This window comes from Bacteroides sp. AR29 (assembly GCF_900217715.1).
GTDB lineage: Bacteria > Bacteroidota > Bacteroidia > Bacteroidales > Bacteroidaceae > Bacteroides > Bacteroides uniformis.
Genome location: NZ_OBMS01000011.1, coordinates 115343 through 156537, shown reverse-complemented (window position 1 = coordinate 156537; position 41195 = coordinate 115343). Strand labels below are relative to the sequence as shown.

At 47.1% G+C, this 41195-nt stretch carries 37 protein-coding genes and 2 rRNA genes (1 of these 39 cut by a window edge); 29 read left to right on the top strand and 10 right to left on the bottom strand.

Features of this window, described 5'->3' with window-relative positions:
- The 11 genes from CSD97_RS09430 to CSD97_RS09380 form a co-directional block, all read left to right on the top strand.
- A 23S ribosomal RNA gene (locus CSD97_RS09430) occupies window positions 1-115 on the top strand; the annotation flags it as partial.
- Window positions 116-187: 72 nt separating this feature from the next.
- Window positions 188-298: ribosomal RNA gene (rrf, locus tag CSD97_RS09425) — 5S ribosomal RNA — on the top strand.
- A gap of 123 nt (window positions 299-421) precedes the next feature.
- The gene (locus CSD97_RS09420; RefSeq protein WP_034523359.1) at window positions 422-658 is read left to right on the top strand and encodes a hypothetical protein; all 237 of its coding nucleotides are present in this window, start codon (window positions 422-424) and stop codon (window positions 656-658) included.
- A gap of 366 nt (window positions 659-1024) precedes the next feature.
- Window positions 1025-2521 carry a 2-isopropylmalate synthase gene (locus CSD97_RS09415; protein WP_005835565.1) on the top strand — a complete coding sequence of 499 codons (1497 nt, stop codon included), beginning with the start codon at window positions 1025-1027 and terminating at the stop codon, window positions 2519-2521.
- Between the two features lie 42 nt (window positions 2522-2563).
- Entirely contained in the window at window positions 2564-3958 is a 1395-nt protein-coding gene (gene leuC, locus CSD97_RS09410) for a 3-isopropylmalate dehydratase large subunit (protein WP_098032319.1), read from the top strand.
- 109 nt (window positions 3959-4067) lie between these two features.
- A complete protein-coding gene (leuD, locus tag CSD97_RS09405; RefSeq protein ID WP_005826193.1) occupies window positions 4068-4667 on the top strand; it encodes a 3-isopropylmalate dehydratase small subunit in 600 nt (199 codons plus the stop codon).
- A complete protein-coding gene (locus CSD97_RS09400) occupies window positions 4657-6198 on the top strand; it encodes an alpha-isopropylmalate synthase regulatory domain-containing protein (RefSeq protein ID WP_035457864.1) in 1542 nt (513 codons plus the stop codon). The genes leuD and CSD97_RS09400 overlap by 11 nt, the downstream gene beginning before the upstream one ends.
- A 12-nt stretch (window positions 6199-6210) precedes the next feature.
- On the top strand, window positions 6211-6468 hold the full coding sequence (locus tag CSD97_RS09395; protein WP_005835569.1) for a hypothetical protein: 258 nt from the start codon (window positions 6211-6213) through the stop codon (window positions 6466-6468).
- The gene (leuB, locus tag CSD97_RS09390) at window positions 6458-7519 is read left to right on the top strand and encodes a 3-isopropylmalate dehydrogenase (RefSeq protein WP_005835570.1); all 1062 of its coding nucleotides are present in this window, start codon (window positions 6458-6460) and stop codon (window positions 7517-7519) included. The genes CSD97_RS09395 and leuB overlap by 11 nt, the downstream gene beginning before the upstream one ends.
- A 409-nt stretch (window positions 7520-7928) precedes the next feature.
- Window positions 7929-8879, top strand: coding sequence for a cysteine synthase A (gene cysK, locus CSD97_RS09385; RefSeq protein ID WP_035449638.1), 951 nt, complete (start codon window positions 7929-7931; stop codon window positions 8877-8879).
- Between the two features lie 15 nt (window positions 8880-8894).
- Window positions 8895-9746 (top strand): tetratricopeptide repeat protein, encoded by an 852-nt coding sequence (locus tag CSD97_RS09380; protein WP_098032318.1) that lies wholly within the window; start codon window positions 8895-8897, stop codon window positions 9744-9746.
- A gap of 3 nt (window positions 9747-9749) precedes the next feature.
- Here CSD97_RS09380 and recQ read toward each other — a convergent pair whose 3' ends face one another.
- Window positions 9750-11561 (bottom strand): DNA helicase RecQ, encoded by a 1812-nt coding sequence (gene recQ, locus CSD97_RS09375; RefSeq protein ID WP_098032317.1) that lies wholly within the window; start codon window positions 11559-11561, stop codon window positions 9750-9752.
- A gap of 281 nt (window positions 11562-11842) precedes the next feature.
- Here recQ and CSD97_RS09370 point away from each other — a divergent pair, with 281 nt between their 5' ends.
- From CSD97_RS09370 to CSD97_RS09340, 7 genes are all read left to right on the top strand, one after another.
- Entirely contained in the window at window positions 11843-12316 is a 474-nt protein-coding gene (locus CSD97_RS09370; RefSeq protein ID WP_005826207.1) for a helix-turn-helix domain-containing protein, read from the top strand.
- 101 nt (window positions 12317-12417) lie between these two features.
- Window positions 12418-14466: a dihydrofolate reductase gene (locus CSD97_RS09365; protein WP_057256350.1), complete on the top strand. Its 2049-nt coding sequence runs from the start codon at window positions 12418-12420 to the stop codon at window positions 14464-14466.
- A gap of 6 nt (window positions 14467-14472) precedes the next feature.
- Window positions 14473-15147 (top strand): DNA alkylation repair protein, encoded by a 675-nt coding sequence (locus CSD97_RS09360; protein ID WP_005826212.1) that lies wholly within the window; start codon window positions 14473-14475, stop codon window positions 15145-15147.
- 127 nt (window positions 15148-15274) lie between these two features.
- Entirely contained in the window at window positions 15275-15763 is a 489-nt protein-coding gene (locus tag CSD97_RS09355; RefSeq protein WP_005835580.1) for a Fur family transcriptional regulator, read from the top strand.
- Window positions 15760-17031 (top strand): adenylosuccinate synthase, encoded by a 1272-nt coding sequence (locus tag CSD97_RS09350; RefSeq protein ID WP_005826216.1) that lies wholly within the window; start codon window positions 15760-15762, stop codon window positions 17029-17031. Before CSD97_RS09355 ends, CSD97_RS09350 begins: the two co-directional genes overlap by 4 nt.
- Before the next feature lie 102 nt (window positions 17032-17133).
- The gene (locus CSD97_RS09345) at window positions 17134-18438 is read left to right on the top strand and encodes an alpha-L-fucosidase (protein ID WP_087332792.1); all 1305 of its coding nucleotides are present in this window, start codon (window positions 17134-17136) and stop codon (window positions 18436-18438) included.
- Between the two features lie 141 nt (window positions 18439-18579).
- Entirely contained in the window at window positions 18580-19266 is a 687-nt protein-coding gene (locus CSD97_RS09340) for a zinc metallopeptidase (RefSeq protein WP_044467929.1), read from the top strand.
- A gap of 62 nt (window positions 19267-19328) precedes the next feature.
- On the opposite strand, the gene CSD97_RS09335 is transcribed toward CSD97_RS09340, so the two are convergent.
- Entirely contained in the window at window positions 19329-20492 is a 1164-nt protein-coding gene (locus CSD97_RS09335) for a transglutaminase domain-containing protein (protein WP_005835582.1), read from the bottom strand.
- 131 nt (window positions 20493-20623) lie between these two features.
- On the opposite strand from CSD97_RS09335, the gene hisS reads away from it, so the two are divergent.
- The 3 genes from hisS (at window position 20624) to CSD97_RS09325 (ending at window position 23177) form a co-directional block, all read left to right on the top strand.
- Window positions 20624-21991 (top strand): histidine--tRNA ligase, encoded by a 1368-nt coding sequence (hisS, locus tag CSD97_RS09330; RefSeq protein WP_098032321.1) that lies wholly within the window; start codon window positions 20624-20626, stop codon window positions 21989-21991.
- A gap of 217 nt (window positions 21992-22208) precedes the next feature.
- A complete protein-coding gene (locus CSD97_RS18930) occupies window positions 22209-22367 on the top strand; it encodes a hypothetical protein (RefSeq protein ID WP_008663974.1) in 159 nt (52 codons plus the stop codon).
- Between the two features lie 48 nt (window positions 22368-22415).
- Window positions 22416-23177 (top strand): EFR1 family ferrodoxin, encoded by a 762-nt coding sequence (locus tag CSD97_RS09325; protein ID WP_044469222.1) that lies wholly within the window; start codon window positions 22416-22418, stop codon window positions 23175-23177.
- Here CSD97_RS09325 and CSD97_RS09320 read toward each other — a convergent pair.
- Window positions 23147-24001: a bile acid:sodium symporter family protein gene (locus CSD97_RS09320; protein ID WP_098032316.1), complete on the bottom strand. Its 855-nt coding sequence runs from the start codon at window positions 23999-24001 to the stop codon at window positions 23147-23149. The genes CSD97_RS09325 and CSD97_RS09320 overlap by 31 nt on opposite strands.
- A gap of 183 nt (window positions 24002-24184) precedes the next feature.
- Between CSD97_RS09320 and CSD97_RS09315 the strand changes: the two genes are divergently transcribed.
- The 4 genes from CSD97_RS09315 (at window position 24185) to CSD97_RS09300 (ending at window position 27781) form a co-directional block, all read left to right on the top strand.
- Window positions 24185-24457, top strand: a complete 273-nt coding sequence (locus tag CSD97_RS09315; RefSeq protein WP_004290132.1) for a co-chaperone GroES — start codon at window positions 24185-24187, stop codon at window positions 24455-24457.
- Between the two features lie 37 nt (window positions 24458-24494).
- Window positions 24495-26132 carry a chaperonin GroEL gene (gene groL, locus CSD97_RS09310; RefSeq protein ID WP_005835590.1) on the top strand — a complete coding sequence of 546 codons (1638 nt, stop codon included), beginning with the start codon at window positions 24495-24497 and terminating at the stop codon, window positions 26130-26132.
- Between the two features lie 254 nt (window positions 26133-26386).
- Window positions 26387-26605, top strand: a complete 219-nt coding sequence (locus CSD97_RS09305) for a winged helix-turn-helix domain-containing protein (RefSeq protein WP_005826242.1) — start codon at window positions 26387-26389, stop codon at window positions 26603-26605.
- A gap of 156 nt (window positions 26606-26761) precedes the next feature.
- On the top strand, window positions 26762-27781 hold the full coding sequence (locus CSD97_RS09300) for a low specificity L-threonine aldolase (RefSeq protein ID WP_005835591.1): 1020 nt from the start codon (window positions 26762-26764) through the stop codon (window positions 27779-27781).
- A 171-nt stretch (window positions 27782-27952) separates the two neighbouring features.
- On the opposite strand, the gene CSD97_RS09295 is transcribed toward CSD97_RS09300, so the two are convergent.
- Entirely contained in the window at window positions 27953-30463 is a 2511-nt protein-coding gene (locus CSD97_RS09295; RefSeq protein ID WP_098032315.1) for a glycoside hydrolase family 9 protein, read from the bottom strand.
- A 308-nt stretch (window positions 30464-30771) separates the two neighbouring features.
- Between CSD97_RS09295 and CSD97_RS09290 the strand changes: the two genes are divergently transcribed.
- Complete coding sequence (locus CSD97_RS09290) at window positions 30772-31725, top strand: J domain-containing protein (RefSeq protein WP_098032314.1); 954 nt, start codon at window positions 30772-30774, stop codon at window positions 31723-31725.
- A 17-nt stretch (window positions 31726-31742) separates the two neighbouring features.
- A complete protein-coding gene (locus tag CSD97_RS09285) occupies window positions 31743-32036 on the top strand; it encodes a chaperone modulator CbpM (protein ID WP_009036538.1) in 294 nt (97 codons plus the stop codon).
- Between the two features lie 135 nt (window positions 32037-32171).
- Here the strand turns inward: CSD97_RS09285 and CSD97_RS09280 are convergent, their stop codons facing one another.
- The 4 genes from CSD97_RS09280 to CSD97_RS09265 are packed head-to-tail and all read right to left on the bottom strand — an operon-like array spanning window position 32172 to window position 36642.
- Window positions 32172-33878 (bottom strand): acyl-CoA dehydrogenase family protein, encoded by a 1707-nt coding sequence (locus CSD97_RS09280; protein WP_005826256.1) that lies wholly within the window; start codon window positions 33876-33878, stop codon window positions 32172-32174.
- A gap of 10 nt (window positions 33879-33888) precedes the next feature.
- Window positions 33889-34710, bottom strand: a complete 822-nt coding sequence (locus CSD97_RS09275) for an energy transducer TonB (RefSeq protein WP_022401576.1) — start codon at window positions 34708-34710, stop codon at window positions 33889-33891.
- Between the two features lie 14 nt (window positions 34711-34724).
- A complete protein-coding gene (locus CSD97_RS09270; RefSeq protein ID WP_009036540.1) occupies window positions 34725-35744 on the bottom strand; it encodes an electron transfer flavoprotein subunit alpha/FixB family protein in 1020 nt (339 codons plus the stop codon).
- 4 nt (window positions 35745-35748) lie between these two features.
- A complete protein-coding gene (locus CSD97_RS09265; protein WP_005826262.1) occupies window positions 35749-36642 on the bottom strand; it encodes an electron transfer flavoprotein subunit beta/FixA family protein in 894 nt (297 codons plus the stop codon).
- A 336-nt stretch (window positions 36643-36978) separates the two neighbouring features.
- On the opposite strand from CSD97_RS09265, the gene CSD97_RS09260 reads away from it, so the two are divergent.
- The gene (locus CSD97_RS09260; RefSeq protein ID WP_009036541.1) at window positions 36979-38739 is read left to right on the top strand and encodes a 1-deoxy-D-xylulose-5-phosphate synthase; all 1761 of its coding nucleotides are present in this window, start codon (window positions 36979-36981) and stop codon (window positions 38737-38739) included.
- 44 nt (window positions 38740-38783) lie between these two features.
- On the opposite strand, the gene CSD97_RS09255 is transcribed toward CSD97_RS09260, so the two are convergent.
- Window positions 38784-39983 (bottom strand): C1 family peptidase, encoded by a 1200-nt coding sequence (locus CSD97_RS09255; RefSeq protein ID WP_022401575.1) that lies wholly within the window; start codon window positions 39981-39983, stop codon window positions 38784-38786.
- Window positions 39984-40078: 95 nt separating this feature from the next.
- Between CSD97_RS09255 and CSD97_RS09250 the strand changes: the two genes are divergently transcribed.
- A complete protein-coding gene (locus tag CSD97_RS09250) occupies window positions 40079-40924 on the top strand; it encodes a patatin family protein (protein ID WP_009036543.1) in 846 nt (281 codons plus the stop codon).
- A gap of 182 nt (window positions 40925-41106) precedes the next feature.
- Here CSD97_RS09250 and CSD97_RS09245 read toward each other — a convergent pair whose 3' ends face one another.
- Window positions 41107-41195, bottom strand: partial view of a RagB/SusD family nutrient uptake outer membrane protein gene (locus CSD97_RS09245; RefSeq protein ID WP_022401574.1) — the 3' end only. It continues 1675 nt past the right edge of the window; only the last 89 of its 1764 coding nucleotides appear in the window; its start codon lies off the right edge, out of view — the gene reads right to left on this strand; its stop codon occupies window positions 41107-41109.

Sequence of the window (41195 nt, the reverse complement as noted above, 5' to 3'; positions counted from 1 at the left end):
CAGCCACAAGATTAGATTTCTCAGGGTCGTTGTAGACTACAACGTTGATAGGATGCAGGTGTACAGGCAGCGATGTCATAGCCGAGCATTACTAATTGCCCGTCCACTTTTTGCCTTCCGTGTATGGAGGTATATACGTTCAGCAATATATGGACACTTTACTTTTTTCTCATCATGTCTGCCTTATTCAGGTGACTACAGCACCGGGGTTCCACCTCTTCCCATTCCGAACAGAGAAGTTAAGCCCGGTCACGCCGATGGTACTGCGTAACAGTGGGAGAGTAGGTAGTCGCCGTTTTCAGAAGAAGCCTCCGTGTCTGATAAGGATACGGAGGCTTTGTTCGTTTTTGGCGGTCTCATAAACTTTTCTTATATTTGCGCCGAACTAATTTTATATCAACGTTTAAAGCAAATTGAAAGTATGAAGACTAAAGTTTTATTGGCTGCCGTTGCGGTAGCGTTTTCTTTCGCAGTGACATCTTGTGGCAACAAAAAGGCTGCAGATTCTAATGCAACTGAGGCAGATTCTTGCTGTGCTGCAAAAACAGAACAAGTATGTGACTCTGCAAAGGCATGTTGCCAGGCTGCTGATTCAGCAGCGTGTCCTAAGGCTGCATGTGATGGTGCCAAGTGTGACAAACCTTGTGAGAAGAAGTAATTCAGAACTTGTATTGAACTGAAGAATAAGGAAAGGCGTACCTTGAGGTACGCCTTTTTTTGTGATATATTTCAGCGATAAATGAATACAAACTTATAAAATGATATTTTTTATCGGAAAAAAGTAACGAATTTGTTTGTGTGGTACGAAATAATATCTACCTTTGCAACGTCAAAACAAAAAAGAAGATGATTCAGAACTTTACATATATTCTACTGTGTGGTATTATTATTCTACTGGCAAAGTTTAGTGGAAGTGAGTGCTGTGCGTGAATATATATGTAAGATGCAATGATATATGAAGCCTTTCTCACTTCCAAGTGTGAAAGGCTTTTTTTATGGAACATAAATTAAATACAATAAAGCAATGAGTGACAAATTATTTATTTTCGACACAACGCTCCGCGATGGCGAGCAGGTTCCGGGATGCCAATTGAATACAGTGGAAAAGATTCAGGTAGCCAGACAACTGGAAGCCCTGGGGGTGGACGTGATTGAAGCCGGATTTCCGATTTCAAGTCCGGGAGATTTCAATTCGGTCATTGAGATATCAAAAGCTGTGACATGGCCCACCATCTGTGCCTTGACACGTGCCGTACAGAAAGATATTGATGTGGCGGCAGAGGCTTTGCAGTTTGCCAAGCATAAACGTATCCATACTGGTATCGGTACATCTGACTCGCACATTAAATATAAATTTAATTCCAATCGCGAGGAAATAATAGAGCGTGCAGTGGCTGCCGTAAAGTATGCACGTAAGTATGTGGATGATGTAGAGTTCTATGCCGAAGATGCAGGCCGAACGGATAATGAATATTTGGCACGGGTGGTAGAAGCTGTTATCAAGGCAGGTGCGACTGTGGTGAATATTCCCGATACAACGGGGTATTGCTTGCCTGATGAGTATGGCGCGAAGATAAGATATCTGATGGAACATGTCAACGGTATTCATAATGCCATTATTTCTACTCATTGCCACAATGACTTGGGCATGGCTACTGCCAATACAATGGCTGGCGTACTGAATGGTGCCCGCCAGGTGGAGGTAACCATCAATGGTATTGGTGAACGTGCCGGCAATACTTCTCTTGAGGAAGTGGCGATGATTATCAAATGTCACAAGGACATAGAAATCGAGACCAACATCAATACACAGAAGATTTATCCAACCAGCCGTATGGTGTCCAGTCTGATGAACATGCCGGTGCAGCCCAACAAGGCTATTGTAGGTCGCAATGCTTTTGCCCATTCGTCGGGTATCCACCAGGATGGTGTGTTGAAGAATGTACAGACTTACGAAATCATTGACCCGCATGATGTGGGTATTGATGATAATTCCATCGTATTGACAGCCCGTAGCGGACGTGCAGCCTTGAAGAATCGTTTGTCGATATTGGGAGTACAACTGGATCAGGAGAAGTTGGACAAAGTGTATGAAGAGTTCTTGAAACTTGCCGATAAGAAGAAGGATATCAACGATGATGATATTCTGGTATTGGCAGGGGCAAACCGTACGCAGAACCACCGTATCAAACTGGAATATCTTCAGGTGACCAGTGGGGTGGGGGTTCGTTCGGTTGCCAGCTTGGGATTGAACATCTCTGGCGAGAAGTTTGAAGCCGCTGCCAGTGGAAACGGTCCGGTAGACGCTGCTATCAAGGCTTTGAAGAAGATTATTGACCGCCATATGACATTGAAGGAATTCACTATCCAGGCTATCAGCAAGGGTAGCGACGATATGGGTAAGGTACATATGCAGGTGGAATACGATAATCATATTTATTATGGGTTCGGTGCCAATACGGATATTATCGCGGCATCAGTGGAAGCGTACATCGACTGTATCAATAAGTTCAAGATGTGATTTTAATCGTAAATTGTAAATAGATAAATTGTACATAAAGAGATGAATACATTATTTGATAAAATCTGGGATGCCCATGTGGTACAGAAAGTGGAAGACGGTCCCACACAGCTTTATATTGACCGGCTTTATTGTCATGAAGTAACCAGCCCGCAAGCCTTTTCAGGATTGCGCGAACGTGGAATCAAGTGTTTCCGTCCGGAAAAGATTTTCTGTATGCCCGACCATAACACGCCGACGCATGACCAGGACAAGCCGATTGAAGACCCGGTTTCAAAGACTCAGGTAGATACACTGGCCAAGAATGCGGAAGAGTTTGGATTGGCCCATTTCGGCATGATGGACAAGAAGAACGGAATTATCCATGTAGTAGGTCCGGAACGCGGGCTGACCCTGCCTGGCATGACCATTGTCTGCGGTGACTCGCATACTTCCACCCACGGGGCGATGGGAGCAGTGGCTTTCGGTATCGGTACGAGTGAGGTGGAAATGGTAATGGCCTCGCAATGTATCCTTCAGACCCGTCCTAAGACAATGCGCATCACTGTCGACGGCAAACTTGGCAAGGGAGTGACGGCAAAAGATGTAGCATTGTATATGATGTCGAAGATGACGACCAGCGGCGCTACGGGATATTTCGTGGAATATGCCGGAGAAGCTGTGCGTGGTCTGACTATGGAAGGCCGTCTGACCTTGTGCAATCTGAGTATAGAGATGGGTGCCCGCGGCGGTATGGTTGCTCCGGATGAGACCACTTTCGAGTACATCAAAGGACGCGAATATGCTCCGAAGGGTGAGGCATGGGACAAGGCATTGGCCTATTGGAAAACATTGAAGAGTGATGAGGATGCAGTGTTCGACAAGGAAGTCCGTTTTGCTGCCGAAGATATTGAACCGATGATTACATACGGTACCAACCCGGGCATGGGTATGGGTATCACACAACATATTCCTACTACCGAAGGCATGGGAGAAGCTGCCCGGACCTCTTTCATGAAGTCTATTAGCTATATGGGTTTCCAACCGGGAGAACCTTTGCTGGGTAAGAAGGTTGACTATGTGTTTTTGGGTGCCTGCACCAATGGACGCATTGAGGATTTCCGTGCATTTGCCTCCATTGTGAAAGGCCGTCGGAAAGCCGAGAATGTAGTGGCATGGCTGGTTCCGGGCTCCTGGATGGTAGATGCACAGATTCGCGAAGAGGGACTGGACAAGATTTTGGAAGAGGCCGGTTTTGCCATTCGCCAACCGGGTTGTTCTGCTTGCCTGGCAATGAACGACGATAAGGTGCCTGCCGGAAAGTATGCAGTGTCTACCAGTAACCGTAATTTTGAAGGACGCCAAGGACCGAGTTCCCGAACACTGCTTGCCAGCCCGCTTGTAGCTGCAGCAGCGGCAGTGACTGGAGTAATTACTGACCCGAGAACGCTGATTTGATGTACGATTGGACGATTTACGATTAAAATTACTTCGTAAATCAAACATCGTTCAACAAAGGTAAATCAAGAGTATTTTCAATCGTAAATTGTAAATCGTAAATACAAAGATGAAGACAAAATTTGATATAATAACCAGTACTTGTGTGCCTCTTCCATTAGAGAATGTGGATACAGACCAGATAATCCCTGCACGTTTTCTGAAAGCTACTACCCGTGAGGAAAAGTTCTTCGGAGATAATTTATTCCGCGATTGGCGCTATCATCCGGACGGTTCTCTGAACAAGGACTTTGTTTTGAACAATCCCACTTACGGTGGACAGATTCTGGTGGCGGGAAAGAACTTCGGTTCCGGTTCCAGCCGTGAGCATGCTGCATGGGCCATTGCCGGTTACGGTTTCCGCGTGGTGGTATCGAGTTTCTTTGCCGATATACACAAGAACAATGAACTGAACAACTTTGTGCTTCCGGTGGTGGTAAGTGAGCCGTTCCTGAAAGAGTTGTTCGACTCTATCTCTGCCAATCCGAAGATGGAAGTGGAAGTGAATCTGCCCGAACAGACCATCACCAACAAAGCTACGGGCAAGATCGAACATTTTGAAATCAATGCCTACAAGAAACATTGCCTGATGAATGGCTTGGATGACATCGATTTTCTGGTTGAGAATAAAGATAAGATAGAAGCTTGGGAGAATAAAAATGAAGCATAATCATCCGAAGATAGAAATCATGGACACTACGCTCCGCGACGGTGAACAGACCAGCGGAGTCTCCTTTGTGCCCCATGAGAAGCTGATGATTGCCCGTTTGTTACTGGAGGAATTGAAGGTAGACCGGGTGGAGGTGGCTTCTGCGCGGGTATCCGAAGGAGAGTTTGATGCCGTAAAAATGATTTGTGACTGGGCGGCACGCCGTAATCTGTTGCCAAGAGTAGAAGTGCTTGGCTTTGTAGATGGCCACACGTCGGTGGACTGGATACATGCGACCGGTTGCCGTGTCATCAATCTGCTGTGCAAAGGCTCGCTGAAGCATTGCACCTACCAGTTGAAGAAGACTCCCGAAGAGCATATCGAGGATATTCTGTCCGTAGTGGATTACGCCAACGAGCAGGATATGGTAGTGAATGTCTATCTGGAAGACTGGAGCAACGGCATGAAAGATTCTCCGGAATATGTGTTCCGTCTGATGGACGCCTTGAAGCAGACCAATATCCGCCGCTATATGTTGCCTGACACGTTGGGCGTATTGAACCCGCTGCAGGTCATCGAGTTCATGCGCAAGATGGTGAAACGCTATCCGCATGCCCATTTTGACTTCCATGCCCACAATGACTATGACCTTGCCGTGAGCAATGTGCTTGCCGCCGTACTTAGCGGTTGCAAGGGACTGCATACTACCATTAACGGCCTGGGCGAACGCGCCGGCAATGCTCCGCTTGCCAGTGTGCAGGCTATCCTGAAAGACCACTTCAATGCCATTACCAACATTGACGAAAGCCGCCTGAACGACGTAAGCCGTGTGGTGGAGTCCTACTCGGGCATCGTCATTCCCGCCAATAAACCGATTGTTGGCGAGAATGTATTTACCCAAGTGGCAGGCGTCCATGCCGACGGTGACAATAAAAGTAACCTCTACTGCAACGACCTCCTACCCGAACGCTTTGGTCGCAAGCGAGAGTATGCCCTGGGCAAGAACAGCGGTAAAGCCAATATCCGGAAGAATCTGGAGGACTTGGGGTTACAACTGGATGAAGATGCCATGCGCAAAGTGACCGAACGCATCATTGAGTTGGGCGACAAGAAAGAGCTGGTGACGCAAGAAGACCTGCCCTATATCGTTTCGGACGTACTGAAGCACGGAATGGCAGAAGAACGCGTCAGCCTTAAGAGCTATATTGTGAATCTGGCGTATGGATTGAAGCCGATGGCTACGTTGAAGATAGAAATTAACGGAAAGGAATATGAGGAAAGTTCCAGTGGAGATGGCCAGTATGATGCTTTTGTGCGCGCCTTGCGCAAGATATATAAAGTGACACTGGGTCGTAAGTTCCCGATGCTGACGAACTATGCCGTGACCATTCCTCCCGGTGGGCGTACCGATGCCTTTGTGCAGACGGTTATTACCTGGAGTTTTGAAGATACGATATTCCGTACACGCGGATTGGACGCAGACCAGACGGAAGCAGCCATCAAGGCGACGGTGAAGATGCTGAATATCATAGAAGACGAATACGAATCATAAAAAATGGATCTCATGGAGAAAAAGAAATCGTTTTTTGAGAGGCGTCCTTATGTATGCTATGCGTTGTATGCAGGCTTGCTTTTTGCTTTCAACCTCTTTCTGCGTTGGTGGAGCGGCGAGTTGGATGCGGACGAGTATCTTATGTCAGCCATCAATACCCTTATATTGACAGCTGGTTTTGTGTGGGGTGACCGGTATCGCCGCAAGAATCTTGCAAACAAAAAGAAGATAGATGAACTTTTAAATAATAAAGAAAACAATGGATTTTAAAATTGCAGTGTTGGCCGGTGACGGTATCGGCCCCGAAATCTCTACCGTAGGCGTGGATGTGATGACTGCCGTGTGTGAGAAGTTCGGACATAAAGTGAACTATGAATATGCCATCTGCGGTGCAGACGCGATAGACAAGGTGGGTGACCCGTTTCCCGAAGCCACTTATGAGGCTTGTAAAAATGCGGATGCTGTATTGTTCTCTGCCGTAGGTGACCCGAAATTCGACAATGACCCTACTGCCAAAGTGCGTCCCGAGCAGGGCTTGCTGGCTATGCGCAAGAAACTGGGACTGTTTGCCAACATCCGTCCCGTGCAGACCTTCAAATGTCTGCTCCATAAGTCTCCCCTTCGTGCGGAACTGGTGGATGGTGCCGATTTCCTTTGCATCCGCGAATTGACCGGTGGCATGTACTTCGGTGAGAAATACCAGGACAATGACAAGGCGTATGATACGAACATGTATACCCGTCCTGAGATTGAGCGTATCCTGAAAGTCGGATTTGAATATGCCATGAAACGCAGTAAACATCTTACGGTGGTGGATAAAGCCAATGTGCTTGCCTCTTCCCGTCTTTGGAGACAGATTGCCCAGGAGATGGCACCGCAGTACCCCGAGGTGACAACCGACTATATGTTTGTGGACAACGCCGCCATGAAGATGATTCAAGAGCCGAAATTCTTTGACGTAATGGTTACGGAAAATACGTTTGGTGATATTTTGACGGACGAGGGTTCCTGCATCAGTGGCTCTATGGGATTGCTGCCTTCTGCTTCTACGGGAGAGAGCACGCCGGTATTCGAACCTATCCATGGTTCCTGGCCGCAGGCGAAAGGCTTGAATATAGCCAATCCGCTGGCGCAAATTTTGTCTGTAGCCATGCTTTTCGAATACTTCGACCTGAAAGAGGAGGGGGCGTTGATTCGTAAGGCAGTTGATGCTTCACTCGATGCGAATGTACGTACACCGGAGATTCAAGTAGAAGGTGGCGACAAATACGGTACCAAGGAAGTGGGCGCGTGGATTGTAGACTATCTTAAGAAGTCTTGATAACAGTGTCTCATTACCGTTCTGTTCATCAGTAACTTCTCACTGCAAAGTTCTGCAAACCTTTTGCAGTGTCACTGCAAAGCTGTTACAGTTGCGCTGCAAAGCAGTTGCAGTACCACTGCAAACCTATTTGCAGTAACGCTGCAGCTCGTTTGCAGTACTACTGCAAAAAGCATGCACCATCTTTGCAGTGGGAAGTCGCTGATTGTCAGATATGGTTCTTCCTCCTCATCCTGCCTTCTTCAATCGTTTCATATCCTTTCATCCTCTTTATTCGTGTTAAGCTTTGATAGATGGCAGTATAATCTTTCCTTTCCCGCACGGTTTATTTCTTGGAATTTCGTTATCTTTGTCAGCATATCCATGTTACATAAGTGTGTACGGGAAGAATGTATTAGACAGTGAGATTATGGCGAAAATTGCAAAGAACCTGACGGAGTTGATTGGGCATACTCCTTTGATGGAATTGGCTGAATACAGTCGTAAATACGGATTGAAAAGAAATATTGTGGCTAAGCTGGAATCTTTTAATCCGGCGGGAAGCGTGAAGGACCGTGTGGCATTTGCCATGATTGAGGATGCCGAGGCACGTGGGGCTTTGAAACCCGGAGCCACGATTATTGAACCTACCAGTGGCAATACCGGCGTGGGACTGGCGATGGTGGCAACCATCAAGGGATATCATTTGATATTGACCATGCCGGAGACCATGAGTGTGGAACGCCGTAATCTGTTGAAAGCCTTGGGTGCGGAGATTGTACTGACCGACGGACTGGCAGGTATGGCCGGTTCCATTGCCAAAGCGAAAGAATTGCGGGATGCGATACCTGGTGCGGTTATTCTGCAGCAGTTTGAGAATCCCTCCAATGCCAAGGCTCATGAACATACTACGGGGGAAGAAATCTGGACGGACACGGATGGTAAAGTGACTGTTTTTGTTGCCGGTGTGGGTACGGGCGGTACGGTCTGTGGAGTGGCGCGTGCCTTGAAGAAACATAATCCGGATGTCTATGTTGTGGCTGTAGAACCGGCCTCCTCTCCGGTTCTGGAAGGAGGGGAAGACGCACCGCACCGCATCCAGGGGATTGGGGCCAATTTTATTCCTTCCATTTATGATGCTTCTGTAGTAGACGAGATTATTCCGGTGCCCGATGACGAGGCCATTCGTGGAGGACGAGAGCTGGCTTCTACGGAAGGCTTGCTGGCTGGCATCTCATCCGGTGCGGCGGTATATGCGGCACGGTTGCTGGCCGAACGCCCTGAATTTGCGGATAAAATGATTGTTGCCCTACTGCCCGATACGGGGGAACGCTATTTGTCAACAGAACTGTTCGCTTTCGATACCTATCCTTTGGAATAAATACTGAACTATTATATGAAGAAACTTATTTTTTCTTTCTTCTTGTGTGGAGCCACGATGTTCCCTGCCTTTTCACAAACCTATCAGGAACTGAGCGAACGTGCGGTTGCAGCCACGGAGCAAGACAGCTTGTCATTGGCCGAAAAATACATTGAACAAGCTTTGAAAATGGAGCCCGCCAATCCTCATAACGCTTTGCTTTTCTCCAATTTAGGAACGATACAGCGTTGGCAGCACCGGTATGAGCAGGCTCTTGACTCGTATACGCTGGCATTGAACATTGCTCCGCGTGCCATACCCGCCCTGATGAATCGTGCCGCTCTTTACCTTGAGTTGGGAAAGGATGACTTGGCCCGGATAGACTATTCTTTGGTGCTGGATATAGAGAGCGATAATCAGGAAGCCTTGCTGATGCGTGCCTATATCTATATGCGGCAGCGCAACTATAATTTTGCAAAGTCTGATTATGAACGTCTGCTGAAACTTGCCCCCCGGAGCTACAATGGCCGCCTTGGGTTGGCCACGTTGGAGCAGAAGGAAGGCAAATACGAAGCCGCGCTCTCGATACTGAATGCCATGATTGCAGAAAAAGGAGAAGAAGCTACCCGGCTGACTACCCAGCAATATGCCGTACTTTACGTAGCACGTGCGGGTGTAGAGCAGGATATGAAACATGTGGACCTGGCCATGATGGACTTGGAAGAAGCCATCAAGCTGGATGCTTCGCAGACAGAAGCCTACTTGATACGGGGGCAAATTTACCTTTCTCAAAAGAAAAAGGAGTTGGCAAAACGTGACTTCGAAAAAGCCATTTCACTTGGTGTGCCGCAAGGCGACCTCAGGGATTTGCTGTTGCAGTGTAAATAATATTCAACTGTATTTCCGTATCAGTTCCACAAACTCTTTTCCGTATTTCTTCTTTTTATATTCACCGATACCGCTGATATTACCAAATTCTTCTATGGTAGTGGGGCGGGAGGCGCTGAGTAGGTGGAGCACTTTGTCGGACAGTACGATATAGGCAGGAAGTGCTTCCTGGTCGGCAAGGCGTTTGCGGAGAGTGCGGAGAGCCTCGAAAAGTTCCCCACTTTCTGTATTGGGCAATCCCAATGGCAATTCTTTGGTTGGAACTGTAGCCTTGCGTTTACGGCCTCTTGTAGCTTGTACAGCTTCCTCGCGACGGATGGTGACAAGCAGGGCGCGTGCTCTGCCAAACAAGACATCTGTTCCGCTTTGAGTAATTTTCAGATGGTTGTTTTCATTGTAGGCTATTTCGAAATAGCCGAGTTGCAACATTTGCAGCAGGTAGTCATGCCAATCTCTGGCGGGTACTTCACGCCCGGCTCCAAAGGTCTTAAGGCGATGGTATCCTCTTTCTGTAACTTCAGAACTCATGTTTCCTCGGAGGATGTCCACTAAAATACCGGTTCCTATCTGTTGCTCGGAACGCGCGATTGCACTAAGTGCCTTTTGTACGATTATTGTACCATCGAAACGTTCGGGGGGATTTTTGCATACATCACAGTTTCCACAGTCGCAGGTCGTATTTTCACCGAAATAACTTAACAGAATGCGACGGCGGCAGATATCTGCTTCCGCATATTGCTGCATACGTTGCAGCTTTTCCAGGTTGATGCTTTGTTGCCCGCTGTCTGTTGCGAATTTAGTGAGCAGAATGAGGTCGGCCAGTGAATAGAACAAAAGGGTGTCACTGGGCATTCCGTCTCGTCCGGCACGTCCTATTTCCTGATAGAAACTTTCAATGCTTTTGGGCAAATTGTAATGAATTACCCAGCGCACATTGCTTTTGTCAATTCCCATTCCAAAGGCAATGGTGGCGCATACCACTTGCACGCGGTCATTGATGAAGTCGTCTTGTGCTTCATCTCTTCGTGCCGGCGACAGTCCTGCATGATAGACCGCCGACTTTATCCCTTGTTTTTGAAGCATTTGTGCCACTGTTTCAGTCTTGCTGCGGCTCATGCAATAAATGATGCCGCTCTCTCCCGGATGGCGGGCGATGAAGTCGAGGATGGCTTTGCTTTTTTCCTTCTGCTGGTAACCTCTTTTTACGGTGAGACTCAGGTTGGGACGGTCGAAAGATGAAATGAAAATTCTCGGTTGGTTGAGGTGTAGCTGTTTAATAATATCTTCACGGGTTATTTTATCGGCTGTGGCAGTAAGTGCAATGATGGGAACCTGGGGAAACAGTTGGTGAAGGATGCCCATCTGTGTATATTCCGGACGGAAATCGTGTCCCCATTGTGAGATGCAGTGAGCTTCATCAATGGCGAAAAGGGAAATATGCATATCCCTTAACAGATAGTTGGCTTCCGCCAATAATTTTTCAGGAGAAATATATAGTAGTTTCAGCTTGCCTTCCATGCATGCACGTCGTAGGGAAGCATTCTCTGTTTCATCATTATTGCTGTTCAGTGCACCGGCCGCGATACCGTTTGCACAGAGCGTTTCCACTTGGTCCTTCATCAAGGAAATGAGCGGAGAAACCACTACCGCCGTGCCTTCACTCAATAGGGCGGGAAGTTGGTAGCAGATGGACTTTCCACCTCCCGTAGGCATCAGTACCAATGCGTCTTTACGGTCTATCAGATGGCGTATGATGTCTTCTTGTAAGGGGCGGAAACTGTCGTAACCGAAATATGTCTTGAGCGTTTGTAGCATAATCTGGCAGTATGGATTTCTTCCGGCAAAGGTACACTAATTATTGCATATACTACAAATGGAAAGTCATCAAGATTTTGTATCATATGAGTTTCTGCAAAAGGTTAAAGTTTCTTATTAATGGCTGAATTGACCTACTTTTCAACCTTTTTCGTTGTTTATTTATCAAAAATATATACGGGAAAAGTTGTGTATAAAAAAAAAATGTCTGACTTTTGTAAAGTCTAAGGGGCTAACCCTTTGGCTTTTCCGATTTTAAACAACCCTAACCAGTTAATTCAATGAGTGATTTAGAAAACAATGCCCAGGAAAAAGGAACGAAGAAACGTCCTTACAACCTGCGCGAAAAGAAAGAAAAGGATGCTGCCTACCGTTCTTTGATAAGGCCGGAATTGGCAGATGAGTTGTATGACAAGATATTGAATATCGTTGTTGTACAAAAGAAGTACAGAGATGCTGATTATTCCGCTAAGGATTTGGCGAAAGAATTGCAGACCAATACTCGCTATTTGTCTGCAGTGGTGAATTCACGCTTCGGCATGAACTATTCTTGCCTGCTGAATGAATATAGAGTAAAAGAAGCGCAGCATTTGTTGACAGACAAAAGATATGCTGACAAGAATGTAGAGGAGATCAGTACGATGGTCGGCTTTGCAAACCGTCAGTCTTTTTATGCTGCTTTCTATAAAAATGTAGGTGAGACTCCTAATGGATATCGTAAAAGACACGCAGAAAAAGAAGCTAAGAAGAAATAATTCTGTATGACTGAATGAATAAAAAGGAAATATTCCGGAACAGTTGTTTCGGGATACTTCCTTTTCTTCTTTTTTAATACCAATCTATATACTCCCGACACATGAAGAAACAACTAATTTCTATGGTGACTGCCCTTTCTCTATTGACGGCTTGTGGCGGAAATCCGAAAACAACTGCTGAGGCAGAAAAAATTGACTATACAGTGGAACAATTTGCAGATTTACAGATTTTACGTTACCGCGTACCAGGTTTTGAGGATTTGTCCCTCAAACAAAAAGAATTGGTTTATTATTTGACGGAAGCGGCTTTGCAGGGCAGAGACATTCTTTTCGACCAGAATGGCAAGTATAACCTGACGATTCGCCGGATGCTGGAAGCTGTCTATACCGGCTATAAGGGAGATAAGAATACTCCTGATTTCAAGGCTATGGAAGTGTACCTCAAGCGGGTATGGTTCTCTAACGGCATTCATCATCACTATGGTAGCGAAAAGTTCGTTCCGGGATTTACTCCCGAATTCTTCAGGCAGGCTGTACAGAGTGTGGATGCAGCTACATTGCCGCTTGCCGAAGGACAGACTGTGGAACAACTGTGCGAGGAAGTGTTCCCCGTTATTTTCGACCCCACGGTGATGCCCAAACGGGTGAACCAAGCTGCCGGTGAAGATTTGGTTTTGACTTCCGCATGCAATTATTACGATGGCGTGACGCAGCAGGAGGCCGAAGATTTCTATAATGCCTTGAAGAATCCGCAGGATGAAACTCCCGTTTCCTATGGTTTGAATAGCCGTTTGGTGAAAGAGGATGGCAAGATTCAGGAGAAAGTATGGAAAGTGGGGGGCTTGTATGGACAGGCACTTGAAAAGATTGTCTACTGGCTGAAGAAGGCAGAAGGAGTTGCCGAGACTCCCGAGCAGAAGGCGGTGATAGCCAAACTGATGGAATTCTATGAAACCGGCGATTTGAAGACATTCGATGAATATGCCATTTTGTGGGTGAAGGATTTGAACTCACGCATTGACTTTGTGAACGGTTTTACCGAAAGTTATGGTGACCCGCTCGGCATGAAGGCAAGCTGGGAATCTCTGGTGAATTTTAAAGATTTGGAAGCTACCCAGCGTACAGAGTTGATAAGCGGCAATGCACAGTGGTTTGAGGACCATTCGCCGGTAGACGGACAATTCAAGAAGGAGAAAGTGAAAGGGGTGTCTGCCAAGGTAATCACGGCGGCTATTCTGGCCGGTGACTTGTATCCTGCAACTGCTATCGGCATCAACCTGCCCAATGCCAACTGGATACGTAGCCATCATGGTTCGAAATCCGTTACAATCGGTAACATTACAGATGCTTATAATAAGGCAGCTCATGGCAACGGGTTCAATGAGGAGTTTGTGTACAGTGATGCAGAGCTTCAACTGATTGATAAGTACGCAGATGTGACAGATGAACTGCATACTGACCTGCATGAATGTTTGGGACATGGTTCCGGTAAATTGCTCCCGGGTGTGGCCCCGGATGCGTTGAAGGCATATGGTTCTACTATCGAAGAAGCGCGCGCCGACTTGTTCGGACTCTACTACGTGGCCGACCCGAAGCTGGTGGAACTGGGGCTTACTCCAAGTGCGGATGCTTATAAGGCTCAATACTACACCTATCTGATGAATGGTTTGATGACACAGCTTGTACGTATCGAGCCGGGTAACAATGTAGAAGAAGCCCATATGCGCAACCGTCAGCTCATAGCCCGCTGGGTGTACGAGAAAGGTGCGGCGGAGAAGGTTGTGGAATTGGTAAAGAAGGATGGGAAGACGTACGTCGTGATAAACGATTATGAGAAAGTGCGTGACTTGTTTGGCCGGTTGCTTGCCGAGATACAGCGTATCAAGTCCACCGGTGACTATGCCGGTGCCCATGATTTGGTGGAAGCCTATGCCGTGAAAGTCGATCCCGCTTTGCATGCCGAAGTGCTGGAACGCTACAAGAAGCTGAATCTTGCGCCGTATAAGGGGTTCGTCAATCCCAAGTATGAAGTGGTGACGGATGCCGACGGTACTATAACAGATGTGACAGTGACTTATGATGAAGGTTATGCGGAACAGATGTTGCGTTATAGCAAAGACTATTCTACATTGCCTTCTGTCAATAAATGATGAACTATGATAGATACTAAAGAGCAGCTGCATCAGCGGCTGAAAGATATAAAGACACAGCTCCGTCTCTCAATGAACGGGGCTGTGTCCCAAAGTATGCGTGAGAAAGGGCTGGTATATAAGCTGAACTTTGGCGTGGAGTTGCCCCGTATCAAGGGTATTGCTGCCGGTTACGAGAAGGACCACTCTCTGGCTCAGTCTTTGTGGAAAGAAGATATCAGAGAGTGCAAAATATTGGCGGGACTTTTACAGCCGGTAGAGAGTTTCCTGCCCGAGATAGCCGATATCTGGGTGGAAGATATCCGTAATATCGAGATTGCAGAACTTACCTGCATGAATTTATTCCAACATCTTCCTTATGCGCCTGCCAAGTCCTTCCATTGGATTGCAAGCGAGGACGAATACACGCAGGTTTGCGGCTTCCTCACCATAGCCCGTCTATTGATGAAGAAAGGGGATATGAACGAACGGGTTGAAAATGAGTTCCTCGACCAGGCAATAACGGCTTTTTTGTCGGGCTCCTATCATGTACGCAATGCAGCCATGACTGCTATCCGCCGCTTTATGCAGCAAAATGAGGAAAATTCTTTTCAAGTTTGCCGCAGAGTGGAGGGTATGGACAATTCTTCTTCTGATGTAGAACAATTACTATACAATCTTGTAAAAGAGGAGGTTTGTTAGATTAGTTCTATGGTTATAGAGACTGATGCGGTAAGGGAATATTTCCCTTATCGCAATTTTTATCTCTTTCTCGTTTGCTTTCCACAAAAAAGGATTAACTTTGTTGGCTGTAAAACTGCGCCGTCAAATGGAAAGTCAGAATGTGAAAGATACAGTTAGGCAGATATTCACTGAATATCTGAATGCGAACGGGCATCGGAAGACTCCCGAACGTTATGCTATACTTGACACCATTTACTCCATAGACGGTCATTTTGATATCGACACGCTCTATTCACTGATGGCCGACCAGGAGAACTTCCGCGTCAGCCGTGCAACGCTTTACAATACCATCATTTTGCTTATAAATGCTCGTCTGGTCATCAAGCATCAGTTCGGCAACTCTTCCCAATACGAAAAATCTTATAATCGCGATACGCACCATCACCAGATATGCACCCAGTGCGGAAAGGTGACCGAGTTTCAGAACGAGGAGTTGCAACATGCCATTGAGAATACCAAACTGAGCCGTTTTAATCTTACGCACTATTCCTTATATATGTATGGGTTGTGCAGCAAGTGTGACCGGGCCAATAAACGGAAGAAAAAGAATAATAACCATAAAAAAGAAAAATGAAAGTAGACGTATTATTAGGATTACAATGGGGCGACGAAGGCAAAGGCAAAGTCGTTGATGTGTTAACTCCGAGATACGATGTCGTAGCTCGTTTCCAGGGTGGACCGAATGCCGGACATACACTCGAGTTTGAAGGGCAGAAGTATGTGCTCCGTTCCATTCCGTCTGGAATATTCCAGGGAGACAAGGTGAATATCATCGGTAACGGAGTGGTGCTTGACCCGGCTCTCTTCAAAGCGGAAGCCGAATCATTGGAAGCGTCCGGCCATAACTTGAAGGAACGCTTGCACATTTCCAAGAAAGCACACCTCATTCTGCCGACTCACCGCATACTGGATGCTGCATACGAAGCAGCCAAAGGCGATGCAAAGGTAGGAACGACCGGAAAAGGCATCGGACCGACTTACACGGATAAAATCAGCCGTAACGGTGTGCGTGTAGGCGACATTCTGCATGACTTTGACAAGAAGTATGCAGCGGCCAAGGCCCGTCATGAGCAAATCTTGAAAGGCTTGAACTATGAGTATGACATTACCGAAATGGAGAAGGCATGGTTCGAAGGTATCGAATACTTGAAACAATTCCAGTTGGTGGATAGCGAACACGAGATGAACAATCTGCTGGCTGCCGGCAAGTCTGTATTGTGCGAAGGTGCGCAGGGGACAATGTTGGACATTGATTTCGGTTCTTATCCGTTTGTAACGTCTTCCAATACGGTTTGTGCAGGTGCTTGTACCGGTCTGGGTATTGCTCCCAACAAGATTGGTGAGGTATATGGGATTTTCAAAGCCTATTGTACGCGCGTAGGTGCCGGTCCGTTCCCGACGGAATTATTCGACAAGACCGGTGACCAGATTTGCACGCTGGGTCATGAGTTCGGTTCTGTGACAGGACGTAAGCGCCGTTGTGGCTGGATTGACCTGGTGGCATTGAAATATGCCATTATGGTAGACGGGGTTACCAAACTGATTATGATGAAGAGCGATGTGCTCGATTCTTTTGAAACCATTAAGGCTTGTGTAGCTTACAAGATGGATGAGGAAGAGATTGATTACTTCCCGTTCGATATCAATGAGACTGTTGAACCGGTTTATGTAGAGCTACCCGGTTGGCAGACGGATATGACCAAGATGCAGAGTGAAGATGAGTTCCCGGAAGAATTCAATGCATATTTGTCATTCCTGGAAGAACAGCTTGGTGTGCCCATCAAGATTGTTTCTCTGGGACCGGACCGTGAGCAGACCATCGAACGGTATACAGAGGAATAATAAAACAAACAGATAACCTTAGACACGGATTACACGGATTTCGCGGCTTCATCTGAAGAACCGTGGGTGTCCGGATAATCCGTGCCTTTTTTATTTATTGCCATGAAAACACGTCTTTTGTCTTTTTTACTGTTGTTTCTTCTTGTGTGCTCCGCACAGTCGCAGACTTACCAGCCGACGGAGGAGAACCTGAAATCCCGTCAGGAGTTTCGGGACAATCGCTTCGGTATCTTCCTGCATTGGGGGATATACAGTATGCTGGCTACCGGAGAATGGACCATGACGAACAAGAACCTTAATTATAAGGAGTATGCCAAACTGGCGGGAGGTTTCTATCCTGCCAAATTCGATGCTGCCAGATGGGTGTCAGCCATTAAGGCGTCCGGGGCAAAGTATATCTGCTTTACATCCCGGCATCACGATGGCTTTTCTATGTTCCACACACGCTTTTCCGATTACAATATTGTGGATGCTACCCCTTTTAAGCGGGATATTCTGAAAGAATTGGCGGACGAGTGCCACAAGCAAGGTATTCGTCTGCATCTCTACTATTCGCACATCGACTGGTATCGCGAAGATGCTCCGTGGGGACGCACCGGACGTGGAACGGGACGACCGAATCCGAAGGGCGACTGGAACAGCTACTATAAATTCATGAACAACCAGCTGACCGAGCTGCTCACCAATTATGGAAAAATAGGTGCCATTTGGTTTGATGGCTGGTGGGACCAGGACCAGAATCCGGATTTTGACTGGCAACTGCCCGGGCAATATGCCATGATACACCGCCTGCAACCGGCTTGCTTGGTTGGGAACAACCATCATCAAGCACCGTTTGCCGGCGAGGACATCCAGATATTCGAGCGCGACCTGCCGGGAGAGAACCGTGCCGGTCTTTCCGGGCAGGATATCAGCGCCTTGCCCCTTGAAACCTGCGAGACGATGAATGGAATGTGGGGATATAAGATTACGGACCAGGATTATAAATCCACCAAAACGCTGATACATTACCTGGTGAAGGCTGCGGGTAAAGATGCCAATCTGCTGATGAATATCGGTCCTCAGCCGGACGGTGAGCTGCCTGCTGTTGCATTGGAGCGTCTGGCAGAAGTAGGGGAATGGATGAAGGTATACGGTGAAACCATCTACGGAACCCGTGGCGGCTGCATTGCTCCGCATCCTTGGGGAGTCACTACACAAAGAGAAAATAAATTATACGTGCATATTCTCGAATTGCAGGATAAGGCTCTCTTCCTGCCGTTGGAAGGCAAGAAAGTGAGGAAGGCAGTGGGGTATGCCGACCGTCTTCCAGTGAAGTTCCGTAAGTGTGAAGGAGGGGTGATGCTCTACTTGCCGGAGGTTCCGACGGATATTGATAAAGTGATAGAGGTGGATATTGAAAAATAAATTATAAATCAGAAATCTTTAATTCTTCCTAAAAGATAAAGGAAACGCTGGCATTGCTCACCGTTTCCTTTTATTTTTGGCAGACTATTTGTTATACAATAAGAAACGACTGATTTATTCACAATTTAAAGAAAGAAAATTATGGGAACAGGAATGATATGGATTATTTTTATCGGTATTGCCGCCGTTAGCTGGCTGGTACAGATGAATCTTCAGAACAAGTTCAAGAAGTACTCTAAAATCCCTACCGGCAACGGAATGACGGGAGCGGACGTTGCTTTGAAGATGCTGCACGACAATGGCATCTACGATGTGACCGTGACGCATACTCCCGGACATCTGACCGACCATTATAATCCTGCCAATAAGACAGTAAACCTGAGTGAGGGCGTTTATAGCAGCAACAGCATCATGGCTGCTGCCGTTGCAGCCCACGAATGTGGCCACGCCGTGCAGCATGCACGCGCATACGCTCCGTTGACAATGCGCAGCAAACTGGTGCCGGTAGTCTCTTTTGCCTCACAGTGGATGACGTGGCTGCTGCTGGCAGGTATCCTGCTGCTGAACTCCTTCCCGCAACTGTTGCTGGCGGGCATCATACTGTTTGCATTGACAACTTTGTTCAGCTTCATCACCTTGCCGGTGGAAATCAATGCAAGCAAGCGTGCGCTGGTATGGCTTAGCAACTCCGGCATTACGAATTCATATAATCATGCGCAAGCAGAAGATGCACTCCGCTCGGCTGCCTATACTTATGTAGTGGCTGCTCTCGGTTCGCTTGCTACGCTGATTTATTATATCATGATATTCCTGGGACGCAGAGATTAAACGCATGATGCAGACATAAAAAACAGATGATGTGTTTCTGCCGGATACATCATCTGTTTTTTTTATTCCTGATAGGGCGACTGCCAGAACCAGGCATCGTCATTGACCACGTACTTGGCTTGGAAGAAGTTTTCCGCATTAGGGTCTGAGGGGCAAAGCAGTACATCGTCTGCTTTTATGCTATAGAGATTCTTGGCCATATAGCTGTCTAAATAATATTCTTTGGTAATCTTCTGTTGGTTGTTCCAGTTGGCTTCTTCATTTAGGGTCACCGGACGACCGTCTCGCAGGCGTTCGCGCACTTCTTGTACGCTTAGCATGATGCCGTTTTCATCCATCACCCAGGCATTGTTGGTGGGGTCTACCCATATCCATTTATCCAAGGTATTGGAATAAACTACGTTAATGGAATGGCATTCGCCGATGTATTTTTGGGGTAATCCGCTGATGTGGCGTGCCTTAAATCCCATGGACAGATAACAATCCTTCAGTACATGGGCAAGACCTCCGCAATGCAGACCTCGCGCACCGCCTTTGCAAGCTTCTGCCCATTTGATGATGTTGCTGCCTGCCGGACTTTCATGGTTTCCGTCATGTTTTATGGTATTGTGTATATAAGTCAGTATGTTCTTTATTTTTGATAATTCGTCGCTTGCGCCTGCCACACTGTCCAACTTGAAGTATTGGCGTACCTCTACTAAATACTTGTTGTTGGGATTGATGTATTCGAAGCGGGGGAGTGTATCAGGGCGCTCATTGTGGGTGTATCCCGGTGCTTTTTGAAGTATGTCGAGGTAGTCACCCACTTTCTTCACTTTGGCAAGCACTGCCTTGAAGCGTTTATCGCTGCGCAGGTTGTCTAAGTCGGTATCATTCATCATGTGGTTGTAATCTTGAAATCCATTGTCGTAGGCCAGTTCTAAATTTTTGATGGCTTCACCTTTTTTCTTTAACAAGGATTGGAAGCAGGCTAAATTGTAGTAATAGGACTGTATAATCCAGCTATACTTTTTCTGAGTGTTCTCGTCTTGTTCTTTGAACAGAGTTATCAAAGCCTTACCGTTCTTTTCGGCTTCTTTATAGTTTTTCTCGTTAACGGCTTGTTGCAGCTTTTGTGCGATGGCTTCTTCTTTTTGCTCGAAGTCTTTGGCGTTGTCGGATTGTGCCCGGCTAACACCGATGCCACATAGCAACAACATGCAGAATAAAATCAGTCTCTCTTTCATAAATGTGTAAGTTTAAAGTTTGTTTTGGTCGTTTTTATGCGACGGTAATGATACAAAGGTAAACATTCTCTTTTCTTAATCAATAAAATACTGTAACTTTGTCGCCCGATTTTAAAGTAATTGAACTGATTATGGCAGCAAAACCCAGTATTCCGAAAGGAACCCGTGACTTCTCGCCCGTAGAAATGGCGAAGCGTAACTATATATTCAATACGATTCGTGAAGTGTATCACCTCTATGGCTTCCAGCAGATAGAAACGCCCTCGATGGAAATGCTTTCTACCTTGATGGGGAAGTATGGTGAGGAAGGAGACAAGCTCTTGTTCAAGATACAGAATTCCGGTGATTACTTCTCCGGACTTACAGATGAAGAACTGTTGAGCCGTAATGCAGTGAAGCTTGCCAGTAAGTTCTGCGAAAAAGGTTTGCGCTATGACCTCACAGTGCCTTTTGCCCGCTACGTGGTGATGCACCGCGATGAAATCACTTTCCCCTTCAAGCGCTATCAGATACAACCCGTGTGGCGTGCCGACCGTCCGCAGAAAGGGCGTTATCGTGAATTCTATCAATGCGATGCCGACGTGGTAGGCAGCGATTCCCTGCTGAACGAAGTGGAACTGATGCAGATTGTAGATACGGTATTTACCCGCTTCGGCATCCGTGTCTGTATCAAGATTAACAACCGCAAGATATTGAGCGGCATTGCCGAAATCATCGGTGAGTCGGACAAGATTGTAGACATTACCGTGGCAATCGATAAGTTGGATAAGATAGGTCTGGACAATGTCAATGCCGAGTTGAAAGAGAAAGGCATCAGTGACGAGGCTATCGCCAAACTGCAACCTATCATTCTGCTGAACGGTTCAAATTCGGATAAATTAAAGCAATTAAAGCGAATATTATCCCAAAGTAAGATTGGATTAGAAGGGATAAAAGAAACAAAATTTATTTTGAGTAAATTATGGCAAGCACCTCGATTAAAGAATAAAATTGAATTAGATTTAACTTTAGCTCGTGGTTTAAATTATTATACAGGTGCTATTTTTGAAGTAAAGGCTCTTGATGTGCAAATTGGTAGCATTACAGGAGGAGGACGATATGATAACTTAACGGGAGTATTTGGTATGCCTGGCGTATCTGGAGTTGGTATTTCTTTTGGAGCAGACCGTATTTTTGATGTATTAAATCATCTCAATCTTTATCCGAAAGAAGCGATAAAAGGTACACAATTGTTATTTATAAATTTTGGTGAGAAAGAAGCTGATTATTCAAGGACTTTGTTGAATAAAGTGCGTGCAAAGGGCATATGTGCAGAGGTTTATCCTGATGCAAGTAAAATGAAGAAGCAACTGAATTATGCTAATTATAATAAAATACCTTATGTAGCTTTGATTGGCAGTAATGAAATGTATGTGGGAAAGTTTACCTTAAGAGATATGAAAACAGGGAAACAGACATTGGTAACTTTTGAACAACTGATACGTAAATTACATAAATGAAATATTGTATCTCTTTAATATTATAAAAGCTGAAATACATTTAAAAAGGAGCACAAAGTAGCTCCTTTTTTTGTATATTTAGAGCATGAATGAAGGCGGGCTTGTTGATGTGTTGCTGTACGGTGCACTCGGTTTGTTCCTTTTATTTGTAATGAGGATGTAGGAGAAATGAAACATCCTGCATTTATCTTTGTACTGACAAAAAAAGGAGGTTCTTATGGTTTCTGTTGAGCTGAAGCAAGAAAAGCACAATGCCCTCGTCAGTTTCCTGATGATTGTTATAGCGGCATTGTTCCTGCTCTATATGGGCAGTTCATTGGTGCATTCTACAAAAGCGTTCTGGGAAAATTATTCCATAGAAGAGTTGCTGGAGTAGAAGGAATTCAAGTCAAATCACTACCTTTGTCGGCAAAACATACTGCCGATGATACTTTATTTTACCGCAACCGGAAACTCACGCTGGATTGCAGAATTGCTTGCAGAGGCTACGCATGATACTGCTGTCAGCATTGTTGATTGCCTGAGGCAAGGCCCGATACCCGCAGGGCTGATGGAAGCCGACAGATTGGGTATCGTTTTTCCGGTACACTCCTGGTATGCACCCCGTGTCTTGATTGATTTTCTGTCGCAGCTCCGGTTGCCGGACTGCTGCTATCGTTATGCCGTGTGTACATGCGGGGACGATATGGGGAAGGGAATGAACCGCCTGGCGGAGCATTTTCCGCTGGATGCTGCCTGGTCTGTTGCAATGCCCAATACCTACGTACCGATGTTCAATTTGGACGATGAGTCGCTTTGCCGCGAGAAGATAGAGAACGCACGGCATGCTGTCGCTTCGATTGCCGAAGATGTCATTGCACGGAAGAGGGTCTGGAATGTGCATGAGGGCAGTGCAGCCTGGCTGAAAACATATGTCGTGAATCCTTTGTTTGTCCGTTTTGTCATTGGTACAAGGAGTTTCCATGTAGATGAAGGCTGTATCTCTTGCGGAATATGCGGCAAATCTTGTCCGGTAGGTAATATCCGGTTGGTGGATGGGCATCCGGTGTGGGGAAAGCAGTGCATTCATTGTATGGCTTGTTTGCATTTTTGCCCCCGGAAAGTGATACAGTATGGAAAAGCGACACAGAAGAAGGGGAGATACCGGTTGGAAGATTATCTTTGCCGCTTCACCACTCCCACATAAATCAGCAGAATAACATTCATTACCAGTGCGTAGATAATGGCAGGTATTGCAATAATGTCATTGTTGAATACAAACGGACTACTGGCAACAGCAATTGCTTGTGCGGCATTCTGCATACCGATTTCTATAATGAGTGTACGTTGTTCTTTCCGGTTGAGGCGCATGGACTTCGATAGCACTACGCCGCCTCCCATAGCCAGCAGGATAAGAATGGAGATGCAGAGGCCCAGTTTGCCGAATTGGCCGGTGATGGTAGCATGGTGCTGTATGAAGAAGATGGTTGCCAGCAGGATAAGTGCAGGAAAGGCTGTCTTGGACAATATCTTATGAAGCCTTTCTGCCATTTGCGGACGGTAGCGCCTCGTGAGTATGCCGGCTACAATGGGAAGAAGCATTAGGACCAAGTTCTGCATGATGAGGCTGCCTACGGGGAGATGGATATCTATGTCCAGATTGCTGTCTACAAAGTGTGTGGCGAATTCCATAATCACGGGGATAGTGAACAGCGTAATAATGCTGCTGCATGCCGTCAGTGATACGGACAATGCTACGTCTCCTTTGGCTATCATGGAGAAGATGTTGGATGAGCTGCCGCCTGGCGAGCAGGCTATGAGTATGATGCCGATAAAGAACAGAGGTTCGAGATGGAAGACATGTCCTAAAGCAAATGCCAGTATCGGCAGTAGGATGATTTGGCCTGCCAGCCCGGCAATAATGGGGCGGGGGCGTTTGCGGAACAGTTTAAAGTCTTCGGTTTGTAATGTCAGTCCCAGTTCAAACATCAATAAGGTAAGAATGGGGAGGACTATCCATATTGCGTTCATAAGTCAAATCATTTTTGAGGCTGCAAAGATAGCAAATATTGTTGTATACTTTGCCATTTTGTCAGCCTTTGTCTGCCAAACAATCAGCTTGTTCGTTTGGCACGGTTTTCGTAAGTTGTTTATCGCTTGTTTAAAGCAAAATTACCATTATAACAAATGTATAACATATAAAACAAAAAGATTATGAACATTAAACCATTAGCAGACAGAGTGCTGATACTCCCTGCACCTGCAGAAGAAAAGACAATTGGCGGTATCATTATTCCTGATACAGCGAAAGAGAAACCTTTGAAAGGTGAAGTTATTGCAGTAGGCAACGGAACAAAAGACGAAGAAATGGTGTTGAAGGTTGGTGACACAGTGCTGTATGGCAAGTATGCCGGTACTGAACTGGAAGTTGAAGGAACCAAGTACCTCATCATGCGTCAAAGCGATGTGCTCGCTGTTTTAGGTTAATTTGTAAATTGTAAATCGTTAAATTGTAAATATAGTTATGGCAAAAGAAATATTATTCAATATCGATGCTCGCGACCAATTGAAGAAAGGTATCGACACACTGGCAAATGCAGTAAAAGTAACCCTCGGCCCTAAAGGTCGTAACGTTATCATCGAAAAGAAATTTGGTGCTCCCCACATCACGAAAGATGGTGTAACGGTAGCTAAAGAAGTAGAGTTGGCAGACGCATATCAGAATACTGGCGCACAGCTGGTAAAGGAAGTTGCTTCCAAGACCGGCGACGATGCAGGTGACGGTACTACAACTGCTACTGTTTTGGCTCAGGCTATCGTAGCCGAAGGTCTGAAGAACGTGACTGCCGGTGCTAGCCCGATGGATATCAAACGCGGTATCGACAAGGCTGTTGCCAAAGTGGTTGATTCTATCAAAGGCCAGGCGGAAACAGTGGGTGACAACTATGACAAGATTGAGCAAGTTGCTTCCGTTTCTGCCAATAACGACCCCGTTATCGGCAAGCTGATTGCAGACGCTATGCGCAAAGTTTCCAAAGACGGTGTTATCACTATCGAAGAGGCAAAGGGTACTGATACTACTATCGGTGTGGTTGAAGGTATGCAGTTCGACCGTGGTTACCTCTCTGCTTACTTCGTTACCAATACGGAGAAGATGGAGTGCGAAATGGAAAAACCGTACATTCTGATTTATGATAAGAAGATTTCCAACCTGAAAGATTTCCTGCCTATCCTCGAACCGGCAGTACAGACCGGCCGTCCTTTGCTGGTTATTGCAGAAGATGTGGATAGCGAAGCGCTGACAACTTTGGTTGTAAACCGTCTGCGTTCTCAGTTGAAGATTTGTGCAGTGAAGGCTCCGGGCTTCGGTGACCGTCGCAAGGAAATGTTGGAGGATATTGCAGTGCTGACCGGTGGTGTTGTCATCAGCGAGGAAAAAGGTCTGAAGCTGGAACAAGCTACTATCGAAATGCTGGGTACTGCCGACAAGGTAACTGTTTCCAAGGATAACACGACCATCGTAAACGGTGCCGGTGACAAAGAGAACATCAAGGAACGTTGCGAACAAATCAAGGCTCAGATTGTTGCTACGAAGTCTGATTATGATAAGGAAAAACTGCAGGAACGTCTGGCCAAGTTGTCTGGCGGTGTAGCTGTTCTTTATGTGGGTGCTGCTTCTGAGGTTGAAATGAAGGAAAAGAAAGACCGTGTGGACGATGCACTCCGTGCTACCCGCGCTGCTATCGAAGAAGGTATCGTTCCTGGTGGTGGTGTAGCCTATATTCGCGCATTGGATGCATTGGAAGGCTTCAAGGGTGACAATGTGGACGAAACCACAGGTATCGACATCATCAAGCGTGCTATCGAAGAACCGTTGCGTCAGATTGTTGCCAACGCCGGTAAAGAAGGTGCTGTTGTTGTGCAGAAAGTGCGCGAAGGCAAGGCAGACTTCGGTTACAATGCCCGTACCGATGTTTATGAGAACCTGCACGCAGCTGGTGTGGTAGATCCTGCCAAGGTTACTCGTGTGGCTCTTGAAAATGCTGCTTCTATTGCCGGTATGTTCTTGACTACAGAATGTGTAATTGTAGAGAAGAAAGAAGATAAGCCTGAGATGCCGATGGGTGCTCCCGGAATGGGAGGCATGGGCGGAATGATGTAAGATTGTTTTCCCTGATTGCTTAATCAAATAGGAGAACCGCAGTGTCTTTTTGATAGATACTGCGGTTTTTTTGTTCTATTTACCTTCTTGATTATTAATAAAAAGCGTGTAATATTACAAAAGTGTTACAAAAATGATTAGTTTTCATATCTTTTGCTCGTTTTTGTTGTTGGTAAAATAAAAAATCATATCTTTACCCTTCGTAAAGATAACCTAATCAACAAGAACTATTAACCTTTTTAATTGAAGAGAAAATGAACAAAAGCGAAATTGGACTAAATGCTGGGAAAGTTTGGCAGTTGCTTAGCGATTATACCAGATGGAGCTACGGTTCTTTAAAGAGGAAGTCCGGACTGAAGGACAAGGAGTTGGGAGCCGCATTGGGGTGGCTTGCCCGTGAGGACAAGATTGAAATTCATCAGGAAGAAGATGAACTTTATGTTTCACTAGGGGTAAATGTTTATATCGGATAAAGGAAACCGATTGAATGGATTGATTGAGGAGCACAGATTTCGCAGTGCGGAAGCATTTTCTGCCGGGGGGATGAAATCTGTGCTCCTTTGTTTTTTCATGTTGCAGAATATTCTTTCCTTTGCACATTCTTTTCAATGAACAAAAACAGAATGACTATGAGAAGTTTTGCTTCAGACAATAATTCAGGCGTACATCCGCTGGTAATGGAGGCACTGAACCGGGCCAACAGTGACCATGCTGTAGGTTATGGAGATGACCCTTGGACAGAGGAGGCTGTCTGTAAAATAAGAGAAGCGTTTACGCCGGATTGTGAACCGTTGTTCGTATTCAACGGTACGGGCAGTAATGCGGTGGCTTTGCAGCTGTGTACCCGCCCTTATAATTCCATTATTTGTGCAGAGACTGCACATATCTATGTCGATGAGTGCGGTGCGCCTGCCCGTATGACAGGTTGTCAGATTCGTCCTATAGCTACCCCTGACGGCAAGCTGACGCCCGATTTAGTCCGTCCTTATTTGTGCCATTTCGGCGAACAGCATCATTCGCAGCCCGGAGCCATCTATATTTCGCAATGTTCGGAGCTGGGCACTGTCTATAAGCCGGACGAGTTGCGGGCTTTGACGGATTTGGCCCATCGGCATGGCATGTATGTCCATATGGACGGAGCCCGTCTGGCAAATGCTTGTGCAGCCTTGAATCTTGGCTTTAGGGAACTGACAGTGGATTGCGGGATAGATATCCTCAGCTTCGGTGGTACGAAAAATGGACTGATGTTGGGAGAAAGCGTGGTTGTCTTTAACCCAGCTTTGAAGAAGGAAGCTTATTTTGTGCGCAAGCAGTCGGCACAGCTCGCATCCAAGCTCCGCTATCTGTCCTGCCAGTTTACTGCCTATCTGACGGACAGCCTTTGGTTGAAAAATGCCGCGCATGCCAATCGTATGGCAAAGATTCTTTACGACGGATTGAAGGAATTGCCAGGTGCGCATTTTACGCAGAAGGTGGAAAGTAACCAGCTTTTCCTTACGATGCCCCGTCCGGTGATTGACGAGCTGTTGAAGGACTATTTCTTCTACTTCTGGGATGAGGCCATCCACGAAATCCGTTTTGTAACCTCTTTTGATACTACGGAAGAAGATATCGAGCAATTGCTGCAATCGGTAAAAAGGCTTCTCTGAAATATATAAAAGCTCCTAACCTTCACAGGCTGGGAGCTTACTTCGAAACTTTCCCCTCTTGGGGGTAGGGGAAGGTTTACTGAAAACAAACCGATTGAATATTTACCTTAAATACCTTTGCACGATAACCTTTTTAACTAACCTTTTCAATAAATCCTTGTTAGAGTATGCTTATATACCGACAGCCTCGCGGACCGGTACAAAAGTGTAGCCTTTTCGTTTCAGCGTCTTAATCATCTTGTCCAGATAGCCATTATAGAACTTGTCTGTGCGGCGGTCGTCCGTTCCGAAGTGTATCAGCATTAGGTGTCCGTTCAGACCTTCTTTCTTTTCCACCTCCATAATCTTGTCGTAGATGAGTTTGCTACTCCGGTACTTCTGTCCCATGTCCGGAGTGGTGTAGTCGGCATTGCTCATGGTACCAGGGGTATAGTTGATAACTTGAATACCCATATTCTTTGCCCAGGCAGATATTTTCTTGTTATAGTATTCGTAAGGAGGAATATAGACGGGAGCGTCCTTGTATTCGATACCTGCCTTGCGGAGGGTCTCGTAGCTTTTCATCATATCGTTCTCAAACTCTTCGCGGGTGACCAGCAGAGAATCACGGTCTTCCCAAGGCATGTACAACAGATGTCCGTAACTGTGGCTGCCTACAAAATGCCCTTCGTCGAGCAGGCGTTTCACTACATCGGGATAGAGTTCATAGAACTCTCCGGTAAAGAAGAAGCCACCTTTGATGCCATGCTTCTTCAAGGTGCTGATGATGGCATCGGCACCGTCTGCTTTGTCGGCGGCAGTGAATACGAGGGTGATTTGCTTTTTTGAGGGATCGGTGCGGATAATGCCTCCGTCCACATATACATTCTTGTCATTTGGGATACCGGCTTGCTTCATTCCATCCTTCTGCATGGCAGAGAGGTAGTACGTGAGGCAGGCGGTTCCGTCCATGGTAGGCTCATTGGTGGAATAGTCGTGGATGGCGTCGTGATATACCATCAGGTCTGGCTGGAAGCGTTCGTAGTCTTGTCCGGGAGTTCCGGGAATTCCCGTCATATTGACACCGCGCAGGCTTTCGAAGATGGTACGATAGACAGGACCGTCCACCAGTCCGCCGGTAGTATTGCCCACGCCTGCATTCAGCAGTGAGGAGTGGGGTTGCGAGGGATAGTCTCCGTAAAGGGGAAGTTCCACAATCATGCTGGTTCCCCAAGGGTTACAGCCGAACAGCCAGTCGCGCAGGGAGGCTTCCATTTCGGCGTATGTGTCATCGCCGGTGGTTTCACGGTACAGCCGGCATTGGGTTAGCATGGCGGTAGTCAGATTGTTGGAACACCAGATGTAGGGTATACCGTGCAGAAAGGGGCTTTCTACCGCTTTCTCGTACGTGCGTTCAATGCCCGTACGCATGTTGCGGATGAATTCCTTGCTGATGCGGCTGTTGTCCACTTTGGCAAGATGGTAGTGCCCCATGTTCATGAACGGATACCATTGGTAGTGGCGTGCACTGTCGGCGCCCATCCAAGGAGTCACCGGTTCGCGACGTCCGTATTCAAGGGCTTGGGCCAGGTATTTGTTGTCGCCGGTGGCTTTGTACAGTTCCATGGCTCCCAGTTCCATATCGTCCACCCAGTTGTCCTCTTCGTAAATGTAGGGAGACAAGACAGAGGCAGTCTGGCATGCTCCCGGTTTCTTTACGCCTTCCTGATAGGCGGCATCGGCCTTGGCTTCGATTTCTGCTGCAAATTTAGGATAGTAGTCTTTCAGTATCTTGGCGCCTAAAGCGAAGCAGGAGGCAAACTTGCCGGCAGTGCTTGCCACTCCGGTCGTTGCATTCTTGAATTCTCCACGTACTTGCGGTTCGCCACTGCAAAAGTAAACGGGGCGTCCTTTACCCGGTCCGTAGCCATAATTCACCAGGTCTTTGTTAGGTAGGCGCATTCCGGCATGGTCACGGTCGTCGGCTATCTGGTTGTACAGCTCGCCCGGAGCAGGATTCATCCTGTTCAGCCAGTCCAGTCCCCACTTGATTTCGTCCACGATGTCGGGAATGCCGTTGGCTCCCGGATTTCCGGCTGCATCATAGGCGTCACCGAATGATTCCGGATTTTCTTGATAGGCAAACATCATCTGGTAGATGGCATTGGCGGAAGTGGTGGTGTATTGCAGATAGTCCGTAGCATCGTGCCAGCCTCCGCGGACGTCTATATGTTGTCCGGTTTTGGTGGGATGATAGACGATGTAGCCGTCGTGCACGTGGCAGCTGTCTTTCAGGAACGGATTATAGCCGCAGCGTTGCTGCCGCATGTAGTGCAGCAGGTAGTCTGCGGTACCGTTGTAGACTTGTGCATTGATGGGGAAACGGGGGGAGACCGCTTTGCCTGCTTTCAGATAATACGTGCCCAGTTCTGTGAAATCACTGAAGTTCAACCGGTAGGTACTCTTCATGCCTCCCATCTTGCCGGTGGCCTTGGCCGTGTTGAAGGTACGCACCACCTTTCCGGTGAAAGCGTCAATCAATGAATAATTTTCTACGTTTGTTCCTTCCTCGCTCATGAATACAGCGACTTTGACGGATTGCGGCAAATAGCCGAGTTGGTTGATTCTGATCCATTCGCCTGCTTTGCCCGGCAGGGCTACGAGAGCGAATATTACCGTTAGGAGCCAATAATTACTTTTCATAATGGGGGTTTTTAATCTAAGGTTGGGGATTATATATAAAACAAATTTTCCTTATTACAAATAAAGCATTTTCTGTCAATTTTAGGAAGATTTAGGATGAATAATTAGACGATATTAGGTGTCGTTTACACTATTTTGGTATTTTATAGACGTGAAATAAGTGTTTCGTTGAAACTAAATGTTTGTTTATCACGTAATTATTATGCTTGATGATGTTTTTTAATTTTCGTTTACCTATTTTAGTAATGCGTAAAACAAATTGGCGTGTTATTTGTTTTATGGTATTTAGACAATAAAACTAATAGACTATGGCTTATATTGATTACTATCAGGTCCTTGGAGTGGACAAAAAGGCATCTCAGGATGACATCAAGAAAGCGTTCCGCAAGCTGGCGCGCAAGTACCATCCTGACTTGAATCCGAACGATGCTACGGCCAAGGATAAGTTTCAGGCTATCAACGAGGCGAATGAGGTGCTGAGTGATCCTGAAAAGAGAAAGAAATATGATGAATATGGTGAACACTGGAAACATGCCGACGAGTTTGAGGCGCAGAAGCGGGCACAGCAGCAAGCCGGAGGCTTCGGGGGATTTGGAGGTTCCGGTGCGGGATTTGGTACGGACGGAGGCGGTACGTATTGGTATTCTTCCGACGGCCAGGAATTTTCGGGCAGTAATGCCGGTGGTTTCTCAGACTTCTTCGAACAGATGTTCGGTCATCGTACGCGCGGCGGAGGCGGTGCCAATGCCGGTTTCCGCGGGCAGGATTATCATGCGGATTTGAACCTATCGCTTCGTGAGGCTGCGAAGACCCATAAACAGATATTGACGGTGAATGGTAAGCAAGTGCGTATTACCATTCCGGCCGGTGTGGCCAACGGACAGGTCATCAAACTGAAAGGCTATGGTGGCGAGGGTATCAACGGAGGTCCTGCTGGTGACTTGTACATCACGTTTGTGATTCCGGATGACTCGGTATTCAAGCGTTTGGGAGATGATTTGTATGTAGATGTGACCGTTGACCTTTATACAGCCCTGCTGGGTGGCGACCAGTTAGTGGATACTTTGGATGGTCAGGTGAAGCTGAAGGTGAAACCCGAAACCCAGAACGGGACTAAGGTACGTCTGAAGGGCAAGGGCTTTCCCGTATATAAGAAGGAGGGACAGTTTGGCGATCTCATCGTGACTTATTCCGTGAAGTTGCCGACGAATCTGACGGAACAGCAGAAAGAGATGTTCCGTAAAATTAAGGGTATGAACTAATGAAAGGAGAACGGAGTATGCAGAACGAATGGATTGTCATCAGCGAATATTGTGACAAGTGTCATATAGAGCCCACTTTTATTGATATGTTGTGCGAAAGTGGGCTGATAGATGTGGAGCAGGAAGGTGGAGAACGTTATCTTCCTTTCTCCGAGTTGCCGGATGTGGAACGGTACAGCCGTATGTACTACGACCTTTCTATCAATATGGAAGGGATTGATGCCATCCATCATCTGCTGGCAAGGATGGAAGAGATGCAGCGGGAGATACACTCGCTGCGCGGCAGGCTGAGGCTGCACGGAGAGTATTAATTTTCCTTTCGTCTCTTTGAGAGCTTTTGTCCCTTTAAGAAGGAGCAAGCAGGAAATTTTTCAGAAAAAACAAGCGGGCATCGGAGAGTTTAGCTACTCCGGTGCCCGCTATATTTGTCTTGTCAAGCAATGCGTTTATTTGCGGTAGCTTTCCAGCTCTTCTGCTTTGAACTTACGGATGAAGTTAAAGTGTTTTTCCACTTCGGCTTCTGCATAGTTCACATACACCAGAGCCGATTTGCCGAACAGTTCGGGAGCCTTTGTCGCATCCTGGATGATGAGATGCGACATGATACATACCGCAGCCATCTCATAGAGGCGACGTGCCACGAAGTCCAGCAATTCCTGATTCTGTGCCTCTTTCACCGCATTGGTGCAGGCTTCGAACTTGTTGGTCATCTCTTTGATGCGGTCCATCAACGGTTGCATTTCTTCGCTGCACGGCACTTGCTCGTAGTCGCGCAAGGTGGCAGAGTATGAGCCGTTTGTTACATAGCGGATAGCAGCTACGGTCTGCAACTGAGTAGTACCTTCGTAGATAGAAGTAATACGTGCATCACGATAGATACGTTGGCAAGCATACTCCAGCATGAAGCCCGAACCGCCGTGAATCTGAATACTGTCGTAAGCATTCTGATTGGCATATTCAGAGTTCATACCTTTTGCCAGCGGAGTGAAGGCGTCGGCAAGTTTGGCATACTTCTTTTGTTCCTGGCGTTCTTCCGGAGTCAGTTTGCGTTCGCGAGCAATGTCGTCCAGCGCTTTGTAGATGTCAACGTAGCGGGAAGTCTGGTACAGCAAGGAGCGTCCTGCATCCAACTTGGCTTTCATAATAGCCAGCATGTCATATACAGCCGGGAATTCGATGATAGCCTTGCCGAACTGCTTGCGGTCTTTGGCATAAGCCAGACCTTCGTTGTAGGCAGCTTGTGAAAGGCCTACCGACTGTGCGGCAATACCCAGACGGGCACCGTTCATCAAAGCCATAACGTATTTAATCAAACCAAGCTTGCGGTCGCCGCAAAGTTCTGCCTTTGCATTCTTGTAAACCAGCTCGCAGGTGGGAGAGCCGTGGATACCCAGCTTGTTCTCGATGCGGCGCACGTCTACACCGCCTTCATTCTTATCGTAGATGAACATGGACAAGCCACGTCCGTCTTTGGTACCCTCTTCTGAACGTGCCAGTACGAGGTGGAGATTGGCGTCACCGTTAGTAATAAAACGCTTCACGCCGTTCAGGCGCCAGCAGTTGTTGGCCTCGTCATAGGTCGCTTTCAGCATTACGCTCTGCAAGTCGGAACCGGCATCCGGTTCTGTCAGGTCCATAGACATGGTCTCTCCGGCGCAGACACGCGGTATAAAACGGCTGTGCTGGTCTTCGTTACCGAATTCGTAGAGCGTTTCGATACAGTCTTGCAGTGACCAGATGTTACCGAAACCGGCATCGGCGGCGGCAACGATTTCCGCACACATGGTGTACGGAGTAATCGGGAAGTTCAAGCCACCGAAACGGCGCGGCATGGTCATACCGTTCAATCCGGCTTTTACCATGGCGTCGAGGTTCTGCTTGGTGCCGCTGGCATATTCCACACGGCCGTTGGCACAGTGGGGACCTTCTTCGTCCACGCCCTCGGCATTGGGAGCGATAATCTCTCCAGTAATCTCTCCGGTGATTTCAAGTACCTTGTCAAAAGAGTCCATAGCATCCGCATAGTCCTGCGGGGCATAGTCATACTTGTCTTTGTCTTGGTAACCGCGTTCTTTCAGTTCGCAGATACGTTCCATCATCGAGTTGTTCAGATGATACTTCAATTCGGGAACTTCGGTATAAAAATTTGCCATAATTTCTTGGTTATTTAGGTATTCTGAAGTATAGGGGTATGGTGAATTTCACTCGCTTGGCCTCTCCGTCCTGATAGCCGGGCGACCAGCGGTAGACGTCGGCAATGGCCTCGAAAGCGCGTATGGCTTCTTTGTCGATGTCATAGCGCACGGACTGGAGAATTTGGGGATGGGTCATCTTGCCTTCTTCGTCTACAACGAATCGTAGGATTACCCTTCCTTCTGCCTTTTGCTTCCAGGCGTCTTCCGGATATTTGGTAACATTGGCCACCAGTTTCATGAGGTTCTCTATTCCACCGGGGAAGGATGGAAACATGAAATACGGCTGATGTTCCATTTCAGTTCCGTGCTCGTCGAACATCTTTCCACCGGTACACTGATTCTCTGAATAGTGTTCCTCTCTACGGAGTTTCCCGTCGGGATAGTACTGCAGGAGTGTTCCGTCAAGTTTACCATCGCTGTAGCTCCGGGCCAGATGTATGGCACCGTCGGGATAATACACCATGGTCTGCCCCTCCAGGCGGTTGTCTCTATATACTTCTGTCAGGCTGTCCTTGCCATTTGCATAGAATGATGTATGCAGGCCTTCCCTTATCCTTTTGCGGGGATTGCTTTTGTATTCGGAGAAATGCCAGACATCCTTCTTTTGTCCTTCCAAAGCATACTCTTCCACCTTGATGCACTTCTTGTTTATCTTGGAAACAAGAGCATACTTGACTGCCTGGATGGAGTCGTCCGTCCATTGGTAATTCTTGTCCAACCAGAGCTTTTCTTGAGCGATAGCGGAAGATATACCTGAAAGAAGAACAAATATAAGAATCAGCCCTTTCATGATTACCTTTATTGTTATTTACTGTGTGATTTATAATATTTTATCATCTTCGGGATAACCTCTTCCACCGTACCGTTGATGACATAGTCGGCAATCGTATTGATGGGAGCGTTCTCGTCATTGTTGATGGAGATGATAATACCACTTTCCTGCATACCGGCAATGTGCTGGATTTGTCCGCTGATGCCGCAAGCAATATACAGTTTGGGGCGGACAGTGACACCGGTCTGGCCAATCTGGCGGTCATGGTCGGCATAACCGGCATCGACGGCAGCACGGCTGGCGCCTACCTCTGCATGGAGTTCTTTGGCAAGCTCGAACAACATGTCAAAACCTTCCTTGCTTCCCATGCCGTAGCCGCCAGCAATCACGATGGGAGCGCCTTTCAGGTTGTGTTTTGCCTTTTCTACGTGGCGGTCGATGACTTTTACCACATAATCCGTCTCGGGCACGTACTTGGCAACGTCGTGGTTGATGACTTCGCCCTTATAGTCAGCGTCCAGTATCTCTTTCTTCATCACACCTTCGCGAACGGTTGCCATCTGCGGACGGTGCTCGGGATTCACAATCGTGGCAACGATGTTACCGCCGAATGCGGGACGGATTTGATACAGCAGGTTCTCGTAAACCTTGCCTTCCTTCTTGTCTTCGTGGTTGCCGATTTCCAGTGAGGTACAGTCGGCGGTCAGTCCGCTGGTCAAAGCGGAAGAAACGCGCGGACCGAGGTCGCGACCGATAACGGTGGCGCCCATCAGACAGATTTGCGGCTTTTCTTCTTTGAACAAGTTGATGAGGACAGAGGAGTGGGGAAGGGAAGTATAGGGGAACAAGCCCGGAGCGTCGAATACGTGGAGTTTGTCTACTCCGTAGGGTAATACTTGCTTTTCAATGCCTGCCAGATTGCTTCCGGCAGCAACTGCCTCCAGTTGGCAGCCCAACTGATTGGCTAATTTACGACCTTTGGTCAAGAGTTCGAGACTGACGTCGGCAACTGTTGTGCCTTCTATCTCTAAATATACAAATACATTATTCATAATCTTATCCTATCGTATGGTTGGCTAACAGTTCAACAATCAAATCTTCCACATCCTTGTCGCTGCCCGTCAGCGTTTTGCTTTCTTTGGCCTGGAATGAGATGTTCTGAATGGTCTTCACCTTGGTAGGCGAACCGCTCAGACCGCATTGTGCAAGGTCGCCGTTCACGTCGGCAACACTCCATTCCGTGATGTTCAGATAGGGATATTTCTCGTAGAGGCCGGCGTAGGCAAGCTCAGCGCCTTCCTTGGTGATGGCAGCTTTTTCCTGGGCACCGAGGGCGCGTTTGTACTTCTGCACCAGTTTGGCATTGCGCGGGCGGCAGGGAGCGGCACTTCCGTTTACGGTGATGACTATGGGCAGGGGAGCCTCAACGGTTTCCACACCACCGTCAATATGACGTTTCACGGTAATCTTCTTGGCGGCTTTATCCACGTTCAGAATCTCTTCTGCGTAGGTCACTTGCGTCAGCCCCAGCTTTTCGGCAACCTGCGGGCCTACTTGGGCGGTATCACCGTCGATGGCCTGGCGTCCGCCAATGATGACGTCATAGTCGCCTATCTTCTTGATGGCTGTGGCAAGGGCATACGAAGTGGCAAGCGTATCGGCACCTGCAAAGGCGCGGTCGGTCAGCAGATAGCCGTTGTCGGCACCACGGTAAAGTCCTTCACGAATAACTTCGGCTGCACGTCCCGGTCCCATGGTCAGGATGGTAACGGTGGAGCCCGGATGTTCATCTTTCAGTCGGAGAGCCTGTTCAAGAGCGTTCAGGTCCTCGGGGTTGAAGATGGCAGGGAGTGCCGCGCGGTTGATAGTTCCGTCGGCTTTCATGGCATCTTTCCCAACGTTGCGTGTGTCGGGAACTTGTTTTGCCAATACAACAATTTTCAAACTCATGCTATTAATTATTAGTATTAGTATTTCTTTGTATGTCAGTACCGGGAATAGGAGTAGTAGAATCCTGCTACTGAAATTGGCCGGTTAACTCATTATCAGCCTGCAAATTTACGGAAAGAGTTGGGTTTGACAAGAAAATGGGGTGAAAAATGCACAAGTTGAGGGATTTTGCGCAAATATCAGTTGGCTCTATATCTGTAAAAAAGGTAATAAAACCGGTAATTTATCTACCTTTCCGTTCCCGTTTCCTCTGTACTTTTGCAGCGTCTGGATGAGGTCTGCATAACGGGCAGCATCGGATAAACAAGCATTGCTACTTAAATGTTATTATAGAATATGTATATTGAAAAAGTAAATTCCCCTGCTGACGTGAAAAAGTTATCAGTCAGCGAAATGAACGGATTGGGTGGAGAAATCCGCCAGGTGTTGTTAAACAAGTTAAGCTCCCACGGAGGACACGTAGGTCCCAACCTGGGAATGGTAGAAGCCACCATAGCCCTGCATTACGTGTTCGATTCACCAACGGACAAGATAGTCTATGACGTGTCTCACCAAAGTTATACCCATAAGATATTGACAGGCCGCCGGGCAGCGTTTATGAATGCGGACGAGTATGACGAAGTCTCCGGATATTCCGAACCGTCGGAAAGCGAGCACGACTTCTTCGTCATTGGGCATACCTCTACCTCCGTCAGTCTGGCAAGCGGACTTGCCAAGGCGCGTGACCTGAAGGGGGAGGCGGGTAATGTGATTGCCGTCATCGGCGATGGCTCGTTGAGTGGAGGTGAAGCCTTCGAAGGATTGAATGTAGGTGCCGAACTGGGCACGAACTTCATCGTCATTGTCAACGATAACCAGATGTCCATTGCCGAGAATCATGGCGGGCTATACCGCAATCTGCAACAGTTACGCGAAACGGAGGGGCAGGCTCCCTGCAACTATTTTAAGGCAATGGGATATGATTATCTCTATGTGAAGGATGGCAATGACGTGGAGCAATTGATAGAGGCTTTCCGTGAAGTGAAGGACAAGAAGCATCCGGTTGTGGTACATATCAATACCTTGAAAGGTAAGGGATACAAATTGGCAGAAGAGCAAAAAGAACGTTTCCATTACAGTGTTCCGTTCGACCTTGAAACCGGCAATCTGACCGGTGAGTCTGGAGAGGGTGAAGACTATGTCGACCTTACCGCCGGTTATTTGTTGCAGGAGATGAAGAAAGACCCGACTGTGGTGGGCATCACCGCAGGTACACCTACGGTATTTGGCTTTACACCGGAGCGCCGCAAGGAGGCAGGGCGGCAGTTCATCGATATGGGCATTGCCGAAGAGCAGGCTGTTGCCATGGCTTCTGCCATTGCTGCCGGAGGTGGAAAACCGGTATTCGGGGTCTACAGCACCTTTATCCAGCGCGCCTACGACCAGTTGTCCCAGGATCTTTGCATCAACAATAATCCTGCACTGATTCTTGTCTTCTGGGGAAGCTTATCGAGTATGAATGATGTTACCCATCTTTGTCTTTTTGATATTCCGGTCATCGGTAATATTCCGAATATGGTTTATCTGGCACCTACTTGTCGTGAGGAGTATATGGCAATGCTGGAGTGGGGCATCCGTCAAACGGAACATCCGGTTGCCATTCGCGTGCCGGCCAATGGGGTTGTCCGCAGGAATGTAGAACCGGAGAAGGATTACGGCAAGACGCTGAACCGTTATGAGGTGTCCCATCGTGGAGAGAAGGTCGCCATATTGGGACTGGGCTCTTTCTATCAGTTGGGCGAAGCCGTGGCTGCCCGGTTGAAGGAAGAGAAAGGAGTGGATGCCACGCTTGTCAATCCTCGCTACATCACGGGTGTGGACGAGGCTTTGCTCGATGACCTGAAGCGCGACCATACACTGGTCATTACTCTTGAGGACGGAGTGCTGGACGGTGGCTTTGGCGAGAAGATTGCCCGTTACTACGGTCCGTCGGATATGAAGGTACTGAACTATGGTGTGAAGAAAGAGTTTATCGACCGTTACGATGTGGAGGAGCAGTTGAAGAAGAACCGGTTGACGGTTCCGCAGATTGTGGAAGATATCTGTAGGATTTGGTAAGAATTGAAAAAGGAGATGCATCAAACTGCATCTCCTTCTTTTATTTATTTAATACCCAGTTTCTTGGCAATATCCTTAGGCAGTGCATCCTTGTGCACAATGATGTTCATTGTTTTATAGCGCACGAAAGCTTTGGAAGCATACCACAGTCCTTTGTACTTTCCGGCTTCACCCCAAGAGTTCTTTACCATATAGTATTCGTTGCCTTCCTGGTCTTTGGCTATACCGTAAATCAGCATACCGTGGTCGTCAGTAGTTTCCCAGTTGTCGTATGCCAGCTGGCGCTCTTCTTGTGTGCACCACTTCTGCGGTTGAGGCTTGCTGTTCAGTTTCTTTTCTTCGGGTTTCATTTTCAGCCAGTGTGCCATGTCCGAACCGCTCAGTTCTTGCACCTTTTCTGCATCGGGCATTACGGCTATACCGTCGCGTGTGAAGCCTTGTTCGCTTACGTCACTACCCCATGCAATGGTGTAACCCTTATTGATAGCGTTGTCAAACACTTCCATCAACTCGTCAATAGGCAAGTTGTAGGAAGAAGCCCAACGCCAGTTGTCTTGTATTTCCAGGACGAACGGCTGGTAGAAGGGATGGTGGGTATAGGAAGTCAGTGAGATATAGTCATCTGCATTCAGTCCGGTAGATTCATAGAAAGACTTCGGAGTATATTCCTTGCCTTTGTAGGTGAACTTCTCGGGACGTTCGCCCAGATAAATATCGTGGATAGCGGTAATGGCTTTCTTCCAGAGCGGGTTCTTGTCTTGGTCTGTTTGCAGGCTGCGGTGTTTTCCCTTGGCAATGGCTGCCACTACGGCATCAGATACGGCTGTCAATTCGGTGTGGTTGCTCAGCGTGTCGCCATACATAACGCCCGGACGCATTTCCTCTTCGGGCACCAGACCAAAAGTTTTCATACCATAAATTACATCGTAGAACGAACCGCCTTGTGAGAACGAAACGTCACCATGTGTACGCACTGCCTTGTCGGCACGGTCCAGATAGGTGTTGTGTACGATAAACATTTCAGAAAAGTCGTATTCGCCTTTGCCCATGCGGAGCAGTTCGGATTCGATGAATGCCAGTCCGGAATAGCACCAGCATGTACCGGCACGGTTCTGGTTCTTAACAGAAGTGATAGGATTTTCTTTTACGGTCGTAAAGATGAAACCTTCCTCTTTCGGAGTGTCTTGTGCTATTGTGTTTAAACTTAATAAACCCAATGCAGCCATCAGTATTGATTTCTTCATCATAATTAAAATGTTATAGATTTATTGTTGCAACTGCAAATATAGGTAGAATATCGTAAACAAAAGCTATCTTTGAAGCGTTAATTCCGACACTTATGGAGAAAATAATACGTATCGACGACCATAGCGGTCTTGTTTTGGAGGGCGGCGGTATGCGCGGCGTCTTCACTTGCGGTGTGCTCGACAGCTTTATGGATCGTGGCATTCGCTTTCCCTATACCATCGGCGTCAGTGCCGGAGCCTGCAACGGACTTTCCTATATGTCCGGTCAGCGCGGGCGTGCCAAGTACAGCAATATCGACTTGCTGGAAAAATACAATTACATCGGATTGAAGTATCTGTTGAAGAAGCGGAATATCATGGATTTCGACTTGTTGTTCCAGGAGTTTCCGGAACACATACTTCCCTACGACTACGAGGCATACTTTCATTGTCCCGAACGTTATGTGATGGTAACTACCAACTGCGAGACGGGCGAAGCGAACTATTTTGAGGAGAAGCGGAGTAAAGAGCGCGTCATTGATATTGTGCGTGCTTCGAGCAGTCTGCCGTTTGTCTGTCCCATTACCTACGTGGACAACATCCCGATGCTGGATGGAGGTATTGTGGACAGTATCCCTTTGATGCGTGCCCGTCAGGATGGATTTACCAATAATGTAGTGGTGTTGACGCGCAATCATGGGTACCGTAAGGAAATTCAGGGAACGAAGGTTCCACCTTTTATATATAAGAAATATCCGCTATTGCGTGAAGCCATCAACCGCCGCAGTATTGTCTATAATCAACAGTTGGAGCAGGTGGAACGGATGGAAGCCGCCGGGGAAATCGTTGTGATCCGTCCACAGAAGCCGGTAGTGGTAGACCGCATCGAGCGTGACATCAAGAAGCTGACGGAGCTTTATGAAGAAGGATATCGGTGTGCGGAACAGTTTGTTTTTTGAGAAGTATAGATTTATTTTCCTGAGGTTATTATTGTTTACTAATAGATAAATGGTGAGGCATTAATGACTTTTTTGAGTAAATTGGCATTATATATAAATCCTTAAAATATCTGTATTAAAGAGTCGTGTAGGATTGATTCTAGCACGACTCTTATATTTACTGTTGCATGAGAGGAGTATTATTAATATCCGGGGTTCTGCGTAAGATTTTTATTTAAGTTGAGTACATCGATAGGAATTGGAAATACTGTTGTGTATCCGTTGGCATCGT

Coding starts and splice junctions, on each gene's coding strand:
- leuB (WP_005835570.1), top strand. CDS start 6,458: ATGGATTTTAAAATTGCAGTGTTGGCCGGTGACGGTATCGGCCCCGAA.
- CSD97_RS09365 (WP_057256350.1), top strand. CDS start 12,418: ATGAAGAAACAACTAATTTCTATGGTGACTGCCCTTTCTCTATTGACG.
- leuC (WP_098032319.1), top strand. CDS start 2,564: ATGAATACATTATTTGATAAAATCTGGGATGCCCATGTGGTACAGAAA.
- CSD97_RS09420 (WP_034523359.1), top strand. CDS start 422: ATGAAGACTAAAGTTTTATTGGCTGCCGTTGCGGTAGCGTTTTCTTTC.
- CSD97_RS09415 (WP_005835565.1), top strand. CDS start 1,025: ATGAGTGACAAATTATTTATTTTCGACACAACGCTCCGCGATGGCGAG.
- CSD97_RS09360 (WP_005826212.1), top strand. CDS start 14,473: ATGATAGATACTAAAGAGCAGCTGCATCAGCGGCTGAAAGATATAAAG.
- CSD97_RS09255 (WP_022401575.1), bottom strand. CDS start 39,983: ATGAAGAAATCAATACTGATGGCTGCATTGGGTTTATTAAGTTTAAAC.
- CSD97_RS09260 (WP_009036541.1), top strand. CDS start 36,979: ATGTATATTGAAAAAGTAAATTCCCCTGCTGACGTGAAAAAGTTATCA.
- CSD97_RS09335 (WP_005835582.1), bottom strand. CDS start 20,492: ATGAAAGAGAGACTGATTTTATTCTGCATGTTGTTGCTATGTGGCATC.
- CSD97_RS09400 (WP_035457864.1), top strand. CDS start 4,657: ATGAAGCATAATCATCCGAAGATAGAAATCATGGACACTACGCTCCGC.
- hisS (WP_098032321.1), top strand. CDS start 20,624: ATGGCAGCAAAACCCAGTATTCCGAAAGGAACCCGTGACTTCTCGCCC.
- CSD97_RS09250 (WP_009036543.1), top strand. CDS start 40,079: ATGGAGAAAATAATACGTATCGACGACCATAGCGGTCTTGTTTTGGAG.
- CSD97_RS18930 (WP_008663974.1), top strand. CDS start 22,209: ATGGTTTCTGTTGAGCTGAAGCAAGAAAAGCACAATGCCCTCGTCAGT.
- leuD (WP_005826193.1), top strand. CDS start 4,068: ATGAAGACAAAATTTGATATAATAACCAGTACTTGTGTGCCTCTTCCA.
- CSD97_RS09275 (WP_022401576.1), bottom strand. CDS start 34,710: ATGAAAGGGCTGATTCTTATATTTGTTCTTCTTTCAGGTATATCTTCC.
- CSD97_RS09380 (WP_098032318.1), top strand. CDS start 8,895: ATGAAGAAACTTATTTTTTCTTTCTTCTTGTGTGGAGCCACGATGTTC.
- CSD97_RS09300 (WP_005835591.1), top strand. CDS start 26,762: ATGAGAAGTTTTGCTTCAGACAATAATTCAGGCGTACATCCGCTGGTA.
- CSD97_RS09395 (WP_005835569.1), top strand. CDS start 6,211: ATGGAGAAAAAGAAATCGTTTTTTGAGAGGCGTCCTTATGTATGCTAT.
- groL (WP_005835590.1), top strand. CDS start 24,495: ATGGCAAAAGAAATATTATTCAATATCGATGCTCGCGACCAATTGAAG.
- CSD97_RS09345 (WP_087332792.1), top strand. CDS start 17,134: ATGAAAACACGTCTTTTGTCTTTTTTACTGTTGTTTCTTCTTGTGTGC.
- CSD97_RS09270 (WP_009036540.1), bottom strand. CDS start 35,744: ATGAATAATGTATTTGTATATTTAGAGATAGAAGGCACAACAGTTGCC.
- CSD97_RS09320 (WP_098032316.1), bottom strand. CDS start 24,001: ATGAACGCAATATGGATAGTCCTCCCCATTCTTACCTTATTGATGTTT.
- CSD97_RS09295 (WP_098032315.1), bottom strand. CDS start 30,463: ATGAAAAGTAATTATTGGCTCCTAACGGTAATATTCGCTCTCGTAGCC.
- CSD97_RS09265 (WP_005826262.1), bottom strand. CDS start 36,642: ATGAGTTTGAAAATTGTTGTATTGGCAAAACAAGTTCCCGACACACGC.
- CSD97_RS09285 (WP_009036538.1), top strand. CDS start 31,743: ATGCAGAACGAATGGATTGTCATCAGCGAATATTGTGACAAGTGTCAT.
- CSD97_RS09355 (WP_005835580.1), top strand. CDS start 15,275: ATGGAAAGTCAGAATGTGAAAGATACAGTTAGGCAGATATTCACTGAA.
- CSD97_RS09290 (WP_098032314.1), top strand. CDS start 30,772: ATGGCTTATATTGATTACTATCAGGTCCTTGGAGTGGACAAAAAGGCA.
- CSD97_RS09325 (WP_044469222.1), top strand. CDS start 22,416: ATGATACTTTATTTTACCGCAACCGGAAACTCACGCTGGATTGCAGAA.
- CSD97_RS09340 (WP_044467929.1), top strand. CDS start 18,580: ATGGGAACAGGAATGATATGGATTATTTTTATCGGTATTGCCGCCGTT.
- CSD97_RS09280 (WP_005826256.1), bottom strand. CDS start 33,878: ATGGCAAATTTTTATACCGAAGTTCCCGAATTGAAGTATCATCTGAAC.
- recQ (WP_098032317.1), bottom strand. CDS start 11,561: ATGCTACAAACGCTCAAGACATATTTCGGTTACGACAGTTTCCGCCCC.
- CSD97_RS09370 (WP_005826207.1), top strand. CDS start 11,843: ATGAGTGATTTAGAAAACAATGCCCAGGAAAAAGGAACGAAGAAACGT.
- CSD97_RS09350 (WP_005826216.1), top strand. CDS start 15,760: ATGAAAGTAGACGTATTATTAGGATTACAATGGGGCGACGAAGGCAAA.
- CSD97_RS09305 (WP_005826242.1), top strand. CDS start 26,387: ATGAACAAAAGCGAAATTGGACTAAATGCTGGGAAAGTTTGGCAGTTG.
- CSD97_RS09315 (WP_004290132.1), top strand. CDS start 24,185: ATGAACATTAAACCATTAGCAGACAGAGTGCTGATACTCCCTGCACCT.
- cysK (WP_035449638.1), top strand. CDS start 7,929: ATGGCGAAAATTGCAAAGAACCTGACGGAGTTGATTGGGCATACTCCT.